Raw genomic sequence first — 57671 nt, forward strand, 5'->3', positions numbered from 1 at the left:
CACATAAGACAGCTGGATTTGACCGCGGTGTGACGCAGGTCACCTGTGCGCAAATAAAGCGCTCTACCAGATGGGGTGCGCCGATCGGCGGCACCGGCGGCGCGTGGACCGACAACGGCGCGGACGGCGCGCATACGAAATGGGGGCCGACATCGCTGCCAACCCCCACTATCCGGTCCTGTCCCGTGCGCCTCGCCCCGCTTCATCCCGGTCCGCCTCTCTTTCGATCGGCAGCCCGCAAAACGACCGTTGCGACGCGCGCCGGAACGATCCGGCGATGGTTTGGTCGGCCCCCTTTCGGGGGCCGGCCTCACCTGAAAAGCCCTTCATCATCTCGTCCCGCGCTTCTGCCGAAACAGCTGCGCTTCAAAAGCGATGGACTGCCTTTCAATTGCCCGATCGGGTTCGCATCAACTCGTGGGAATCGCTGCGTTCCGTGATCGAACTATCGGTCGATTTTCCTCGTCAAACCAATCCGTTCTCTTCCGGCTAGTCTTGCAACCACCCTTTATGTCCCGGCGGTCCGACGTCTCTGTCGTCCGATGATTTGAAGCTGTCACGAACGCTTTTCGACGCCAACAAAAAAACGCCGCGAAGCCCGCTTCGACCATCCGCAATTGTGGATAAGTCCGGCATTAGCAACAAGCGGATTCGGTGCCGCATTTTTGTAACAGCGTTGCCGCATTTTTGGACTCGATTATCCCGACGTCGCAGCGCGACTCGCTTAACGACTCGCTTGCCGCAACTGTGTGAATCACATATATACGACTCGTGGAGTTTGAGTTCGACCCGTCAAAGGACCAGGCCAACCGCTTCAAGCATGGACTGCACCTGACTTTCGGCGAACGGATTTTCCGCGACCCCTTCATGGCGCTGATTCCGACGCTCCGCATCGGCGATGAAGAGGAACGGTGGAAGGCTGTCGGAATGGTCGATGGCAAACTCTACACAGCGGTTCACGTCTGGCGGGGAGAGGCGGTGCGACTGATCTCCGTCCGAAGGAGCAATGCAGGTGAGCAAAGAATCTATGATCGCCATTCCGGCTGATCCGAGCGACCCGGAGGATCGCGATGTTTCCGTCGCCGGGCTGGAGCGCGCGCATATGGGCCGACGGTTTCGCATTCTGCGCCACCGACTCGGCATGACGCAGGAGCAGTTCGCCAGCACCTATGGCATTCCGCTCGCCAGCCTGCGACAATATGAAATGGCGCGCTATATGCCGCCACCGGCGGTGCGCGCCTATCTCAAGGTCATCGAAGCGGAACCGGAGGTGGTGAAGCGGGCGATGGCTGGATAGCGCGTCGAAGGTGACATTTTCAACGCCACCCCAAATCCGTTCGCCCTGAACTTGTCGAAAGGCCGCTCTTTCTCTGGCCACTGAAAGACGAAGGATGGCGCTTCGACAGGCCCAACACGAACGGGTCCAGATATAGCGGTCACGCCCGCCCCAGATCGCCCTTGCCCACGGTTCCCGACGCCATCTCCAGCATCCGGTCCAGACTCTTCCGCGCCGCGAGACGCAGTTCCTCGTCGAGTTCGATCCGCGGCTGAAGGTCGCGCAGCGCGATGTAGAGCTTTTCCATCGTGTTGAGCGCCATATAGGGGCAGATGTTGCAGTTGCAGTTGCCGTCGGCCCCCGGCGCGCCGATGAAAGTCTTTTCGGGCAGCGCCAGTTCCATCTGGTGAATGATGTGCGGCTCGGTCGCGACGATCAGCGTGTCGCCGTCGAAGCTCTTGGCGAATTGCAGGATGCCGCTGGTCGATCCGACATAATCGGCGTGTTCGACGATGTGCGGCGGGCATTCGGGGTGCGCCGCGACCGGCGCGCCCGGATGCTGCGCCTTCAGCTTCAGAAGCTCGGTCTCGCTGAACGCTTCGTGGACGATGCACACGCCCGGCCACAGCAGCATGTCGCGCCCGAACTTGCGGTTCATATAACCGCCCAGGTGACGGTCGGGGCCAAAGATGATCTTCTGATCCTCGGGGATCTGGCTGATGATCGTCTCGGCGCTCGACGAGGTGACGATGATGTCGCTCAAGGCCTTCACCGCCGCCGAACAGTTGATGTAGGTCAGCGCGATATGGTCGGGATGCTGCTCGCGAAAGCGCTTGAACTGTTCGGGCGGGCAGCTGTCCTCCAGACTGCATCCCGCGTCCATGTCGGGCAGGATGACGATCTTTTCGGGGCTCAGTATCTTTGCCGTCTCGGCCATGAACTTGACGCCGCAAAAGGCGATGACGTCGGCATCGGTTTCGGCCGCCTTGCGCGACAGCTCGAGCGAATCGCCGACGAAATCGGCGAGATCCTGAATCTCGGGCTTCTGGTAATAATGCGCGAGGATGACGGCGTTGCGATCCTTGCGGAGGCGGTCGATCTCGGCACGCAGGTCGAGGCCCGAGAGGCTGTCGCGGATGGGAGCAGTCATGGCGTAATCCTTATCTGGCCTGGCCGTGCCGCCGCCCCTACACGCTGCCCCGCCACAGGGCAATTCGCCGCGTCGGGCGGCAGGGCGCGCGGCGAGCGCGATGACGGGCGGCGTCATCGACCATGTATAGATGGTGAGGCGGATGGCGATGACAATCGCCGCGACCGTCTTTGTTCGCGGATCGTCCACGCACCCGTCGGCCGACCCGGCTTGCGTCACGCGACGCGGCGCGCGCGTCCTCGCGGCGGCACGGCACGCACGCCGATCAGTTCGTCGATATCGACCGTGGCGGCGAACTGCACTCCGGTTCGATTCTCGGCCGACCATCGCGCTTCGGCGTCGATATGGAGTCCGGCCGCGAACTCCAGCGTGAGCTGCGTTCCCGGCGGCACGTTCCACAACCCCTCGATCAGCGCGCCACGCGGCGCGATGTTGCGCACGATCGCTTCATAACGATGGCCGCCGCTGTCGACGTGGATCGTTCGGAAAACGGTGAGTCGCGGCGCGCGCGCACTCTTGTATCCCTGGGCCTCGACGCGCCCGCCCCCGGCGCGCAGCAGCGCAAGCACTTCGGCCAGCTGCATGGGCTGGCCATAGATATATCCCTGGACGTGGCTGCATCCGAGGCTGCGGACCAGCGCGAGGTCGTCGTGCGTCTCGACTCCCTCGGCGGTTGTTTCCATGTCGAGCGCGCTGGCCAGCCCCACGATCGAGGCGATGATCGCCGCGTTCATGCTGCTCTTGTCGGCCGCGCCGAGCACGAAACTCTGGTCGATCTTGATCTTGTCGAACGGCGCCTTCTTCAAATAGCCGAGCGCCGAATAGCCGGTGCCGAAATCGTCGAGCGCCAGCCGGACGCCGGTGCGTTTCAGCTTCTGGAACATCGCCAGATTTTCAGCGCTTTCGTCGAGGAAGACTCCCTCTGTGATCTCCAGTTCCAGCTGATCGGGGCGGATGCCCGCGCCCGACACCGCGTTCAAGATCGTCGCGGGCAGCGCCTCATTCGCAAACTGGCGGGGCGAGACGTTGACCGCGACGCGATAGCCGGGCCCAAGCGTCGCGATCGCGGCGCAGGCGGTGCGGATGATCCATTCGCCGATCGGGATGATCAGGTTCGATTCCTCGGCGATGGGAATGAACTTTTCGGGGCTGATCGTTCCCGCCGTCGCATGGCGCCAGCGGATCAGCGCCTCGAACCCCGAAATCCGTTCGTTTCCGACATCGACGATCGGCTGATAGAGCAGTTGCAACTCGTCCTTCGCCAGCGCGTCGCGCAGCGCATCCTCGATCGCCTTGCGTTCGCTCGCCTGGTTGTGCATCGCGTCGGCATAAAAACGATAAACGCCGCGCCCCGCATCCTTGGCGGCGTAGAGCGCGAGGTCGGCGTTGCGCACGAGCGCCGACGCGCTCAAGCCCTCGCCATCCGAAACAGCGATGCCGATTGACGAACCGATCCGCACCTGTTCGCCCTCGATCGCGAACGGCTTGGCCAGGCTCAGGATAATCGCATTGGCGATGGAGGCGATCTTGTCGGGGTGATTGATCTGCGGCAGCACGATCTGGAACTCGTCGCCGCCGAGCCGCCCGACCTGCCCCTTGTCGCCGACGATCTGGGTCAGCCGCCCGGCGACCTGCTGCAACAACTGGTCCCCGACGGGGTGCCCCAGCGTGTCGTTCACCGCCTTGAACCGGTCAAGGTCCATGAGCAGCAGCGCGCATGGCTGCGGCTGGCCGATATGCGTCCGCAGCGCACGTTCGAGCAGGTCGGTGATGTGCCGCCGGTTGGCGAGGCCGGTGAGCGTATCATAGCGTGCGAGCTGGTTGATCTCGCGCTCCGACCGTTTCTGGTCGGTCAGGTCGGTGCCGCTGCCGCGAAATCCCTGGAAATGGCCGAGTGCATTGCTGATAGGTTGGCCCGAAATCGACCACCAGCGCTCCTCGCCGGGCACGGCCGCCTGGACCGTCAGTTCCTTGAACGGCGTACGCGACGACAGGCTGAACCCCAGGGTGCGCTCTTCGCTTTCGTCGTTACCGATGCGTTTGCGGATGATGTCGGTAAAGGGTCGGCCGATCAGCTCGCCGAGCGGTCGGCCGAGCCGCGCCGCGATCGTCGGCGAGATGTAGACGAGCTGACCATCGCGATCGGTTTCCCAGAACCAGCCGCGCCCGGCGCGCTCGAAATCCCGCATCAGATTGAGCGCGCGCTGCTGCTCGCTCACCGCGCGGCGCGCCGCCGCCGTCGCGCGCCGCTGGTGGCGGACATCCTCGCGCATCATCACGATCAGCAGCGCGAGAAAGACCGCGCCCGCCAGCGCAAAGGGCCAGGACGCCGCACCGACCGCGCCGCCGAACGCCACCGCCCCGGCAAAGCTGAAGAACAGCGGCCGGACAATCGAGGCAGCCGAAGCAGCAACGAGCAACGACCCGATCTGGATTGCGACGAGGCCGTCGAAATGGCGCCCGCCGTCGGGCACCGCGATCGCGGCGAACATCGCTGCCGCATTGAACAGGGTGCCAAGCGCGACGAGCGCCGCCGAGAGCGTCGCGACCTGGCGCGCGCGCGCGGCAAGCGCGGGGGCGGGCGTGCGCATCGCCTGCCCGGTCACCGTCAGCACGGTGTCGCACATCAGCCCCACGGCCATCGTCAGCCATAGCGAAGGCCGGTCGAGAAAAGCTGCAACACCCGGCAGAATGGCAAAGGCCAAAAAGGCCAGCACGCGCCCGACCAGCACATAATGCCACAAGGTCGCGACGCGCAGCAATTGGGCGATGAATTCGGGTGAATCGAACAGCGATTCGCGCATCGCAAACTCGTCGCGTGACGGCCGGATGATGTTGCGCCGAACCCCCAATGCCTTGATCTTCCCCGCTCATTCGCCCACGCCGATCCACTGCGCGAAAGGGGGTTTCCAAAATCTTACCGGCGGCGCGTCGTTCGCGCCATTGCTGTGCCAAAACGGAAAGGCTTGGGTTTCGCTTCGCAACTTGTTATCATGGCGACGATCCGATGCCTGCCGTTCGCCTCTTTCCGCCCGACCGCTTTTTCGACCGCGCCCGATGGTCGCAAATCACGCGCCCGTCGTCGTGGCGCGGAATCTGGCTCGTCGCGCATGCCTGGATCGTCAGCATCGCGCTCGTCGGTCTCGCCGCCTGGTCGCAGAACCCGCTGGCCTGGGCATTTGCCGTGATCTTCGTCGGCGGGCGCCAGCTCGGCCTCGCCATATTGATGCACGATGCCGCGCACGGGGCGCTGCATCCCGACCGCAAGATCAACAATTTCCTCGGCCAGTGGCTGACGGGTGCTGCGGTCGGATCGGACCTCATCGCCTATCGCACCTATCACCTCCAGCATCACAAATATACGCAGCAGCCCGAAGACCCCGACCTCGCGCTGTCGAAACCCTTTCCCACCACGCGCGCAAGCCTGTGGCGCAAGGTCGTGCGCGACCTCACCGGACAGACGTTTTTCAAACAGCGCATGGCGCAGTTCGGATTCGCGCTCGTCGGCCTGAAAGCGATGCTGCGCGGCGAGGCGGGCGCAACAGCCGGTGCGAGTACCAGGGCGGGAACGCCGTTCAACAAGCAGTCCGACGACGGCATGACGTCACCGACGATCGACGTCGCGGGCGCGATGGCGGTGACGCGCGCGGTCGGACGCTTCCTTTTCGTGCAGGCGGTGCTGCTTGGGTTGTCCCTCGCGCTGTATGGCTGGACGCCCTACCTGCTCTGGCTGGCCGGATTGGCAACGACCTTCCAGCTTTATCTTCGCATCCGCAACATCGCCGAACATGCCTGCACGACCACCGGCAGCGACGATCCCTTCACCCACGCGCGCACCACCCGCGCGGGCTGGCTCGCGCGCGCGACGGTTGCTCCATATTGGGTGAATTATCACGCCGAACATCATCTGTTCATGGGCGTGCCCTGCTATCGGCTGCCGGAAGTTCACGCCGCGCTCGGCCGCGCCGGAAAACATCACGCAATGACGATCGCGCCCAGCTACGCCGCGGTGCTGCGACAGGTCACCACCGCGGCCTGAGGCTCTACACCATCATCATGGCGAGCGTGAGCAAGTCGGACCAGACGCCGCTGCCCATATTCGTTATCCGGCGAAGACCGGGCTGACGAGACGCTGACGAACAGGGAGGCGGTGTTTCGGTCAAACCCCGATCGCGCCTGGGGCCGATCGACATTCAGAAGCTGGCGAGTCGGAAATGGTGGTTTTCCGTGATCCGGAGCGCAGCGGGCTTTTGCACGCGAGCAGCGGAAGCGCACAAGGCCGCCATTTGCAGACCGCCAGAGCTGAATGGCGATTGTCCAAGAGCAGATTGCGCGAAATCTGAATCATCCGCTTCCCCGGGCGAAGACGAGGGCAGGCGGTGCAGATTTATGGCACGATGCTTTAGCGCTCGCGATATTCGGGCGCGCGTTTCTCCAGAAAGGCGGACAGCGCTTCCTTGTGATCCTCGGTCGCCGACAGGATCACCTGCTGCCGGTCCTCGATCGCCATCGCGGCGTCCAGGCTGGGCGCATCGAGGTTGAGGTTCAGCGCCTGCTTCGACAGGCGCAGCCCGTGCGGACTCGTCGCCAGCATCTCGTCGGCGAGCGCCAGCCCGCGATCCAGCAGCGCCTCCTCCGCCACGATCTCGCTCACCAGCCCGGCGCGCAGCGCGCGCTCGGCGTCGATGAAGCGCCCGGTCAGGATCATCTCGGCGGCCAAGCTCGCGCCGACCAGCCGCGGCAGGAAATAGCTCGACGCCATGTCGCACCCGCCCAGCCCGATGCGGATATAGGCGGCGTTGCAGCGCAGCGACGGCGCGGCATAGCGCACGTCCGACGCAAGCAGCAGCGACAGCCCGCCGCCGCACGCGGCGCCGTGCCCCAGCGCGATGACCGGCTGCGGACAGGCGCGCATCTTGCGATAGATATTGCCGATCCGCGTCTGCGTGCGCAGTGTGCGGAGCACCGGCGTTTCGTCGCCCGACCGATCCTCGTGAATATCCAGCCCCGCGCAGAAACCGGCCCCCGCGCCGCGCAGGATCACGACGCGCACCTCCGGCCGCTCCGCGAGCCCGCCGAAATAGGCGTTGAGTTCGTCGACCAGCGCCTCGTTCAGCGCGTTCAGCCGCGCGGGGCGGTTGAGCGTCGCGATCTCGACCGCGTCGCGCGCCTCGATCAGCAGCGCGCTCACAAGCTCTGCCCGTCGTCGATCGTGAACACGCTCCCCGTGATGCCCGCCGCGGCGTCGGAGCACAGCAGCAGCAGCGGCGCGTGCAGGTCACTCGCGGGGCGCATCCGCTGGCGCGGAAAGCTTTTCACCATCGCCGCGCCCGCGTCGCTCTCCAACAGTTCGGCGGTCATTTCGGATGCGAAATAGCCCGGCTGGATGACATTGACGCAGATCCCGCGCCGCGCCCATTCCCGCGCCAGCGCCTTGCCCAAATGGCGCACGGCCGCCTTGGTCGCGCCATAGACCGAGGTGGCCGGAAACACCTTCTCGGCGGTGATCGATCCGATCAGCACGATGCGCCCATGCTGCTTTTCGCGGCTTCCCGCCCGGTCGAGCCGTTTCGCGCCCTCGTTCGCGGTCAGGAACACGCCGCGGACATTGGCGGCGAGCAGGAAATCGACGTCTTGGGCCCACAGGCCCATCGCCATCTTCTCGGTCGCGACCCCGGCGTTGGCGACAATCGTGTCGACGGTGCCAAAGGCGACCTCGGCGGCGTCATAGGCGGCCCTGGTCGACGCTTCGTCGGTGACGTCCATGCCGACCGCGATCGCCTGTCCGCCCGCCGCCTCGATCGCCGCCACCTGCTCGGCCAGCTTGTCGGCGCGCCGCGCAGCGAGCACGACCCTGGCGCCCGCCGCCGCCAGCGCCCTGGCAAAACCTGCGCCCAGCCCCGACGACGCCCCCGTCACCAGCGCCACGCGCCCCGTCAGATCGAACTTCGGTTGCTCGGCCATGCGTCTCCCTTTCCCTGGCTTGCCCGGCCTTGGCGCCGACTGACGTTTACGTCAACCGCCCGAACCGATCGACGAAAAAGCGCCCCAAGGGGTTGACGAACGCATTTTGTTCCCTTAATGTTCTTCTCGTGCACAACGAACCTCATCCCCCGTCGCGGCTGCCAAGCGCGGCGGACGGGGGATAAAGGCTCCCTTCCCTCCCCTTCGGATCAATCCGCAACGGATCGGATAATGAAGCGGCAGCGCCGCATCTCGACCATAATGTCGGCGATCGCCCAGCTCGGGATACGCCGCCGCGCCCCTTGATCACTATGATCATATAGGATAGGGGGGTATATTATGACGCATCTCACTTCCCGCCCTGACCTCATCGCGCGCGTGCGCCGCATCGCGGGACAGGTTGCCGCCGTCGAAAAGGCACTCGCCGCCGATGCGCCGTGCGCGACGGTGCTGCACCGCGTCGCCGCGGTGCGCGGCGCGGTCAACGGCCTGCTCGCCGAGGTGATCGCCGAACATCTGAAGGACCATGTCGCGCTGCCGGGGCTCAGCGATGCCGAGCGCGCGACGGGGGCGGAAGATTTGCTCGCGGTGATCCGCCGCTACGCGAAATAGGGCGCCGCCATGTCCGACACCGCTCCCGCCCGCCATCGCCATGATTTTCTCGGCGCGTCGCACGACGACAATGCGCGGCGCACGCTGTGGGTCGTCGCGATCACCGCCGCGATGATGGTGGGAGAGATCGCCGCGGGTTACTGGACGGGGTCGATGGCGCTGCTCGCCGACGGTTTTCACATGGCGACCCATGCGGGCGCGCTCGGGCTGGCGGCGCTCGCCTATCGCTACGCCAAAAAGCATCGGCACGACCCGCGCTTCAGCTTCGGCACCGGCAAGGTCGGCGACCTCACCGGCTTCGCCTCGGCGCTGATCCTTGGCGTCTTTGCGATCGGCATCGCGGTCGAATCGACCTCGCGGCTGATCGACCCGGTGCGCGTCGATTTTGCGAGCGCAACGCTCGTCGCGGTGCTGGGGCTCGCGGTCAATATCGTCAGCGCGCTGCTCCTGATGGGCGGGCACCATCATCATCACGACCATGAGCATGGCCACGGGCACGATCACGCCCACGGCCATGACAATAATCTCCGCTCGGCCTATTTCCACGTCCTCGCCGACGCGCTGACCTCGCTGCTCGCGATCGCCGCGCTGCTCGCGGGGCGCTATCTGGGGCTCGGCTGGATGGACCCCGCGATGGGCATCGTCGGCGCGATCGTCATCGCGCGCTGGTCGTGGGGCCTGATGCGCGACACCGCCGCGATTCTGCTCGACGCCCACGACGAACGCGCCGCCGCCGCGATCCGCGCGCGCGTCGAGGCGGCGGGCGCCGAGGTCACCGACCTTCACGTCTGGCGCGTCGGCCCCGACGCGCGCGCCGCGATCGTCGAGGTCGCGGGCGCCGCCTCGGCCGCCGCGCTGCGCGAGCAGCTCGCGGGCGCCCCCGCCATCGCGCATCTGACGATCGCGGTGCGCTGATCCCGGACGCCTTATTGGCGATTCGATACAATCCGAATAGGCAGGACGGCGCTAAGAGCGCGTCGGCGTAAAGGGGGGGGGGCAAGGACGATGGCGGCACCGTTCAGTTCCGGGCAGCTCAGATTTCTGAAAGCCTTGACCGAGGCCTTGTTCGACGGCGCGGCCATGGCCATCACCCCCGATCAGGTCGTGGCCAATATCGCCGAACTGTTCGGCAAGGTCGGCGGCACCAAGCTCGACGAGATGCGCGTCTCGCTCATCGCCACCGAGATCGCGCTCGGCCCGCTGTTTGTCGAGGTCGATGTCCGGACGCGCGCCGAACGCATCGCCGACCGGCTGCGCGACAGCCGCATTGATCTGTTTCAGGACATGGGACGGCTGCGCGGCATCGTCTATGCCTGCTATTATGGCCACTGGCTGCCCGGCGATCAGGACGACAATGTCGCGAACCCCGTCCACCGCCAGATCGGTTTCGCGCTCCCCAGGTTCCGCGCACGCGGCCCGGACGACGTCCCGATCGCGCCCGTTCAGGGCCGCGAGATCGACCCCGCGCACATCCTGACCGCCGACGGTGTCGGCGACGAATATGACGTGATCGTCGTCGGTTCGGGCGCGGGCGGCGCGGTCGCCGCCTATAACATCGCGGCGCAGGGCTATAAGGTGCTGATCGTCGAAGCCGGCCCATTCTATCCCAGCCATGCGATCACCCACCACGAACTCGACATGATCGCGAATCTTTACAAGCATGGCGCGGTGCAGACGACGACCAACCGTGATTTCGTCGTCTTCCAGGGGCGCTGCGTCGGCGGATCGTCGACGATCAACAATGGTATCTGTTTGCGCGTGAACGAGCCCGGCCGCACACATCCCGACGCGCCGGACGTGCTCGCCAAATGGGCGAGCATCGGCGCACCCATCGACCGTGCCGCCTTTCATGCCAGCTATGACGCGGTGCAGGCGATGCTCGGCATTGCCCGCATCGAACCGCGCAGCGGGCGTCACAACGGCCCGCACCTGATGAACGGCTGGCGCGCCTATGCCGAAGCCTCGATCGACCCCAGGGACAAGCGCGCGGTCGCCGACTGGTTCGACAAGAACTTTGGGCCGCCGAACACGCCCAATGCCTGCGCTTATTGCGGCTATTGCAATGCGGGCTGCGCCTATGGCCGCCGCATGGGCGTCGCGCAAACCTATCTGCCGCAGGCGTGCCGCGACCATGGCGCGCGCATCCTGCCCGGCACCAAGGTCCAGCAGATATTGTGGCAGACCGCGATCGACGGGCGGCGCGAAGCCGAGGCGGTGCGACTCGTCCTGCCGGGTGGATCGTCCCGCCTCGTCCGCGCGCGCGTCGGCGTCGTCGTCGCCGCGGGCACGATCGCCTCGTCGAAACTGCTCGACCGCAGCGATATCGATCATACCGGCTATCAGGTCTCGCTCAACGTCGCCTCGCCCGTCGTCGCGCTGATGCCGCCGGGCGTCGGCGGCGATGCGTGGGACGAGGATCAGATGTCGAGCTATGTCGATTGCGGCGACTTCCTGCTCGAAAGCCATTTCCAGCCGCCGATGTCGATGGCCTCGCTGATGCCGGGCTGGTTCGCCGAACACGCCGCGCGCATGAAAAATTACGGCCGCGTCCATTCGGCGGGCATCCTCTTTCCTGCCGACCGGCGCGGCCGGATCGTCGATGGCAAGCTCAGGTTCCGTCTCGATACGGGCGACGAGCTGCCGCTGCTCCGTCGCGCGATGGCGACGCTGACCAAAGTGCATTTCGCCGCCGGGGCGCTCGAATGCTATCCCGCGCTGGCAAGGGGTCAGACGGTGACGCCCGACATGGATGTCGACGCTTTTTTCGACGCCGCGATCCGCGAACAGGATGATGTCACCCTGTCGAGCAGCCACCCGCACGGCGGCAATGCGATGAATGAAGACCCGCAGCACGGCATTGTCGACCTGAACTGCCGCGTCCACGGCACCACCAACGTCCTCGTCACCGACGCCAGCGTCTTCCCCAGCTGCATCCGCGTCAATGCGCAATGGACGACGATGGCGATGGCGCATTATGCGACGGCGCGCGGCGACCCGTTTCGGTAGCGCCGACGCCGCCACAGAGGCAAGCCATCCGCGTCCTTTGCGACTTTACGAGAAAAGGCGGACAGCGACGAATTCAAAGAACCGGTCCGCAGGCCGGCACAGCGGAACAGGGCAGGAAAGCGACAGTTTTCCGCTTGTCCTCAACCTCGTCGCCCCGGCCGAGTCCGCAATGGCGATGAAGGAAAGCGGGGGTTCAACACTCCACGACGCTGACCGCGAGCCCCCCCTTCGACGTTTCCTTATATTTGTCGCGCATGTCGCGGCCGGTTTGCAGCATCGTCGCGATCACCGTGTCCAAACTCACCACATGCGTGCCGTCGCCGATCATCGCGATGCGGCTGGCGTCGATCGCCTTGATCGCGCCCATCGCGTTGCGTTCGATGCACGGGATCTGGACGAGACCGCCAATCGGATCACAGGTGAGGCCGAGATTATGCTCCATGCCGATCTCGGCGGCATTTTCGACCTGCGCGTTGGTGCCGCCCAGCGCCGCGGTCAGCCCCGCCGCCGCCATCGAGCAGGCGACGCCGACCTCGCCCTGGCAGCCGACCTCGGCGCCCGAGATGCTGGCATTGCGCTTGTAGAGCGCGCCGACCGCGCCCGCGGCGAGCAGGAAGGTGCGCACCCCCTTCGCGTCGCCGCGGTAGCTGCGCCTGTAATAGCGGATCACCGCCGGAATGATCCCCGCCGCGCCGTTGGTGGGCGCAGTGACGACCTTGCCGCCCGCGGCATTCTCCTCGTTCACCGCCATCGCCCACAGGTTGATCCAGTCCATCATCGCCATCGGATCGGACAGATTCGCCTCATGCCGTTCGCGAATGTCGGCGGCGATCTGCGGCGCGCGGCGCTTGACCTTGAGCCCGCCGGGGAGCGTGCCGGTGCTTGAGCAGCCCGCGTCGATCGACGCGTCCATCGCGGCGGCGATTTCGTCGAGCCCCGCCTCAACCTCCTCAATGCTGCGATGAACCAGCTCATTCTCGAGCATCATTTCGGCGAAACTCTTGCCCGACGCCGCACCCATGGCGAGCAGATCGGCGCCCGAGGTAAAGGCGAACGGAAGCTCGACCTCATCCTCCGCCCCGCGGCTGTTGCGCCCCGCTTCGTCCTCGTCGACGACGAAGCCGCCGCCGATCGAGAAATACATGCGTTTGGCGAGGATTTCTCCCTCGCCATCGCGCGCGGTGAAGCTGAGCGCATTGCTGTGAAACGGCTGGCGCTGGCGCATCTGGAAATGCAGATCACGCACGGGCTGAAAGCGGACGCGCTGGCGGCCGAGCAGATAGAGGAAACCTTCGCTTGTCGCGCGGTCCCAATGCGCCTTGATCGCGGCAAGGCTGGTCGAGGCGGGGATTTCGCCGGCAAGGCCCGCGACGACCGCGGTGTCGGCGGCGTGGCCCTTGCCCGTCAGCGCGAGCGAGCCATAAAGGTCCGCCTCGACATGCACGGTTTTGCCGAGCAGCATCTGCTCGTCGAGCCAGACGGTGAAGCGCCGCGCCGCAACCATCGGCCCGACGGTATGCGAGCTGGAGGGACCGACACCGATTTTGAAGAGTTCAAACAGGCTGATCGTCATGGCGGCGCGTATAGAGGCGGCGGCGTCATGGCGATAGATAGCAGTTCAGTTTTCGTTACGGCTTCGGGGAAATCCTCCCTGTCGCGAAGCGACGGGGGAGTCGCAGACGGCGCGCAGCGCCAGCGGGACCGCCGAAGGCCGTGGAGGGGCGGCGACGTCGCGCCATAGCCCCTCCGTCAGCGCTTCGCGCTGCCGCGTCCCCATGGCTTCGCCACAGGGAGGAGCATTTTTTTACGCCGGATAGGTCCAGCTGCCGTCGCGCGCGAGATTCTCCGCCGCGAAATCCCAGTTGAGCAATTCGTCGACCACCGCGTCGACATAGGCCGGACGCAGATTCTTGCGGTCGATATAGTAGGCATGTTCCCACAAGTCGATGACGAGCAGCGGCTTGATGCCGGCGACGAGTTCGGTGCCCGCGTCGTGCGTGTCGGTTACCGACAGCGTTCCGTCGCGCGAGACGAGCCACGCCCAGCCGGAGGCGAAGTGATTGACGGCGGTTTCCTTGAGCTTTTTCTTGAGCGCGTCCAGCGACCCGAAATCGCGGTCGATCGCGGCGAGGAGATCGCCCTTGGGTTCGGTCTTCGTCGGGCTCAGACTTTCCCAGTAAAAGGCGTGATTCCACGACTGCGCCGCATTGTTGAACAGAGCCTTGTTGCCCGACCCTTCGGCGTGATGGACGATTTCTTCGAGCGGCTTGTCCGCCAGCTCGGTGCCCTCGATCGCGGCGTTGACCTTGTCGACATAGGCCTTGTGATGCTTGCCATGGTGCGTCGCCAGCGTGTCGGCCGAAATATGGGGCGCGAGCGCGTCCTGAGCGTAAGGGAGGGGAGGATGGGCGATCGTCATGGCAGTCTCCATATTGTTTTGAGATGTTTGCGGGCTTTAACTCGGTATCGCGTGCGAGGGTTGCAACCCCGTGACGGGGAAATTTTCGTATGTCCCGTCATTGCGAGGAGCGAAGCGACGAAGCAATCTCCAGCCATCGACGCCACGCCACGCCGATGGCTGGAGATTGCTTCACTCCGCTCGCAATGACGAACGCGGCTAGGTCACCATCGCCCGCAGCGTCGCGATCCGGTCGGCCTCCTCGGCGGGCTTGTCGCGGCGGATGCGCGAAATGCGCGGGAAGCGCATCGCGAGGCCCGACTTGTGCCGCTTGCTGCTGTGGATCGAGTCGAACGCGACTTCGAGCACGAGCGACTTTTCGACCTCGCGCACCGGGCCGAAGCGGTTCAGCGTGTTGTCGCGCACGAATCTGTCGAGCCATTTCAGCTCCTCGTCGGTGAAACCCGAATAGGCCTTTCCCACGGGCAGCAACTCACCCGCGTCGGACCAGCAGCCGAAGGTGTAATCCGAATAGAAGCTCGCGCGCCGCCCGTTGCCGCGCTGCGCATACATCATCACGCAATCGGCGGTGAGCGGGTCGCGTTTCCATTTATACCAGAGCCCGGCGCGGCGCCCCGCCACATAAGGTGCATCGCGGCGTTTGAGCATCACCCCCTCGATCGCCGCGTCGCGCGCGCCGGCGCGGCGCTCGGCGAGGTCGTCGAAATCGCGTGCCTCGATAATCTGCGACAGGTCGAAATGGCTGGCGGCGAGGCGCGGGACGAAGCCCTCCAGCTGCCGCCGCCGCTCGGTCCATGGCAGGGGGCGCAGGTCACTGCCGTCGACCGCGAGAAGATCGTAGACGCGCACGAACGCCGGATAGTCGGCGAGCATCTTTTTGGGCACCGTCTTGCGGCCGAGGCGTTGTTGCAAAGCATTGAAGCTCGCGGCTTGCCCACCCTGCGCATCGCCGCGCACGAGCAGTTCGCCGTCGATCACCGCCTCCTGGTCGAACGCCGCGACCAGTTCGGGAAAGGCCGCGCTGATCTCCTCGCCGCCGCGGCTGTAGATGCGCGTCGCGCCGCCGCCGCGGACGATCTGGACGCGGATGCCGTCCCATTTCCATTCGGCGGCATAGTCGGCGAGGTCGACGCGCTCCTCCTCCAGCGGATGCGCGAGCATGAAGGGGCGAAAAAAGGCGACGTCGGCCAGGTCGGGGCGCGCCGCCCTCCCCTCGCCCCACGCAAAGAGCGGCGCATAGGGCGGCGGGATCGCGTGCCACAGCTCCTCGACATCGTCGATCGCCAGGTCGAACGCCTGGGCAAACGCCTGTTTCGCGAGCCGCGCCGACACGCCGACGCGCATCCCGCCGAGCGCGAGCTTGAGCAGCGCGTAGCGGCCGTCGGCGTCGAGCCGGTCGAGCAAGGACGCGAGGATCGCCGGAGCGTCGGAGCGCGTGGCAGCGGAAAGCGCATCGACGGCCTGGGACACGCTTAATTCGCCCTCCCCTTCGGGGGAGGGCAGCGAGACTTGGGAGCTTTGCTCCCTAGTTGCAGCGGGTGGGGTCCATCGGCCTTGCGCAAGGCCGATGGACCCCACCCCAACCCCTCCCCTGAAGGGGAGGGGCTTTCCAGACTCCGGCCACAGCAACGCCGCGGTCTCGGCCGTATCGCCGACGAAATGCCGCGACAGGCGGAACAACTCCTCGTCCACGCGCGTCGCGAGCAAGGCGCGCACCATCCCTGCCTTCACCGCCGGAAAGTCGAGGCTTTCGGTCAGCGCCGCGATCGCCCAGCCGCGATCGGGATCGGGCGTGTGGCGCAGATAATCGACGATCAGCGCGAGCTTCGTATTGCGCGACCGCGTGTAGATCAGCCGGTCGATCAGCGCGGCAAAGGCCTTCACGCCTCTTCCTCCAGATCGCGGCCGACGAGGTGCAGCGCGCGCGCCTTGCGCTGGGTGAGTTCGCACCAGCGCAAAAGGCCGTCCTCGCTGCCATGGGTGATCCACGTCTCGCCGGGGTTCACCTCGGCGATCGTCGCGGTCAGCTCGTCCCAGTCGGCATGGTCCGAAATGACGAGCGGCAGTTCGACCATCCGCTGCCGCGCGCGCTGGCGGACGCGCATCCACCCCGATGCCATCGCGGTCACCGGGTCGGGCAGCCGCCGCGACCAGCGGTCGTTCAATGCCGAGGGCGGCGCGACAACGATCTGCCCCGCCATTTCCGCCTTGTCGGTTTCGCCGACCGGCCGCAGCTCGCCAAGATCGACACCGTGCCCGGCATAGAGCGCACACATTTTTTCCAGCGCGCCGTGGATATAGATCGGCGCATCCCACCCCGCGCCGCGCAGTTCGGCGATCACCCGCTGCGCCTTGCCCAGCGCATAGGCGCCCACGAGGACGCAGCGGTCGGGTTCGGCGCGCACCGCGCCGACCAGCTTGGCGATCTCGCCCTCCGTCGGCGGATGGCGGAACACCGGCAGGCCGAAGGTCGCCTCGGTGACGAAGATGTCGCACGGCACCACCTCGAACGCCGCGCAGGTCGGGTCGGCGCGGCGTTTGTAATCGCCTGTGACGACGATCCGCTCGCCCGCATATTCCATCAATATCTGCGCGCTGCCGAGCACATGCCCGGCGGGATGAAAGCTGAACCGCACGCCGCCGCGCTCGAATCCGTCGCCATATTTGACCGCCAGATTCTGGCTTGCTTCGGCATCGACGCCATAGCGCAGCGCCATGATCGCGAGCGTTTCGGGGGTCGCGAACACCGCGCCATGGCCGCTGCGCGCATGATCGGCGTGACCATGCGTCACCGCAGCGCGTTCAACCGGGCGCGACGGGTCGATCCACAGATCAGCGGGCCTCACATAGATGCCGCCCGGATGCGGCTCGATCCAGGTCGTCGCCCTTGGCATCGGCCGCTGCGGTCAGGCCTCGCGCCACCGGGCGGGGAGCGTGATGTCGACGATCAGCCCGCCGGGTTCCCAGCGCCGCGCGATCGTCCCGCCCAGATTGTTTCTGACGCTGCGTTCCATCAGCAAGGTACCGAAACTCGTCCGCTCGGGGGGTGTGATTTCGCGGTCGGCGCCGCTTTCGGCCCAGGTCAGGCGAAAGCGGCGGTCGTCGGCGCCTTCTTCGTCCTGCGACCAGCTGACCTTCACCTCGCCGCGTTCGCCCGACAATGCGCCATGCTTGGCGGCATTGGTCGCCAGTTCGTTGAACAGCAGCGCCATCGCCACCAGCGCATTTTCGGGGAGCAACAGGTCTGGCCCCGACCAGCGGATACGCGGAAAGCTCGCCTCCACCTCGCGCAGCAGCGCGTGCATCGACCCGGTCATGAAATTGGCGCCGAGCAGCACATTCTGCGCGCGGTTGAGCGCGTCGAGCCGGCTGCTGATCCGTTCGACATAATCGTCGACGTCGCGCGCCGCGTGGCGGGTGAGCGAGATGATCGCGCCGACCGTCGCGAACAGGTTGCGCATCCGGTGATGCAGTTCGCGCATCAACAGATTGGCGTTTTCCTGGCGGCTTTTCTGTTCGGTGATGTCGATGCTGACCCCGGTCAGGATCGCATCGTCGGTTCTGACGTCCCAGTCGGCGTGCACCGCGATCCAGCGCACCCCGCGTTCGGGATGCAGGATGCGATATTCGGTCGCATAATGGCCGCCATTTGCAACCGACTCGCCCAGCACGCCGCGCACGGCTTCGCGGTCGTCGGGGTGGAGACGGTCGAAGAAGCCGTCGACATGCGCCAGCGCGGTCGCATAGTCGGCGCCCCAAAGTTCGGCCACCGCCCCGCTCCAGAGGATCGTGCCGGTGCGCGCATCGTAGCGCCATGTCGCGATGCCAGAAAAATCGAGCGCGCGTTCCAGCGTCCGCCGCGCTTCGTCGCGTTCGCCGACGATCCGGCGCAGGTCGGCCTCGGCCATCACCAGCGCGGCGAAATCCTGAAGCCGCTCGACCTCGCGCGGGCTGGGCGCCGCACGCGGTTTGCGGTCGATGATGCAGAGCGTGCCGAGGATCGCACCATTATAGGCGAAGAGCGGCACCCCGGCATAAAAACGGACGTGGGGCTCGCCCGTCACGAGCGGATTGTCGCGAAAGCGCGGATCGCTGACCGCGTCGCCGACGATGAGCGGCTGTTCGTCCTCCACGACATGTTCGCAGAAGCTGATATCGCGCGGCGTCTCCCGAACGTCGAGGCCGTGCGCCGACTTGAACCACTGGCGGCAGTCGTCGACGAGCGAGATGAGCGCTATCGGGGCGTCGAACAGGTCCGCGACCAGCTTGGTCACCCGGTCGAACGCCGGTTCGGCGCCGGTATCGAGCAGATGATATTCGCGCAGCGTTTCGACCCGTCGCCGCTCGCTCTCGAAGCGTTCGTCGTTGGTTTGCAGCAAATCCCGTCCCCCACGCGCCACCGATGTGGCCCGCGCCGCATCGCTCATGTCCCCAGGCGGCCGCTCTGCCATGAACTTGGTCCTAAAAAAACAATGTTGCCGCCCGGAGTGCGAAACGGCACGATTTCACCAACTTGCCCCTACCGCCACGGCGCGACCCGGCTGACTCTACGCATCAGCACGCGACGGGTTGCACCCGCCGCCAAGGAACCGAAAGGCGGCGAGGGCGTATCCAGTCGCAAAGGGAGGCGATTTGATGAGTTTGGGCGACGAAATCCGTGGGCATCTTCCCTATTTGCGCCGCTACGCGCGCGCGCTGACCGGCAGCCAGCAGCATGGCGACAATTTTGTCCATGCGCTGCTGGAAGTGATCGTTGCGGCGCCGGACGAGTTCCGCAGCGGCGCCAGCACCCGCATCGACCTGTACCGGAGTTTCCACCGCATCTGGGAAAGCGCCTATATCGACGATGGCGAGGGCAGCGACGACGCCGAAAACGTCCTCGTCCGCGCCGCGCACCAGCGGCTTCAGCAGATGACGCCGCTTGGGCGGCAGATCCTGTTGCTCACCGCGCTGGAGGGCTTTTCGGTCGAGGAAGCGGGACAGATCACGGGAACCGACACGGCGACGGTCGAATCGCTGCTTGCCGACGCGGTGGCTGACCTCGACCGCGAATCGCGCACCTCGGTGCTCATCATCGAGGACGAGCCGCTGATCGCGATGGAACTCGAACAGATCGTCCGCGGACTCGGCCACGATGTCGCCGCGATCGCAACGACGCACGAAGATGCGGTCGCGGCGTTCGAGAACACCGACGCCGGGCTGGTGCTTGCCGACATCCAGCTCGCTGACGGATCGTCGGGGATCGACGCGGTGCAGGATATTTTGGCACACGCGCCAGTGCCCGCCATCTTCATCACCGCCTTTCCCGAGCGGCTGCTCACCGGCGGACGGGTCGAACCGACCTTTCTCATCTCCAAGCCGTTCCGCGAAAATACGGTGCGCGCCGCGATCAGCCAGAGCCTGCTCTTCACGCCCCAGCTCGCGGCATAGCATCGACACGATTTGCGGCATCGGTCGGCGAAAGCCCGAAAAAAAACTCAGTCCGGCGTCGGCGCACCACCCGTCAGCTCGTCGACATGGTCCATGATCGCGCGGAAGGCTTCGTTCGACGGCAATTCGTCGCTGCTCCGCCGCGGCATTTCGCCGCTTTCCAGGATCGCCTGGAGCGCCGCGCGTCCGCGCGACACGCGGCTTTTCATCGTGCCGATCGCGCAGCCGCAGATCGCTGCGCCTTCCTCATAGCTCAGCTGTCCCGCGCCGATCAGGATCAACGCTTCGCGCTGGTCGACGGGCAGCATCAACAGCGCGCGTTGAACGTCGGCGAGGTGGAGGCTGTCGTCCTGGTCGTCGGGCGCCACGAGCAGACGTTCGGCGGCGAGCTCGTCATATTCGGCGGTGAACTTCCTGCGCCGCATCTGCGACAGAAAACAGTTGCGCAGAATGACGAAAGCCCAGCTTTTCATGCTCGCAGGGCCGGGCACATATTGCGCGCGCCTTCCACGCCTTCAGCATCGTTTCCTGCACCAGATCGTCGGCCAGATCCGCATTGCCCGTCAGGCTGCGCCCGAAGGCGCGCAGGTGCGGCAGCATCGCCGCCAGCTCCTGCTTGAAGCTGGCGTCGTCGAGCGGTTGGGGCGTTATGGTGCTGATAAGAATCCCTTTGCCTGACGGTCGATTTTTCGCTGGCGTATGACGGGCTTAGCGCGCTCGCCGGTCATTGCAAGGGCGCCTGCCCGCCGGACGGCGGCGGGCGGCGGCCGAGCGCGACGAAATTGCCGAGCATCCGCTCGAACTCGGGATCGAGCCGGCCGTTCGCCGCCAGTCGGGCGAACTCCGCCTCGTGGCCGTGAAAGGCGGGTTCGTACAGCATGGCCCAGTCGGCGAAATCGCGTCGCTCGATCGCGCGGCGCCGGATTTCGATCATCCCGCTGTGCCGCGAATCGTCCCGAATCACCGCCAGGCAAGCATCGACGCGATCGGCAGGCCCTTCGAGCAATTGCATGAAATTATGCCCGTTATAGATGAGCGCGCCGGTCAGCGCGTCGCGGGCATTGTTGCGGCGCGAACTCGTCAATATGGCGTTGATGTCGGCGGGTGAAAGCAGCGGGTCGGCGACGCTGACATAGATTACGGAAAGCAAGTGGTCACGCTCCAGTCGTTCGGCGCAATGGCCCTACCGTGTGACCCCTCACAGGCGCCTGATTAGGACGAGTGTGGCTTCCTGGCAACGCATTCGTCGCAAAAATCGGGTGGCGGGGGAACCCTGGGCGTATTTCCTCGTTGCTCTCGCATGGCAACGCAAGGCAACAAAGGAATGGATGACAAGGGGTCACCGCGACCCCTGGGCGCCGATGCGCCGCGCCGCGCGCAGGGAAGCTTTCCCGGGACGCATGGCGACGAATGGCATCGCACGCTGACCGGGCGGCAGGCGCCCGAACCGGTGAGCGCGAAACTGCGCATGATCTATGGCAATATCGTCGCCGAGCCATTGCCCGACCATATGCTCGACCTGCTTGCGCAGATCGAGCAAACAAGCCCCAAATCATAATGACCGCCCCCACCGCCGCCGCCTCGCGGCCGCAGGCCGACGCGCTTTCGGACAGCGAATTCAAGGCCCTGCTCGCGGACGTCATTCCCCATCTGCGCGCCTATGGCCGCAGCCTCTCGGGCAACCCCGACCTCGCCGACGACCTGACACAGGACACGATGGTCAAGGCGTGGGCGTCGCGCGACCGGTTCGAGCGCGGCACGTCGATCAAGGCGTGGACCTTCGTGATCCTGCGCAACACCTTTCTGTCGCAGATGCGCCGCAACAAGTTTGTCGGCGAATATGACGAAACCGCCGTCGAACGCTCCATGTCGACCCCCGCAAGCCAGGAGGAAAGCGGCGAAATGGCCGACCTGCAACGCGGGCTGATGGAATTGCCGCAGGATCAGCGCGAGGCGCTGATCCTGGTCGGCGCGGGCGGCATGTCGTACGAGGAAGCGGCGAGCATCTGCGGCTGCGCGCTTGGCACGATGAAAAGCCGCGTGTCGCGCGCGCGCGCCGCGCTCGAGGACATCATGGCGCGCGGCCAGTTCGCGCAGAAGCGCGCCGACACGCCGCCCGCAAGCGAAGCAGTCGATGCGATCATGGACAGCGTCGAGGAAATCGCCGCGCGCCGCGAGGCGGCGAACCGGTAATGGCCCGTCGTCCCCGCGAAGGCGGGGGCCGTCGGCGGTTTACGCCACGCCGCCGGGCAAGGCTTCCAGCGGCCCCGCCTCCACGGGGGCGACGGATGGTTTCACGTCCCTCGACAACGGCGCGCCGCTGCGTCAAAACAACAGCTCTTCCCCAGCCAAGCGAGATTTTCCGATGAGAAATCTTCCTCCCCTTGCTTTGATCGCCGCGCTTGCGGTGGCCGCCTGCTCGGCGCCGGCGAGCACGAAAGCCGCGTCCGCCGACGCCGCCGCGCTCGACGCATCGGGCGACCATCCCGCCGCCCCGCTCGCCGATGCCCCCTTCACGGTGCAGGAGGTCGCGCGCTTCGACGAGCCCTGGGCGATGACCTTCCTGCCCGGCACCCGCGCCGCGCTGGTCACCGAAAAAGCAGGCAAGCTGAAACTGTGGCAGGAAAGCGGCCCGACGCTCGACGTCGCGGGGACTCCCGCGGTTGCCTATGGCGGCCAGGGCGGCTTCGGCGACGTCATCGTCGCGCCCGATTTTGCGACCACCGGCACGATTTACCTGAGCTGGGTCGAAGCGGGCCGCGACGGCACCTATGGCGCGGTCGCGGGCCGCGCAAAGCTGGTCCAGGGCGCCGCACCGCGCATCGAGGGGCTGGAGATCATCTGGAAACAGGCGCCGAAGGTCACGGGCCGCGGTCATTATTCGCACCGCCTCGCCTTCTCGCCCGACGGCAAATATCTGTTCATCGCCTCGGGCGAACGGCAAAAGTTCGACCCGGCGCAGGACATGACGGGCAATCTCGGCAAGATCGTCCGCCTCAACCCCGACGGCAGCGTCCCCGCCGACAATCCCTTTGCCGGCGAAGACGGCGTTACGGCCCAAATCTGGTCGCTGGGCCACCGCAACATCCTGGGCCTCGCCTTCGACGGTGCCGGGCGGCTGTGGAATCAGGAAATGGGGCCGCGCCACGGCGACGAGGTCAATCTGGTCGAGGCAAAGGCCAATTATGGCTATCCGATCGTGTCGAACGGCGACCATTATGACGGCCGTGACATCCCGGACCATCCGACGCGCCCGGAGTTTGCGGCGCCAAAGCTGTGGTGGAACCCCGCGGTCTCGCCAGCCGGGCTCGCCTTTTATGGCGGCGACCTTTATCCGGGCTGGAAAAACAGCCTGTTGATGGGCGCGCTGTCGGGCGAGGGACTGGTGCAGATGCGGATCGACGGCGAAGCGCTCCACAAGGCGGGGCGCTGGGACTTCGGCACGCGCATCCGCGAAGTGGAGGTGCGCGATGACGGCACCGTCTGGCTGCTCACCGACGGCGACGACGGCAAGCTGGTGAAGCTGGTGCCGAAAGGATAAGAGCCGCCGCATGTTCCGCGGTTTCCTCACCCGGCGCGCCGAATGGCCCGCGCATATCCCCGATCCCGACGCGCCGCCGCCGCTGAAGCTCTTGTGGCGCGAAGTCGGGGCGCTGGCGCGCGCGGTGGCCGCCCGCATCCGCCCGCTGCCGCCCGAGCCCAATCCCGACAGCGACCATCCGCCCGTCATGGTGCTTCCGGGGTTCCTGTCGGGCGACTGGGCGACCAAGGGGCTGCGCGCCGACCTCCGCCGCGCGGGCTTTCGCTGCTATGCCTGGGGCCTCGGCTTCAACCGCGGCGCGACCCCCGACATCATCGAACGGATCGACACCCGCGTGCAATGGATCATCGACCGCACCGGCTATGCGCCCGCGCTGGTGGGGTGGAGCCTTGGCGGCATTTATGCGCGCGAATATGCGAAGCGCCACCCCGACAAGGTCGCGCGCGTCGTCACGCTGGGCTCGCCCTTTTCGGGCAGCCGCCGTGCCAATCGCGCCTGGCGGCTCTATCACCTGATCGCGCGCCACCCGGTCGACAATCCGCCGATCGACTTTCACCCCGCGCCGCGCCCCGAAATGCCGACCTTCGCGCTCTGGTCAAAGCATGACGGCGTCGTCGCGGTGAACAGCGCGCGCGGCCAGCCGCACGAAAGCGACCGCGCGGTCGAGGTCGATTGCAGCCATATGGGCTTTGCCTATGCCCCCACCTCGGTCGCGGCGATCGTCAAGGCGCTAACCGAAGAGGTAACGCCGTCAGCGTGATCCGCTCGGCGCCATGGGCGCATGGCGAGGACCGCGCGTTCGCGAGCCAGGCTCGCCCCGCCGCAAGTCGACCGCAGGGATAATGGTCAGTCGACCGCCTTGACGATCAAACTCGCGTTGGTGCCGCCGAAACCGAAGCTGTTGTTGAGCGCGGCGCGCACCTTGCGCTTCCTGGCGACCTTGGGAACCAGGTCGGCGCCTTCGGTGCCCTCGTCGGGATTGTCGAGGTTGAGCGTCGGGGGCACGATCTGGTCGCGGATCGCGAGGATGCAGAAGATCGTCTCGACCGCCCCCGCGCCGCCGAGCAGGTGGCCGATCGCCGACTTGGTCGAGCTCATCGACACATTGGCCATCGCGTCGCCGAACAGCCGCTTCACCGCACCCAGCTCGATCGTGTCGGCCATCGTCGAGGTGCCGTGGGCGTTGATATAGTCGATGTCGGCGGGGGTCATGCCCGCCTTTTTCAGCGCCGCGCTCATCGAGCGGAAGGCGCCGTCCATTTCCGGGTCCGGTGCGGTGACGTGATAGGCGTCGCCCGACAGGCCGTAACCGACGACTTCGGCGTAGATTTTCGCGCCGCGCGCCCTGGCGTGCTCATATTCCTCAAGCACGACGACGCCCGCGCCCTCGCCCATCACAAAGCCGTCGCGGTCCTTGTCATAGGGGCGGCTCGCCTGTTCGGGACGATCATTATAGCTCATGTTGAGCGCGCGCGCCTGCGCGAAGCCGGCGATGCCGATCGGGCAGATCGTCGCCTCGGCGCCGCCCGCCAGCATGATGTCGGCATCGTCGTCACGGATCATCCGCGCCGCGTCGCCGATCGAATGCGCGCCGGTCGAACAGGCGGTGACGACCGCGTGGTTGGGGCCTTTCAGGCCATATTTGATGCTGACCTGCCCCGAAATGAGGTTGATGAGGCGGCCGTGGACGAAATGCGGCGACACGCGGCCCGGCCCCTTTTCGGCGAGCAAGAGGCTTTCGCTTTCGATCCCCGGCAGGCCGCCGATGCCCGATCCGATCGAGCAGCCCGCGCGGACCTTCTGTTCCTCGGTCAGCTCGGTGAGCCCCGCATCCTCGAGCGCCTGGCCCGCGGCGTCGATGCCATAGATGATGAAGGGGTCGACCTGGCGCTGTACCTTGTGATCGACGCGCTTGCCGGGATCGAAGCCATATTCGTGATCGGCGGGCTTCACTTCGCACGCGATCGTGCATTTCTGGTCCGAGGCGTCGAACTTCGTAATCGGGCCCGCGCCCGATTTGCCCGCGATCAGATTTTTCCAGCTGGTTTCAACATCGCCGCCCAGCGGCGTCACCAAACCCAAACCCGTCACCACAACCCGGCGCATAGTCATTCCTTTCGTCGGCCCTGTTCCCTCAGGGTGCCGCTTCATATGATTTGCATCGTCAACCCGACGGAGGCCGGGGTCTCGCCCTCGCGACCTGTGACCGCCGAACCGGCGAGATCCCGGCTTTCGGCCTTTCGGCTGAAGCTTACCCCGAGCGACTGCCAAGGCAGCCGAAGGGCCGGGATGACGGATGTAGCGCTGTGCCAGGCTACATCCATAAAAAAAGCTTCCCGGCCACCGCGCACAAGCGCTCGGGACCGGGAAGCCGGAAACGCGTGGACGGCTCCGGCATGGCCGGACCGCAGAGCCTTAGCCCTTGTTCGCTTCGATATAGTCGATCGCGTCCTTGACGGTGGCGATCTTTTCCGCCGCATCGTCAGGGATTTCGACCCCGAATTCTTCCTCGAACGCCATCACCAGTTCGACGATGTCGAGGCTGTCGGCGCCCAGATCGTCGATGAAGCTCGCTTCTTCGGTGACCTTGTCGGCTTCGACGCCCAGATGTTCGACGACGATCTTTTTAACCTTTTCGGCCGAATCGCTCATGCACAGTTCCTTTTTCTGACCTGTTCGTGAATGTTGGAAATTGCCCTAGTGTCCATGCGCGGGGCTGGCAAGAGGGCTGGCGCGGACCACCCGCCGATGCGGCCTGTCATCCCTGTCGCATTGCCCGAAACGCGGGCGCGCCCCTTTCCGCCCCTCTGGCGCCCGTCGCCGAAATAGGCACCGCGATCCCCGCGCGAAAGACCGGGCGCCGCGAATAATCGGCGCGCGGAGGCTCAGCCCGCCGGGGGGCCGACGACGCCGGATTGGCGCAGAGCCGCCGACGCCCGCGCGATCACCGTCGGCGTGATCATGAAGCGGCCGAGCACCTGTTCGGGCGACGCTTCGGCGGGCTGGCGCGTATGGTCGAGCAGGCGTCGCCACAGCGCGCGTGCCGCCTCAACCTCGCCCTGCCGCGCCAGCACGACCGCGCGCACCATCAGATATTGCGGCTCCAGGTTGGTCGGCGACGGCATCCGGTCGAGGATCGCCTGCGCCTCCGCCTGTTCGCCGCGCTGCGACAGGATGAAGGCCAACGCCACCGCGGGCACGCCGGGGTTGGAAGGGTCGAGCGCGAGCGAACGGCGCAGCAGTTCCTCGCCCTCCTGCGCGCGGTCGCACGCCACCTTGAACAGGCCGAGAAAGCCGGCCATGTCGGCATCAAAGGGATTGAGCGCCCGCGCGCTGTCGCCCATCGCGATTCCCCCGGCGCAGTCGCCGGCATAGAAGTGCGCGCGCGCCATCGCGAACTGTCCGGCCGAGGCATTGGGATTTTCGCGATAGGCGCGCAGCGCGAGCGCGCGCGCCTCGACAAAGGCTTCGCGGCCGGCGGGCGTCCTGCGCTGCGGCTGCCAGTCGCCGAAACGCACGAGCGACAGCGCCGCGAGCGCAACCGGATCGCGCGGGTTGGCCTCGATCGTCGCGCGGAGGCAGCCGTCGACGCGCTTCGCCGTCGCCGGATCGCGCATCTGGCGCAACCGGTTGAACTGGGCGAGGCAGGGATAGCCGGGCGCATAATTGTCGGGCTGGCGCCGGATCTGGTCGCGCACGATCACGCCATAATCGCCCCCGAGCTGGGCGATGACGGGCTCGACGGCGGTGAACTCGGGCGTGTCGAAATGATCGAGCCGCAATTGCTGCGACCAGATCGCACGCTGATCGGCGACGCGATTGAGCACCAACGTCACATCGACAACCCCGTCGACCGTGCGGACGAGCGAGGTGTCGAGCCGATAATCGGCGGTGCGCGGAGCCGCGTCGCCCATGGCATTCGCGGCGAGCAGGTCGATCAGGTCGAACCGGCGCAGCCCATCGCGCAGCCTGCCGTCGAGCGCGCGAGCAAGCGCACGCGATTCGGGCAGATTGCCCGATTCCGGCGCGCTGATTTCGAGCAGGGGTTCCGGCACCGGATCGCGCCCGAGCAGGCGCAGCGCTTCGCCGCGCAGTGCCCAGAGCGCCAGAAAGGCGAGCGCCAGAAGCAGCAGGGCGACGATCCACCGACCGAAGCGGCCGCCGCCCGAGCTGGCGGCGGTCGGCGGCACCGCATCGCCGCCCATCGCCGCGGCTGCGGTCTTGACGTCATCGCCGTCGTCCAGCCCCTCGGTCCCGCGCGCGGCGGGCGGCGACGAGCGATGCTGGACGACCACTTCGTAACTGCCTTGCGGCACGCGCAGCCGGTGGATCCACGGCGTCTCCGCATAATAGCGGTCGAGCAGCGTCCGCAGCCGACCGACCATCACGCGCGGATAGCTGTCGACCGCGGGGTCGAAATCCTCGCTTCGTCCCAGCGCCTCGGTCGCGATCGCATAGGCCTTGGGCGCGCTGCGCCCACCGCGCAGCCGATGCTCGACAAGGAATTGCAGCAGCCGCGACAACACCGGCGAGCGCGTGAACATGGGCGATTCGAGCAGACGCTGAAGCTCCTCGGCGATGATCCGATCGACCTCGTCGGGGTCCATTTCGTTCGTTTTCGCCTGGTCCATGCTACCCTCAAATGCCCGCGGCGGGCGATGCGGTAGATACGCCAATCGTCCGGCGCGCCTACCCTTTGTTACGCCCTCGTAACGGTAACACGCCGGCCGATCCTCATATCAGATGTCCAGAGCCGCTCCAATGCACGACCGAAAAAGGCGAAAACGGGTTAAGAAAGGGTTATCAAAAAGCGACACACCGGCATGTGACCCCTTGTAACTGCCCCGAAACGGGATTTCTGTCATTCTTTTCACCGCTGCATCGTCGTTATATCGATGCGCCGTGAGGCCCAAGGCGAATGGTGCGAGCTGGTCCCTGGCACCCTTCGAATCCCCTCAGGCCTCATTTCAAGACTTCGCCGGGCGGCTCGACAGCCCCACCTGTTCTCCGCCCGGCAAGTCGATCCGCATGTCCGCGATCGAGCGCCGCGCGTGGCGAGGCAACAGGCGCGGCGACGCACCGATGTCGAGGCAGGACAGGCGACAAGGAAGATCGGAAGCGCGGCGCGCGCTGCCAGCCCGCCGCGGTCAGGCCGGCCCGATCCGAAAGGCGCAAAGCTTGTTGCCGTCGGGATCGCGGAAATAGGCGCCGTAAAAGGCGCGCGCGCCCTCATCGCCGCGCACCCCCGGCGGTCCTTCGCAGCGGCCGCCGAGTTCGAGCGCCCTGGCGTGGAGCGCGTCGACCTTCGCGCGCTCGTCGACGACGATCGCCGCCATATGGCCGTTGCCGGGATGCGGCGGCTGGCCGTCATAGGGCCGCGTCACCGCGATTCCCGGCTGCCCCCAGTCGGTCGCATAAAGGGTGAAGCCGTTCGCTTCCTCGTCGGACATCCGCATCAGTTCGCGCGCGCCGACGGTGGCGAGCAACTCCGAATAGAAACGGCGCGCGCGGTCAAGATCGCTGGCGCCCATGGTGACATAACCGAGCATCGTGCCCTTCCCTTTCTGCCGTTGGCATTGGTCGCCAGGCTTGCCGAAGAGAGCCTCCGTTTCCACGGAACCCCTCCGAACTTCGTCATAGAAGGCCCAGGGCCGATCGCCATTCAGAAGCTGGCGAGTCGAAAATGGCGGTTTCCGTGACCCGGAGCGCAGCGTGCTTTTTGCACGGGAGCAGCGGAAGCGCACAAGGCCGCCATTTGCAGACCGCCAGAGCTGAATGGCGATTGGTCCTAGGCGTCAGCTGGTCGCCGGCGCCTTGCACGGACCGGTGTGCGTGCTCGTCATCTGCATCACCATCTCCATGTCGCCGCCGGTCGGTATCTTGCCCTTGGTGGTGATCGTCACGTCGGACTTTTTGGCTTCCATCGTGCCGTTCATCGCCATTTCAACGGTCTGGCCGTTGGCGGTGCAGGTGCCGGCAACGTCGATCTTGCCGCCCGCGACATCCTTTTTCGACCAGGTGCATTCGCCGCCGTTGCCCGGCCCCTTGGCAAGCTCCGCCGCGATATCTTCCTTGTCGACCTGTTCCTGCGTGAAGCACTGGTCCATGCCGCTGGCGCCTTCGACCATCTTGGTCATGCCGTCCCTCATTTCGGGCGGCATTCCCGGAACCTCGAACTTCACCAGCTTGACCTCGGTCTTCCAGTTGCCCGCCTCGCGCTTCACCGTGCCGCCGGCATTCTCCGCCTTGCCGCAGCCCGACAGCGCCAGAAGCGTGCCGAGGGCCGCAATCACCATCATTTTCTTCATCGCCTGTCTCCTCTGGACTCGCAGCTGCTCGTTTCTGTCATTGCGATTGTGGACCCGCTCCATCGATACCATATTGGCAGCGATGGCAATCCAGATTCGCACCTCGCTCGACGAAATCGACACCGCCGAAGGCTATGTCCCGCACCGCCCCGCCCGCCCCGACAAGGTCGAGGGCGGCAAAAGATTTGAACTGGTCAGCGATTATGAACCCGCGGGTGATCAGCCCACCGCGATCAGGGAGCTGGTCGATACCGCGCGCGCGGGCGAGCGCGATCAGGTGCTGCTCGGCGTCACCGGATCGGGCAAGACCTTCACCATGGCGAAGGTGATCGAGGAATTGCAGCGCCCGGCGCTGATCCTTGCGCCCAACAAGATCCTCGCGGCGCAGCTCTATGGCGAGTTCAAGAGCTTTTTCCCCAACAATGCGGTCGAGTATTTCGTCAGCTATTACGACTATTATCAGCCCGAGGCCTATGTGCCGCGCAGCGACACCTATATCGAGAAGGAGTCGAGCGTGAACGAGGCGATCGACCGGATGCGCCACTCGGCGACGCGCGCCTTGCTCGAGCGCGACGACGTGATCATCGTCGCCTCGGTGAGCTGCCTTTACGGCATCGGTTCGGTCGAGACGTACTCCGCGATGATCTTCGATTTGAAGAAGGGACAGGTCGCCGACAGTCGCGAAATCATCCGCAAGCTTGTCGCGCTGCAATACAAGCGCAACGATCAGGCCTTTGCGCGCGGCAATTTCCGCGTCCGCGGTGACAGCCTCGAAATCTTCCCCTCGCACTATGAGGACATGGCGTGGCGTGTCAGCTTCTTCGGCGACGAGATCGAGGAGATCACCGAGTTCGACCCGCTGACCGGCAAGAGGATCGCGAGCCTGAACAGCATCCGCATCTACGCCAACAGCCACTATGTCACGCCGGGTCCGACGCTGAAACAGGCGACCGAGGCGATCCGCCACGAGCTCGCCGAACGGCTGAAGGAGCTGGAGGCCGAAGGCCGCCTGCTCGAAGCGCAGCGGCTCGAACAGCGCACCAATTTCGACCTCGAAATGATCGCCGCCACCGGAAGCTGCGCGGGGATCGAAAATTACAGCCGCTTCCTGACCGGCCGCCTGCCCGGCGAGCCGCCGCCGACGCTGTTCGAATATCTGCCCGACAATGCGCTGCTCTTCGTCGACGAGAGCCACCAGACGATCCCGCAGATCGGCGCGATGTCGAAGGGTGACCATCGCCGCAAGATCACCCTCGCCGAATATGGCTTCCGCCTGCCGAGCTGCATCGACAACCGGCCGCTGCGCTTCGCCGAGTGGGACATGATGCGCCCGCAGACGATCAGCGTATCGGCGACGCCGGGGACGTGGGAGATGGAGCGCACGCAGGGCGTCTTCGCCGAACAGGTGATCCGCCCCACCGGCCTCATCGACCCGCCGGTCGAGATCAAGCCGGTCGAGGAACAGGTCGACGATCTGATCGCCGAGGCGAAAAAGACCGCCGCGGCGGGATACCGCACGCTGGTGACGACGCTGACCAAGCGCATGGCCGAAGACCTCACCGAGTTTCTCCACGAGGCCGGGCTGAAGGTCCGCTACATGCACTCGGACGTCGAGACATTGGAGCGCATCGAGATCATCCGCGACCTGCGTTTGGGGGTGTTCGACGTGCTCGTCGGCATCAACCTGCTGCGCGAGGGGCTCGACATTCCCGAATGCGGGCTCGTTGCGATCCTCGACGCCGACAAGGAAGGCTTCCTGCGCAGCGAAACCAGCCTCGTCCAGACGATCGGCCGCGCCGCGCGCAACGTCGACGGCCGCGTCATCCTCTACGCCGATCGCATCACCGGCAGCATGGAACGCGCGCTGCGCGAAACCGACCGGCGCCGCGCGAAGCAACAGGCGTATAACGAGGCGCACGGCATTACCCCGACGACGATCAAGCGCAACATCGGCGACATCATCGCGCATGTCGCGTCGAAGGACGGCGTCGTCATCGACATCGGCGAGGACAAGCCCGCGCACATGGTCGGGCACAACCTCCGCGCCTATATCCAGGAGCTGGAAAAGAAGATGCGCGACGCGGCGGCGGACCTCGAGTTCGAGGAAGCCGGCCGCCTCCGCGACGAAATCCGCAAGCTGGAAGCCGACGAGCTGGGCCTGCCGCCCGACCAGCAGATCGCGCCGCGCGTGGGCCGCAGCAACGAGGGCAAGCCGGGGACGAGGAAAGGGCGGTTCGGGAAGCAGAGCAAGACGAAGTGGGGGCGGTAGGCCGCTCAGAATAGCAGCTTGTCGCTATGCGACTTGTGATTTGCCAAATGGCGTCCGATGACGGACGTGGGTAACAATCCAATCGAGCGATAATTAGGACGTCACTAACTGGCGACCTACGAATGCAGGATTGGATTGACATGGATGAAAATGTCCTCTATAAAGGACAAGCTTACCAACTGGCGGAAACGACCGAATTCGCCCGTTGGTTCGGTTCGTTGCGGGACGTTCGCGCGGTTGCCAAAATCGCCGATCGCCTGAAACGCGCGTCGAACGGCAATTTCGGAGACCATAAATCCGTCAAGGGCGGCGTCTTCGAAATGCGGGTCGACTATGGACCGGGCTATCGGGTTTATTTCTTCCGGCGCGGTAATGAGCTTGTCATTCTGCTTTTCGGTGGCGACAAGCGCAGTCAGGATGACGATGTCGCCCGCGCCAAGCGGTTGAAGGAAGAGATTGAAGGACGTGACGGAGCTACGACCCTTTGACGCAGCGAACTACCTTACGACCGAGGAGCATATCCTTTATTATCTCGAAGCGGCGATGGAAGGGAATGACCCGAAACATATCGCCAGTGCGCTCGGCGACGTCGCCCGTTCGAAAGGCATGAGCGAAATCGCTCGCAAGACCGGACTCGGCCGGCAAGCGCTTTACAATGCCCTATCGGAAAATGGTAATCCCACACTGGAAACGCTGATGGCCGTGCTCGATGCCCTCGGCCTCGAATTGTCGGTGCAGCCCAAGAAGGCCGCCTGATACCTTCGACGAAACCCCGTCTGTAACCGACAAGTAGCCTTGCCGCCGTCCCTTGGGCTGCATAGGGTCGCCCCGCAATCGGGGAGATATATCCATGAAATCGGGTCTTTCGTTCATGGCCTTGGCGCTTGCCTTCGCCGCGCCCCCCGCGCTTCACGCGCAGGACAAGCCCGACGACAAGGCCAAGGCCGAAAAGCCCGCCGACTATGAACCGCAAATCCGCACCACCAAGCTCAGCGGCACCTTCGGCGGCCAGCGCATCAATTACGCCGCGACGATCGGCGAGACGATCATCAGCAACAAGGAGGGCGTGCCCGAAGTCGCCGTCGTCACCACATCCTATGTCAAGGAACCGCGCGACCCCAGCCGCCCCGTGACCTTCCTGTTCAACGGCGGCCCCGGTTCGGGCACCGTCTGGTTGATGATGGGCGCCTTCGGCCCCAAGCGCGTCGCGATTCCGGGCACCGGCGTCGACGACGGCGCCCCGCCCTATCCTATCGTCGACAATCCCGACGCGCTGCTCGACGTCACCGACATCGTCTTCATCGACCCGCCGGGCACGGGCTTCTCGCACCTGATCGGCAAGGCCGACCCCGAGGATTATTATGGCGTGACGCAGGATGCCAAGCTGGTCGCCGAGGTGATCCGCCGCTGGCTCGCCGACAATGGCCGCTGGAACAGCCCCAAATATCTCGGCGGCGAAAGCTATGGCACGACGCGCACCGCCGCGGTCGCACACCAGTTGATGAACGCGACCTATAACGACGTTGCCTTCAACGGGCTGATCCTGATTTCGGCGGTGCTCGATTTCGCAGCGGGCGCCGACACGCCGGGCAACGAGCTGTCGCCGATCACCAATCTGCCATCGATGGCGGTGACCGCGCTCTATCACGGCAAGGCGCAGGCGGCCTCACCCGAAGCCTTCGCCGAAGAGGCGCGGCAATGGGCGATCGGCCCCTATGCGACCGCGCTGCTCAAAGGACAGAAATTGCAGGGCGAGGAACGCGCCGCGATCCGCCGCGAGCTGGCGCGCTTTACGGGCCTGTCCGAAACCTATCTCGAACAGGCGGATCTGCGCGTCACGCCCGCGCGCTTCTACAAGGAACTGCTGCGCGATCGCGGCCTCACCGTCGGGCGGCTCGACAGCCGCTACACCGGCAAGGATTATGACAGCGCCGGCGAATCGCCCGACAACGACCCCAGCTTTTACGGGATCGACGCCAGCTACACCGCCGCGATCAACAGCTGGCTGCGCGACGGGCTGGGGTTCAAGACGACCCGCGAATATCAGTCGATCAGCGGCATCGGCAGCCAGTGGGACTGGCGCATCGGCGGGCGCGACAGCAACGCCTATCTCAACGTAGCGCCCTGGATCGGGCAAGCAATGCGTGAGAACAGCGGGCTGCGCGTGCTCGTCGCGCAGGGCTGGTATGATTTCGCGACGCCCTTCTTCGCCGCCGAATATGCGCTGTCCCGCACCGGCATTCCGCAGGACCGGATCCGCTACACCTATTATGGCGCGGGCCACATGATGTATATTCGCGACGAGGACCGGCGGAAACTGTCGGAGGATGTGCGCGCCTTCATCCGCGCGCGATAAGGCGTCAGGTCCGACCGGCCCCGGCGCCTGTCGGCTCCCGCATCCCGCTACCCCCGCATCTTGTTCGCCATGCCGAGGATGTCGTCGAGCGGATTGCCGTCGCCGTCCATATCGAGCATCTGGCCGATGCCCCCAAGCCCGCCCGCCGAGGGTGCCGCACCGCCGCCCAATGCGCCGCCGAGGATATTGCCGAGCATTCCGCCCAGGCCCCCGTCTTCCACGCTCCCCTGCCTGCCCTGCTTCGCCATATAGCCCGCGACCATCATCGCGAGAATCGGCAGCATCTTCTTGAGCAGCCCGGTATCGAGCCCGGTCTCGGCCGCCGCCTGCCCCGCGACGGTGCGGCTGACGTCCTTCGACCCGAAGATCTGGCCGAGCACGTCATGACCCGCCTGAACCGGCGTCGGCTGGGGGCCAAGCACCGCGTCGAGCAGCCCGCCGCCGCCGAGCTGGCCGAGCAGCCCGCCGAGACCTTCGACGCCGCCGCCCGCCTGCGCCTGTTTCTTGAACCCGCCGAGGATCGCGGGGAGCAGCGCGTCGGCGCCCTGTTTCGCCATCGCGGGCGGCACGCCCAGTTCCTTCGCCATCGATTCGATGCCGCCCGCCTGCGCCAATATGTCGGTGAGGTTCATCGCGCCTGTCTCCCGCCGGGGCGCCGATCGGTCCGCGCCCATGACCCGACTATAGCAGCACCGCAGCGCACGGCGAGACGTTCATTTGGCTGTCATTATCAACACCATAGTCCTAGCCTGCGGTTCCCCGACTCGGCCTTTTGGCCGGACCGCGCGATAGTGGGAGTGAAATCATGGGCATTTTCAGCAGCATCAAGGATGCGATCTTCGGCAAGAAGGCCGAAGCCGCCGAACCCTTGGCCCCCGCGGCCCCCAGCCCCGTCGGCTCCGCGCTCGACGCCGCGACGCAGGCGATGGCGACCGCCGCCGCCCAGCCGGTCGATGTCGAGGCGATTTTGACCGCCGAGGCGGCCAAGACCGATCAGGATCTCAACTGGCGCACTTCGATCGTCGACCTGATGAAATTGCTCGGCCTCGATTCGAGCCTCGCCAACCGCAAGGAACTCGCGACCGAACTCGGCTATACCGGCGCGCTCGACGGCAGCGCCGAGATGAACATCTGGCTGCACAAGGCGGTGATGCGCGAGCTTGCGGCGAACGGCGGCAAGGTGCCCGCCGACCTGATGGATTGACGAATCAAATCCTCCCTGTGCCGCAGGCATGGGGAGGTGGCAGCGGCGCAGCCGCTGACGGAGGGGCCATGACGCACCGTCGCGGCCCCTCCACCATCCTTCAGATGGCCCCCCTCCCCACCGCTTTCGCGGCAGGGAGGATCGGCAATGACATTGACCGTCGCGGCCCGCCCCCTAAACAGGTTTCAACCGAAACAAGTCGCGCAAGGGAGCCGCCAGTGCATCATCCGCTTTCCGTCCCCGTCAGCCGCCGCCACACGCTTGCCGCGCTCGGCGCGGGCACCGCCGGCATCGCCCTCGCCGGTCCCGCCGCGGCATTGCAGGGCGCCCCCAAAAGCGGCACGCAGCAGTTGCTCGATTCGATCGCCGACAATCTCCTTGCCCATTCGCCCGAGGGAGCAACGTCGCTTGGCATCGACACCGGCGCCCGCGCGGCGATGCGCGGCGAGCTGGGCGACCGGTCGCCGGCGGGGGTACAGGCGCTCGCCGACACGCTGAAGGCCGATGTCGCGCGCGTCCGCGCCGTCGACAAGGCGGGCCTCGACCATGCGACGCGCACCAGCCTGGCGGTCGTCGAAAGCGCCTATGACGTCGCGCTCGCGGGCTTTGCCCTTCCCTATGGCGACGTCGCGGTCGGCGGGTGGCGCAACACGCCCTATGTCGTGATCCAGAATGTCGGCGCCTATCTCGACATTCCGAAGTTTCTCGACAGCGACCATCCGGTCAAATCGTCGGCCGACGCCGAAGCCTATCTCGCGCGCCTCAACGCCTTCCCGGGCGTCCTCGACGGCGAAACCGAACGGCTGAAGGCCGCGGGCGCGCAGGGGCTGATCGCCCCCGCCTTCCTGATCGACAAGGCGGTCAAGCAGATGGAGGCGAGCCTTGCCGACGCGAGATCGGGCGGATCGATGGTCGAAAGCCTGGCGCGCCGCGCGGCCGCGGCCAAGCTGGGTGGCGACTGGGGCGCGCGCGCCGCAAAGGTCGTGCAGGGCCCGGTCGCCGCCGCGCTCGAACGCCAACTTGCCGAGCTGACGGCGCAGCGGCCCAGGGCGACGATGGACCCTGGCCTGTGGGCGCGCCCCGGCGGCGACGAATGGTATGCGTGGGGGCTGCGCGCCTCGACCACCACGCGCATGACCCCCGACGCGATTCACGAAATGGGGCGCCAGGAACTCGCCGAACTCCACGGCCGGATGGACCCGATTCTGAAGAAGCTGGGCTATACGAAGGGCAGCGTCGGCGACCGGATGAACGCGCTCGCCAAAGACCCGCGCTATCAATTCCCCGACAATGACGCGGGCCGCGCCGAGATCGTCGCCTATATCCAGACCTGGCTGGGCAAGATCCGCGCCGAACTGCCGCGCGCCTTCCGCACCCTGGTCAAGGGCAATGTCGAGGTGAAGCGGCTCCCTCTGGCCGAGGAACCCGGCGCGCCCGCGGCCTATGGCGGCGCGGGGTCGATCGACGGCAGCATTCCGGGGCGCTTCTGGATCAACCTGCGCACGACCGAATTGCACAGCAAATACTCGCTCCCCGATCTGACGATGCACGAGGCGATCCCCGGCCATGCGTGGCAGGGCGAATATGCGCATTCGATGCCGCTGATCCGCACGATGCTGGCGTTCAATGCCTATTCGGAGGGCTGGGCGCTCTATGCCGAACAGCTTGCCGACGAACTGGGACTTTACGACGATTTCGAGGTCGGACGGCTCGGTTACCTCCAGTCGCTCGCCTTCCGCGCCTGTCGTCTCGTCGTCGATACCGGCCTCCACGCGAAACGCTGGACGCGCGAGCAGGCGGTGCGCTTTTTCGTCGAGGAAAACGGCTCGAACCCGCTCGAGGTCGCGAGCGAGGTCGATCGCTATTGCAGCTGGGCCGGGCAGGCGTGCGGGTACAAGGTCGGGCACAGCGAGATCGTCCGCCAGCGCGGGCTGGCGCAGGCTGCGCTGGGACCGAAATATGACCTGCGCGATTTCAACGACGTCGTGGTGAAGGGCGGCAACGTCCCGCTTGACGTGCTGGCGCAGAATGTCGCGGAGTATGTGCGGGAGGCGAGGGGGTAACATATTTGTGTGTCCCCGCGAAGGCGGGGATCCATCTCCTGCGGGTTCAAGATGGCACCCGCCGAAGATGGGCTCCCGCCTTCGCGGGAGCACACAGCTTTACGCAATTCCCACAGGCAGCGGCGCCAGATCGGGCTCCACGAACCCGCGTCGCGCCGCGACCGAAAACAACCGCTCGCGGCTGTAAAAGCGCAGCGGCCAGTCGCGTCGGCCGACGTCGGACAACAGCAGCGCGTTGACGCGCGCGGTCAGGCCGCTCGCGGTCGTCTGCGACAGAAAGAGCCGCACTCCCGCCACATAGGCGCGGGTGATGCTGTCGTGATAGCCATTATGGTCGTCGTTCACCCCGCCGACGCTTTCGTTGAAACGGCGGATGAGCCCCGCGATCTCGGCATCGACGTCAATGTCTGCGCGCTCGGTGAGCAGCCACAGACATGCGGCGAGATGCGCCTCGTGCGTCCACGCCTCACGCGGGAGGGCACAGGCGAGCAGCCCTTCGCCCAGCGCGCGAATGTCGGAATCGCGCTCGAACAGGCGCGGCGAAAAATCGGTGGTCATTGGCGCGGTCCTTCCAGGTGAGTGAGCACCTGTAAGAAGTCGGCGTTTATCCCTTACCTTATGTAGATCCTACTTGGTCATTGCGAGGAGCGTAGCGACGAAGCAATCTCCAGCTATCGGCCATGGCGCGACGAGCGCTGGAGATTGCTTCGCTGCGCTCGCAATGACGCTTATGGATGCGCGCGGGGTAAGCGCCGAAGAGGTTATGCGGCGACGGCGGCCTGCGGAGCTGCCTGACGGACGCCTTCGTCGACATGGTCCGCGAATTGCGCGAAATTGTCGATGAATTGCTGGACCAGCACCTGCGCGGTGCGGTCATAGGCTGCCTTGTCGGCCCAGGCTTCGCGCGGGTCGAGCAGGCTCGCATCGACCCCCGGCACCGCGACGGGGACCATGAAGCCGAAATAGGGATCGCGGCGGAAGGCGGCGTCGTTAAGGCTGCCATCGAGCGCGGCGTTGAGCAGCGCGCGCGTCGCCTTGATCGGCATCCGCTTGATCCCTTCCATCGTCGCCATGCCGCCGGTCCAGCCGGTGTTGACCAGCCAGCACTGGACGCCGCCTCTGGCGATGCGCTCTTTCAGGAGATTGCCGTACACCGACGGATGACGTGGCATGAAGGGCGCGCCGAAACAGGTCGAGAAGGTCGCCTCGGGCTCGGTCACGCCGATCTCGGTCCCCGCGACGCGCGCGGTATAGCCCGACAGGAAATGATACATCGCCTGATCGGGGGTCAGCTTCGCGATCGGGGGCAGCACGCCATAGGCGTCGGCGGTGAGCATGATGATGTTCTGCGGCACCGGCCCCATATTATTCTCCGAGGTGTTCGGAATGAAATCAATGGGATAGCTGCCACGGCTGTTCTCGGCGAGGCTCGCGTCGTCGAAATCGAGCTCGCGCGTCACCGGGTCCATCACGACATTTTCGAGCACCGTGCCGAAACGCTTGGTGGTCGCGAAAATCTCGGGCTCGGCCTCGGGCGACAGGCGGATCATCTTGGCATAGCAGCCGCCCTCGAAATTGAAGACCGCAGTGTCCGACCAGCCATGCTCGTCATCGCCGATCAGCGTGCGGCTGGCATCGGCCGACAGCGTCGTCTTGCCGGTCCCCGACAGGCCGAAAAAGACCGCGGTGTCGCCCTTCGGCCCGATGTTCGCCGAACAGTGCATCGGCATCACGCCCCTTGCCGGGAGCAGGTAGTTGAGGATGCCGAACACCGACTTCTTCATTTCGCCGGCATATTGCGTGCCGCCGATCAGGATCAGCTTTTCGGTGAAATTGACCGCGATCACCGTTTCGCTGCGCGTGCCATGCTTTGCCGGGTCGGCGCGAAAGCTCGGCAGGTCGACGATCGTATATTCGGCCGCAAAGCCCGTCAGCTCCTCGGCCGTCGGGCGGCAGAGCAGGGTGCGGATGAACTGGCTGTGCCAGGCGAATTCGGTGATGACCTGCACCGCGACGCGGTGTTCCGCCTGCGATCCGCCGAACAGCTGCTGGCGATAGAGGCGCGGACGCGCGGCGAGGTGCGCGAAGAAATCAGCCTTCAGCGCCGCGAAATGATCGGGCGCCATCGGCACATTGGTCTTGCCCCACCAGATCGTATCGCGCGTTTCGTCGTCCTGAACGATGAACTTGTCCTTCGCGCTGCGTCCCGTGTGTTTGCCGGTCGCGACAACGAGCGGACCGTCCTTGGCAAGCCGGCCTTCGCCGTGCCGAACCGCATCCTCGACCAGCGGCGCGGTGCCCCAGTTTTCGGCGACATCCGCCTGCGTTTCGATGGTGTCGCCGCCGATCACAACCTTGGTCATTTCACTCGCCTTTCCTTGGCCCGCGGCGCCTTTGCATAGGTATGCAGGACATGCCGTGCGAAAGCGATGGGCCCGCACGAACATGGGGTGCCGACGAAACGCCGATTCCGAAATCCCGGCCGCGTTAGCGAGGATGCGCGCCGAGGTCAAAAGATTAAAGGGTGAATCGAGACTGGGGACCGACGCGGTTGTCCTATGCTCCTTCCCCTTGATGGGGAAGGATACGCAGCCCTGGCCGCGAAGCGGCTTGGGCGAAGTTGGATGGGGGTGATGGTGCGTCCGAGCACGGTTACTGATGGCCGGGACCGCTCCCCTGCCGCTGCAACTAATCACCTGAATCTGAAGTTCGCCACATTGATGTCGTCACCCCGGGCCTGACCCGGGGTCCCGCTTCCTTTCGCGCACGGACGGAAGAAAAAGCGGGATCCCGGGTCAGGCCCGGGATGACGATGATGAAACGAACGTCGATTCCACCATGCTGGCAAATCCACCATGCTAGCGAACAAGTTCGCAAGTTTCGCTGCCCCCCTCGAGGGGAGGAGAGCAAGGCATGTGGTTGTGGCTAAGGGGCTTATCCGCTAATTCCCTTCCAACCCGCCAACGGAAAGAGCATGACGGCAACCATCGCGCTGGTCGACGACGACCGCAACATCCTGCAATCGCTGTCGATCGCGCTTCAGGCCGAGGGGTTCGCCACGCGCGTCTATTCGGACGGCGAGGCGGCGCTGAAGCCGCTCATCGACAATCCGCCCGACCTCGCCGTCTTCGACATCAAGATGCCGCGGATGGACGGGCTCGAGCTGCTCCGCCGCCTGCGCGAAAAAAGCCAGCTTCCGGTCATCTTCCTGACCAGCAAGGACGACGAGATCGACGAGGCGCTGGGCCTTGCAATGGGCGCCGACGATTATATCGCCAAGCCTTTCTCGCAGCGGCTCGTCATCGCGCGCATTCGCGCGATCCTGCGCCGCGTCGAATTGAACCGTGCGACGCCGAGCGAGGATGACGAACCCGTCGCCGAGCCGATCACGCGCGGGCGGCTGCAAATGGACCCCGCGCGCCACAAGGTCAGCTGGGACGGCAAGGACGTGACGCTGACCGTCACCGAGTTTCTGATCCTCGAAACGCTGGCCAGTCGCCCCGGCATCGTGCGCAGCCGCAACCAGCTGATGGACGCCGCCTATCAGGACGATGTCTATATCGACGACCGCACGATCGACAGCCACATCAAGCGGCTGCGTCGCAAGTTCCGTGAGGTCGATCCCGATTTCGACGCAATCGCCACCCTCTATGGCGCCGGTTACCGCTTTGCCGACGAGGGCTGATCCCCTGCCCCCCGACGCGAGCGCGGCCGAACAGGAGGAATCGCCGCTCGTCTGGTCGGCGCGCTGGTCGCTGACGACGCGCATCCTGGCGGTCAACATCCTCGCGGTCGCGCTGCTCGCGGGCGGCTTCTATTATCTCGACACCTATCGCACCCGGCTGGTCGATACGCGCATCGCGGTGATGGAAGATCAGCTCGCGATGCTCGACGCCGCGCTGGAAGCGGCGCGTCCCGAAGAACGCGACCGATTGATCGGCGAATTCGCCGAAGCGACCGAATCGCGCCTGCGCTTCTACGCCGCCGACGGCCGCCTGATTTCGGACAGTTTCCAGACCGGCGCGCCGACCTATACGTTGCGCGATCCCAATTTGCAGGCGTGGCAGCGCGACGCCGCGCGGGCGATGGATCGCGGGATCGACTGGATCGTCGGCGCACCGACCTATCCCGACTTTCGCGAGCCTGCGGTCGATAATGCCGCGGCGTGGCCCGAAGTGATCGAGGCGCAGCGCGGCGGGTTGCCGACGAGCCGCTTTCGCTATGCCCCCGAACGCACGCCGCTGCTCAGCGCGGCGCGGGTCGTCGATCTCGACACGCCGCAGACGGTGCTGATGACGCTCAACGCGCGCGATATCACGCGCACGGTGCGCGCCGAGCGCTTCCGCCTCGCCGTCGTCGTCGCGATGGTGCTGATCGCCTCGATCCTTTTGTCGCTGTTCCTTGCGCGCACGATCGTCCGCCCGCTGCGGCGGCTTGCGCGCGCCGCGGTGCGCGTTCGCCTTGGCCGGGCGCGCGAAGTCGTCGTCCCGCGCCTGCCGAGCCGCCGCGACGAGATCGGCACGCTCGCGCGTGCCCTCAGCGACATGACGCAGGCGCTGCGCGAGCGCATCGACGCGGGCGAGCATTTCGCCGCCGACGTGACGCACGAGCTCAAGAATCCGATCGCGTCGGTGCGCTCGGCGATCGAGGGGCTGGGGCGCGTCCAGTCCGACGAACAGCGCGCGCAGCTGCTCGCCATCGCCGACGAGGATGTGCGGCGGCTCGATCGGCTGGTGAGCGACATCAGCGAGGCGAGCCGCGTCGACGCGCAATTGTCGCGCACCTTGTTCGAGCCGATCGACGTCGGGATGATGATCGAATCGATGCTCGCGGCGCGCAAGGCGCGGATCGACCCCGACACGCCGCACCCCCGCCTCGCCTTCGCGCGCCCACGCAAGGGCACCACCATCGTGATGGGCGACGGCCACCGCCTCGAACGCGCCATCGACAATGTCATCGACAACGCCATCAGCTTCTCCCCCGAAACCGGCCTCGTCTGCATCGCCGCGACGCGGCTGGGCGATGAGGTGCATGTCCGCGTCGACGACGACGGTCCCGGCATCGACCCCGCGCAGCGCGAAGCGATTTTCCGACGTTTTCACAGCGAGCGCCCACCCGGCGAAGCCTTTGGCCGCCACAGCGGTCTCGGCCTTGCGATCGCGCGCACGATCGTCGAGGGGCATGGCGGGACGATCAGCGCGCGCGACCGCGACGACGGCAAGCCGGGTGCGAGCCTGCTCATCACCCTGCCCGCCGCCGAAAGCGGGACAGCCGCCAACTGACCGCAACAGCCTATCGCCTTGCGGCCCCGCTTCGCCGCCGGTAAGCCTTCGCCATGCTTCCGAGCCGGACCAGACCCGAAATCGTCAACATCCATGCGAGCTGCGTCGCCGCGGGCAATGGCGGGGTGCTGATCCTCGGCAATTCGGGGCAGGGCAAGTCCGACCTCGCGCTCCGTCTCATCGACCGCGGCGCCAGGCTCGTCGCTGACGATCGCTGCGACATATGGTTCGACCGTGGCCGGCTGTGGTGCCGCCCCCCCGAGACGCTGGCGGGCAAGCTGGAGGTGCGCGGGATCGGTATCGTCGAACGGCCATGGACCGCGCCGGTGCCGCTGGCGCTCGCGGTGCGGCTGACCGACCGCTACGACCGGATGCCCGCGGTCGGTCAGGTCGAGACGGTCGCGGGCCATCCGCTTCCCGCGCTGCTCTTGTCGGCGTTCGAGGTGTCGGCGCCGATCAAGATCATGCTTGCGCTCGAACGGCTGGCGCCCGCGGCATGAGCGGACAGGTAAGCCCGAGCGCCGAGTCGCGGCTGCTCCTCGTCACCGGCCTTTCGGGTGCAGGCAAATCGACGGTGCTGAAGGTGCTCGAGGATCTGGGCTGGGAGGTCGTCGACAATCTGCCGCTCGCGCTGCTCGAAGCGCTGATCGACGCGCCGGTGAAGCGCGGCGAGACGGAACGCCCGCTCGCGATCGGCATCGACAGCCGCAGCCGGGGGTTTCGTCCCGCGCTGCTCGTGCGGCGGATCAAGGAATTGCGCGAGGGCGGCGGGCGCGACATCCAGACGCTGTTCCTCGATTGCGCGGGCGCCGAGCTCGAACGCCGCTTTTCCGAAACGCGGCGCCGACATCCCCTCGCCGAGGATCGCCCCGCCGCCGACGGCATCGCACGCGAGCGCGAGATGATGGAGCCGCTGCGCCGCTGGGCCGAGCATGTCGTCGACACGACCAATTACAGCAGCAACGATTTGCAGCAGGAGGTGCGCCAGCGGTTCGGCGACGCCGAGGACGATAACCCGGTGCTCAACATATTGAGCTTCGGCTTCGCGCGCGGGTTGCCGCGCAACGCCGACCTGGTGTTCGATATGCGCTATCTGCGCAACCCGCATTGGGATCCGAAGCTCAAGCCCGGCACCGGCCTCGATCCCGATGTCGCCGCCTATGTCATCGCCGACCCGGCCTATGAAGACAGCGTGTCGCAGATCGAGAAGCTGATCCTGACGCTGTTGCCGCGTTACCGGGCCGAAGGCAAAAGCTATGTCACCATCGCATTCGGCTGCACCGGCGGACGTCATCGTTCGGTCCATGTCGCCAGTCGTGTTGCCCGAACGCTACGCGATAACGGATATGAGCCAGTGCTGACCCACCGCAATCTTGACTCTGCCCCGCAAGATGGGCTTGAGGGCAAGCCCCCGCCCGCTGCCCGCGCGTCGGGCGGCAAACGATAAGGGTCGATCACTGCATGCCGAACGACAAGGCTCTGCCGCTCCTGGGAATGGTGCTCGTCACGCACGGCCGCCTCGCCGAGGAAATGGTCCGCGCGATGGAGCATGTCGTCGGCCCGCAGCGTGCCGTTGCTACCGTGTGCATCGGCCCCAACGACAATATGGAGATGCGGCGCCAGGAGATCGCCGACGCCATCCGCAGCGTCGATGAGGGCCGCGGCGTGGTGATGCTGACCGACCTGTTCGGCGGCACCCCCTCGAACCTGGCGATCAGTCTGCTCGAGGCCGGAAGGACGGAGGTGATCGCGGGCGTCAACCTGCCGATGCTGATCCGCCTCGAAAGCGCGCGCAAGTCGATGGAACTGCGCGCCGCGGTGATCGCGGCCAAGGAAGCGGGTCAGAAATATATTTCGGTCGCATCCGAAATGCTGGGAGTGGGGCCGTGAACGAGGTCTCCGAAACCGTCGAGATCACCAACCAGCGAGGGCTGCACGCGCGCGCGAGCGCCAAGTTCGTAACCTTTGTCAGCCGCCTGCCCGAAACGGTGACGGTCGAGGTCGAACGCAATGGATCGCGCGTCAACGGCACCTCGATCATGGGGCTGATGATGCTGGGCGCCGCCAAGGGCGACACGATCACCATCCACACGCGCGGCGACGGCGCCGACGCCGCGCTGCTCAAACTCGTCGGGCTGGTCAAGGACAGCTTCGGCGAGGATTAGCGGTCGGCCTTTTCTTGTTTGGGTGTCCCCGCGAAGGCGGGGATCCATCTCCCGCCGGTCCAGGACAGCGCCCACGAGAGATGGACCCCCGCCTTCGCGGGGGAGCGGGAAAGTAGAAATATGAGCGGTCGTCGTTCCACCATCGAAAGCCTGTCGAACCCGCTCGTCAAGCGGATGCGCCTGCTGCGCGAAAAGCGCCATCGCCGCGCCGAGGGGCTGTTCCTGGCCGAGGGGCTGCGCATCGCAACCGAGGCACGCGAGGCCGGCGTTCTGCCGAAATGGCTCTTCCTTGGTCCCGAAGGCACGGCGCATCCGCTGGCGCAAGAACTGATTGAAGCAACTCTGGGCGCGGGCGGCGAGGTGGTCGACACGACGCCCGCGATCCTGTCGAAACTGTCGGGCAAGGATAATCCGCAAACCATCGTCGGCATCTATGCCGAACCCCGGGCGACGCTTGCCGACATCGACCGCGATGCGGCGCCGATCTGGCTGGTCGCCGAGCGGCTCCGCGATCCCGGCAATCTCGGCACGATGCTGCGCACCGGCGACGCGGTCGGCGCGGGCGGGCTGATCCTCCTCGACGACAGCACCGACCCCTATGGCGTCGAGGCGGTGCGCGCGAGCATGGGGGCGATCTTCACGCAAAGCCTCGTGCAGGCGCGCTGGGACGAATTCCTGCCCTGGCTGCGCAGCGGGCCCGGCGAGCTGGTGGCAACCTGGCTCGGCGACGACAGCGTCGATTATCAGGCGGTGCGTTACAGCGCGCCGACCTTCATCCTCGTCGGCAATGAATCGCAGGGACTGCCCGCCGATTATGCGTCGGCGGCCGACGTGCGCGTGAAAATGCCGATGCTGGGCAAGGCCGACAGCCTGAACGCCGCGGTTGCGGCGGCGGTGATGGCCTATGAGGTGCTGAACCAGCGGAGGCGCTGATGAGGGAGCGGCATTTTGGTTCAGCCGGGCGCCAGCATCATGCTATTATCCCACGCTCACGTCCCGTTCGCATCGAGCGAAGTCGAAATGCCCCTCGACCATGCTCCATGCCGATGGGTGTCTCGACTTCGCTCGACACGAGCGGAACCAGGGAGTGTCTATGCCCAGATTCCTTTCCGCCTGCACCCTCGCCCTGACGCTCGCCGCCTGCGCTCCGGCCGCCAAGGCCCCACAAGGCCCCGGCGCGACCCCCGCCGCCTATATGGCGCTCGGCACCGAGCCCGGCTGGACGCTCGAGATCACGCCCGCGCGGCTGAACTATGCCGGCGACTATGGGGAGACGATGATCGCGCTGCCCAATCCGGGGGCGCAGGTCACCACGGCGGGCAAACGCTATGCCGCCGGTCGGCTGACGGTCGAGGTGACGCCGGGCCCGTGCAGCGACGGGATGAGCGATCGCCGCTATGCCGACACGGTGACGGTGGTGGCCGATGGCAAGACGGTGACGGGATGCGGCGGCGATATATTGCCGCCCGATGCGCTGGCGGGGACCAGCTGGACCTTCGTGTCGATCGCGGGCGTGCCGGTCGCGCCCGACCGGCCAACCTCGCTGGCGTTCGAGGGCGCGCGGCTGAGCGGCAGCGCGGGCTGCAACCGTTTTTCGGGGAGCTATTCGGTCGCGGACGGCACGCTCACCGCGGGGCCGCTGATGGCGACCAGAATGGCCTGCCCCGGCGCGGGGATGACGCAGGAAAGCGCCTTCTTCGCGCTGATGCGCGGGCCGGTGCGCCTGCACTTCCCGAGCGACGGGACGCTGGAGATCAGCGGAACGGACGGGCAGACGGCGGTGTTGAAACGGGCAATTTGATCCCTGCCCGGATAGACCAGAATAGCGCCAGCCCGGCGAAGGCCGGGATCTCACCGTCCCAGCCTCGCACACCGACGAGACCCCGGCCTTCGCCGGGGTGACGATCAATAAAAAGGATTTCTGCCTGTTCCCGCGAGGCGGGGGCGACGCGATTCATTCGCCCGCGTCGTTCACCGCGCTCGGCGCCGCCGCGAGCTTCGCCAGCGGCCGCGCCGCCTGTTCGGCGACCGGGAGCGTCGGAATCTCCCGTCCCCCGGTTTCGATGTCGAGCGCCTCGAAACGCCTGGCCTGCGTCAAAACCTGTGATTCGAAGCTGCCGACAAAGGCGTTGTAGGCGCCGGTCGCCTGATCGAGATTCTTGCCGACGCGCGCGATGTGCGCGCCCATCACCGACATGCGCGCATAAAGCTCCTTGCCCAGCATCGCGATCTCGCGCGCCTGGTTGGCAAGCTTTTCCTGTCGCCACACCGCCGCGACCGTGCGCGCGATCGCGATGAGGTTGGTCGGCGTCGCGAGCAGCACCTTGCGCTCGAACGCATAGTCCCAAAGCTCGTGATCATGGTCGAGCGCGGCGGCGAGGAAATGTTCGCCGGGGACGAACATCACGACGAAATCGGGCGTGTCGTCGAACTGGTTCCAATAGGCCTTGGCGCCGAGCGCGTTGACATGCGCCTTCATCGCTGCGGCGTGCGCGGCGAGATGCGCCGCCCTTTCGCCCTCGTCGACCGCGCCGAAGGCGTCCTGATAGGCGTTGAGCGAAACCTTGGCGTCGATCACCAGGCTCTGGCCGCCGGGCACTTTCACCACGACGTCGGGACGCAGCCGCGCGGCCTCGCCGCTATCGACGCTCACCTCGGTCTGGAAATCGGCATGTTCGCTAAGCCCGCAGCTTTCGAGCACGTTGCGAAGCTGCTGCTCGCCCCAGCGGCCGCGCGCCTTGGGCGCGTGGCGCAGCGCGTTGACGAGCTTTGCCGCCTCGCTCGACACGCGCTCGCTCTGCGCGCGCATCGATTCGATCTGACCCTGCAATAATCCGAATGCGCTCTGGCGCTCGGTCTCGACCTTCTTCACCTCGGTTTCATATTTCTCCAGCCGTTCATGGACGGGCTGGAGCAGCGCCTTCAGATGCTGGCCCGCGCTTTCCTCGCTCTGCCGGAAGCGCGCCTCGGCACGGTCAAGGAACGCCTTCTGCGCTTCGCTCAGCATCGTCTGCCCGACTTCGCGAAACTGCGCGGTGAGCGCCGCCTGCGCCTGGGTGAGCTGCGCGATCTGCGCGTCGTGCGCCGCATCGCGCGCCTTTTGCTCGGCGAGCAGCGCCGCGAGTTGAATGTCCGCGGCCTTGCGAGCCTCGGCCTCGGCGGCCAAATCGGTCACGGCCGCCTTGAACCGCTCGGCCAGCCCGTCGCGCTCGGCCTTCAGCGCCCCCGCCTCACGACCGGCGAACAGCCAGCCGACCAGGGCGCCGACGACAAGGGCAACAAGGGCGACACCAAGTGATAGTCCATCCATGGACGGAACATAGGACGAACGCTGCGGGCTTGGCTAGGGGCTAATTGGTGGTAGGACGAACCGCCGGCCTTGGGGTCCGAAGCGGTCGGCGCGGCCCCGGCGCAATCGGTCCAAAGGTCAGGAAAGGTCAGCCTTGTGCGGCGGCCGATTGGCTGCTCGCGGCGCGCAGGTCGCGCGATTGACGCCCCTGTTTTCACGCCGGGCGGCGAGCGATTTGTCCACATTTGAAAGAGCCGGGATGAAGGCTGGCACAGCCGGGCCATGTCGGACAGCTTTTGGGTGGCCGGTGTGGGGTGGGGAGCGGACGTTGGGCTCCTCCCCGGAACGGGGAGGAGCGCCGCGTCCGCAATCGGTCGCTTGCGGACATTCAAATCAGTCCGCGCAGCCTGTGATATGGACGCGGGAGCAAGGTTGCTACTCCCTGGGGCCAATCTCCGTCCGCAGCTCCGCGATCAGCGCCTCCACCTTCGGCAGCCGCACCTCCTCTTCATCGAGAATCGCATGGAAAACGCGGCGTTTCATCGTCGCCAGCACCGCTGCGGACAGCGCGCCCTCACCGGTCACGCTCGACGCCACGATGTCGATCAGCCGGTCGGCACCGTGCAAGCGCCCCCAGAGATAGTCATTCTCGCGATAGGCGCGGCTGAAGAAAGCGCCGAAGCTGTTGAACTCGATCCCCTTCAGCATCGCCGCCGCGCCGCCCTGGCGGATCGCGGTCGCGTCGGAGGGCGAGATGCGGTCGATCTTGATCGGGTCATATTCGTCGAATCCTTCGCCCTGGAGCAGCGGCAAGGTCGCGATGTCGTAAAAGGGATAGCCCAGATAGGCGAGCAGCAGCACGCGCCGGTCGTCCTTCGGCATCGCCGCGAGCCCCGCGGCGATCAGCGCGTCGGCCTCGCCATCGACGGCGGCGAGATCGCGGCGCGCGGCGATCGCGTCGATCCAGTCGCCGGGTCCGGCGTCGGCAGGCAGGTCGAGATCGGCGAGCCAGCTGTCGCCTTCGCGGTCCAGATAACGACCGAGCGCCGCAAAGATCGCCTCGCGCATCGCGTCGCACGCAGGATCGCGCGCGTCGCGCCTTGCCTCGACCGCGGTGTCGAGCTCGCGCGCCAGGAAACGCAGACGACGGATGCGAAAGCCGAGGTCGTGGGTGCGGAAAAAGACGATCGCATCGCCGCTTGCCCCGGCTCCCTTCTTCCCCGAAATCCGGTCAAGCCCGCGCGCACGAACCTCGTCCCACAGCGCGAGGCGCCGGTTCGCCCGGTGAATCGCCCCCTCGGCAGGCCGAAGCCGGTCGATCAGGCGCGCGAGATCCTCGATCACCGCCGACAATTTGAGGTGGCCATAAGGCGCAAAGGCAAAGCCCGCGCGCGCCGCGGCCTGTTCCTGCGCCTTCGCGCGCCATTTCTGGAGCCGCGCGGGCGTCGGCGTGTCGAGGAAAAAGGTCGTGCCGAACAGCGCCGCCACCTGTTCCTCGACCTCGACCTTCATCGCGTCGACGATATGCTGCATCCGGCGAATGCGCCGCGACATGCCCTCGATCGCCTCGACATTGTCGCGGATCGGCTGTTCGCGCGGGATTTCGGAAAGCGCGCCGAGAATCGTCGGCACGAAACCCGGCAAGCGCGGCTTGTCGCCATCGGCCGGGTCACCGGGCTTGCCGAAGCTGATCGAGCGAAAGTCGGGCTTGGGGTCGATATAGACGAAGCGGCGGTCAATCTCGCGCCGTGCCGGGCGCTGCTTCAGCGCCGCGATCGCCGGGCGGAAGGGCGCGTTGGCGAGCACCGAACCGTCGATCAGCACGCGGTCGGCGGGGTCGCTCGCCTCGCCCGGCGGCAGTTGCACGCGGATGAAAGCATCGCGGCCGGGCCAGTCCAGCCCGCGCTTTTCGAGCACGCGGTCGATCTCGCGCAAGGTGAAGGGCGGGAAGGCGCCCGGAAAGCTGGCGGTCGCGCGCGCCGCCGCCGCGAGCGCCGGCACGTCGTCGAGCCGCTTGCCGACGCGGCCATCCTCGCGGAAATGCAGGATCAGCCGATGCTCGTCCTCGGTGACGCGCGGTGGGCTGTTGAGCGCGAGGGGGACGCTGTGCCCCGCAAAATCGGTGACCGACACGAACAGGTCGACGGGCTGGCCGTCCGGCACCAGCACCGGGCCGCGCGGCGCCGCGTCCATTGCCGCAAAGGCGTCGAACAGCAGGTGCGAAAAGGTCTCGCCGCCAAAGGGCGGCTCGAACCAGCGCGCGCGCACGAAGCGCGACAGCTTGGCGCGCACCTCGTCCTGCGCGGCTTCGCCGACGGTGCGGTCGATGCTGTTGCCGCGCCGCTTCATCGCCCAGCCGGCGATCGGCACCGCCCAGAACTTCGTCATTTTCGATAGCGGTCGGGCGTCGGGATCGAGCAGATTGTCGACATCGGCGCTCTCCAGCCAGAGGTCGGTGAGCGGATCGAGCGATTCGCCCGTCGCCAGCGCGCGGGCAAGAAAGATACCGTTGATGCCCCCCGCGCTGGCGCCCGCGATAATGTCGGTAAAGACGCGCAGCCGCACATTGCCCTGCGCCTCGATGGCGGCGATCAGGTCATGATACACCGCTCCCGCGCCGTCGATCGCGCCGCCATCGTGAAAGGCGCGCGACGCGACCGCGAGCCGCCACACTTCCTTGGTGACGCCGTGCATATAGACGGCAAGGCTGATGCCGCCGTAACAGATCAGGGCGAAGCGCAGTTCCTTTTCCCGCATGGCCGCGTGATAGCGCGGATCGCCGGGCCGCGTCACCCCCGACGCCGCGAGGTGTCGGCAATGCGGTGGGGAGCGGGCGTTGCGGCCATTTAGGGTCAGGCCCCGCCCTTTCGGGGGAGGGGCTGGACAGCGAAGCGTCCGGAATCGGTCGAAACCAGCCGCTCCCACCCGCCCCTCTCCAACAAATCCTCTTGCATTTGCGAATGTGTCGCACTAGCGGCGACCTCCCAACAGGAGTTGATAATGAATCGCAAATGGCTCGTCGCCGCGTTGCTGTCAGGCGCGCTTCCCTTCCCCGCATTCGCGCAGGACACGCGGCCCGTCGACGAAGCGATTGCGGGAGATGCGGGCGAAACGATCGTCGTCACCGCCGCGCGCACCATCCTGCCGCCCAACGCCCTGCCGCTGACGATCGACGTCATCGACAAGGACACGCTCGACCAGCAGATCGCCATCTCGGGCTCGGTCACCGACGCGGTCGCAACGCTGTCGCCCAGCTTTTCGCCGACGCGGCAGAAACTTTCGGGCGCGGGCGAGACGCTGCGCGGCCGCTCGCCGCTCTATGCCATCAACGGCATTCCGCAATCGACCCCGCTGCGCGATGGCAGCCGCGATGGTTTCACCATCGACGGCTTTTTCGTCGATCGGGTGGAACTGATCTTCGGATCGAACGCCTTGCAGGGAATCGGCGGCACCGGCGGCATCGTCAACCAGGTCACCGTCGGCGCGCCCGCCGACGAGGGTGTGTCGGGCCGCGCGTTGCTCCAGGCGAGTGCCGACAATGACTTTTCCGACGAAGGCATGGGCGGCAAGGTCGCGGGCCTCGTCCAGTATAAGGCCGGGCGCTTCGACGCCTCGGTCGGCGCCGCATGGGAACGCCGGGGCGTCTTTTTCGACGGCGAGGGGCGCCCCGTCGGCATCAACCTGACGCAGGGCGAGACGCAGGATTCCGAAACCCTCTCCTTGTTCGGTCGCTTCGGCTACGCCGTCACCGACACGATGCGGCTCGACCTGATCGCGAGCCGTTTCGAGCTCGAAGGCGACGGCGATTACGCCGCGGTTGCGGGCAACAAACTCGGCGGCGTGCCGACGAGCGCGCGGCCCGGCACACCGCCCGGCGTTCCCGCGACGAATCGTACCGAAAGCCTGGCATTGTCGCTGACCGACAGCGACCTTGGCGGCGGCAATTTCGTCAGCCAGATTTTCTGGAACCGCAGCCGCGACACCTTTGGCGGCGAACCCAATCCGATCGCGACCTTTCAGGATGCGGCGATCGCGCCCGTCGGCACGCTGTTCGACCAGTCGCAGAACCGCAGCCGCAAATATGGCGGCAAGCTTTCCTATGAACGCGCGGTGCCGGGGCTGGAAGCGCTGACGCTGATCGCCGGGTTCGACGCGCTGTGGGACACGACCGAACAAAGGCTGATAGCAACCGACCGCGTCTGGGTGCCACCGACCGATTTCCGCAGTCTGGCGCCCTTCGGCCAGGCGAACCTCAAGCTTGCGGGCGGGCTTGTCCGGCTCGCGGGCGGGGTGCGCTATGAAAATGTGAAGATCACGATCGACGATTATACGACGCTCGCGTCGGCGGGCCGCACGTTCGTTTCGGGCGGCAGCCCGACCTTCGACGATGTGCTGCTGAACGGCGGGGTTATCTTCGAGCCGATCCCCGGCATCCGCGCCTATGCGAGCTATGCCGAGGGCTACACCGTCCCCGACGTCGGCCGCATCACGCGCGCGGTGCGCACGCCCGGAATCGACATCGACAGCTTCCTCGACATCTCGCCGATCGTGTCGAACAATCGCGAACTGGGCGTCGAGGTGAAGCGCGGCCCGCTCGACGCCAGCGCGACCTATTTCTGGTCGTCGAGCAAGAAGGGCCAGTTGCTGATCGCACGCCCCGACGGCATTTTCGATGTCCAGCGCCAGCGCGTCGAGATCGAGGGGCTGGAGATCAATCTGGCGGTCAAGATGCCGATCGACGGGCTGACGCTGTCGGCGGGCTATGCGCATATCGTCGGCCAGTTCGACGACGACGAGGACGGCGTGGTCGAAACCGACCTCGACGGTGCGAACATTTCGCCCGACCGGCTGAACCTCGCGGCGGCCTATGCCAGCGGCCCCTTCTCGGCGCGGGTGCAGACGCAATTCTATCTGGCGCGCACCTTCCGCGGCCCGAACCGCGACGCGCGCAACGATTTCGAGGGCTACAACCTCACCGACGCGATCGTCCGCTATCAGACCAGCCTCGGCGGGGTCAGCCTCGCGGTGCAGAATCTGTTCGACAAGCAATATATCAGCTACGCGAGCGACACCCAGCGGCCGACCGACAATTTCTTCAATTTTGCCGGGCGCGGGCGCAGCTTCACACTGGGGTGGGATTATCGCTTTTAACCGGGCCTGTTCCCCCGCGAAGGCGGGGGTCCATCTCCGGACGGTGTCGTGTCGAACCAACCGGAGATGGGTTCCCGCCTTCGCGGGAACACACGGTTTTTTCAGGATGACCTTTCCAAAATGATGAACCTGCTCGATACGCTGCACCGCTGGACCGGAGGGCTGATCGGCCTCGTGCTGGCGCTGCTCGGCCTGTCTGGCACGATCCTGCTCTATGAGCATCTGTGGATCGGCGTTCCGGGCGCCAGCGACCCGCTGCGCGGCGACCTTGCGAGCGTCGCCGCCGCTACCGAAACGCTGATGGCAGCGCCGGGCGCGCAGGGCATCATCTATGCCGACGACCGCTTTGGGATGCATCAGCTGCGATTGGAGCAGGGGGCGGGCGCCTATGCCAGCCAGTCCGGCGAGATCGCCGCGCGCTGGGCAAGCCAGTGGGAACGGCCCGAATTGTGGATCTTCGATTTCCACCACCATCTCTTCGCGGGCGACAATGGCGAGTGGGTGATCGGCATCGCGGGGCTTGCCGGACTCTTCTTCGTCATCAGCGGGGCGATCCTCTGGTGGCGGACACGGCGGACCTTCCAGCTGCGCCTCTGGCCCAGGCGCCTGTCGCGGCCGTCGATCGTCATGCACCACCGCGACCTCGGCATCATTGTCGCGCCGCTGCTGCTGATCTCGATCGTCACCGGCACGATGATGATTTTTCGTCCGTTCGCCCTGGGGATGGTCGCGCCCTTTGGCCCGGTCGCGGAGACCGCCAGGGCGCTCGAACCGCCGAAATACAAGGGCGGTCCGCTGGCGGCGAAGCCCGATTACGCTGCGATGCTGACCAAAGCGCGCCGCCGCTTCCCCGACGCCGAGTTCCGCATCCTCAGCCTGCCGCGCAAGGATGGCGACCCGATCAGCCTCAGGATGAAACAGCCCGCCGAATGGCTCCCCAACGGCCGGACGACCCTGTGGTTCGACGCCGCAACGGGCGACCTGCTCGGCGCGCGCGACGCGCTCGCGATGCCGCCGGGGGCGCAGGCGTTCAACATGGCTTTCCCGATCCACGCATCCAGGGTCGGCGGTTGGGCCTGGCGCGGCCTGCTGACGGTTTCGGGCCTGTCGCTGACGCTGCTCGGCAGCCTTGCGGTATGGACCTTCTGGTTCCGGCGGCCGAAAGCAGCGAAGCGCAGGGCGCAGGCAGCGCTGGTTTCGATTTAGGGGTGCATGGCGGCTTCGGGGTGGGAAGCGGACATTGAGGGGTTGCGCTGGTCTCCCCTCCCGCAAGCGGGAGGGGCAGCGAGACTTACGAACTTTGTTCGTTAGTCGCAGCGGGGTGGGCCATTGCCACGCTGCTGCCCACCCCCGACCCCTCCCGCAAGCGGGAGGGGAGAGAATGGCAGCTTCCGGCCGAAACCCGTCATCGCCGACCACGCCGCTTTCCTATTCTATCCGCCACCCTATATCCTCCCTCATCCATGATCCGCGCCCGTGTCCTCCTGCTCACCGCTGCTCTCGGCCCGCTCGACTATCGCGTGCCGCAGGGGAGCGAAGCGCCGCTCGGCAGCGTCGTCGTCGCGCCGCTGGGTCCGCGGCGGATGGGCGGGGTGGTGTGGGAGGACGAAAGCTTTGGCGCGCCCGATCCGGTCGGCGACAACCGGCTGCGCAACCTCTATGAAATCGTGCCCGTCCCGCCCGTGCCTGCGCCGCTCCGTCGCCTCGTCGAATGGACCAGCGACTATTATCTCAGTCCCCCCGGCGCAGTGCTGCGCATGGTGCTGCCCGGCGTCGCCTTTGCCGACGCGCGCCGTCCGATCGTCGAATATCGCGCAACCGGCGAAATCCCGAAGCGGATGACGCCGCAGCGGACGCTCGCGCTCGAAAAGATCGGCGACCGGCAGGGCATCGTGCGCGAACTCGCCGCGCTTGCCGAGGTGAGCGAGGCCGTGATCCGCGGGCTTGTCCAGACCGGCGCGCTCGAAGCCGTGACCGTCTCCGCCGACCAGCCTTATCCCGAACCTGACCCCCTCTTCGCGCCGCCCGACCTGTCCGCCGAGCAGGCCGCCGCCGCCGCGCAGCTGCGCGATGCCGTCGCCGCCGCAAAGTTCGACACGCTGCTGCTCGACGGCGTCACCGGGTCGGGCAAGACCGAAGTCTATATGGAGGCGATCGCCGCCGCGATCGAAGCGGGCAAACAGGCGCTGGTGCTGCTCCCCGAAATCGCGCTCACCGAGCCAATGCTCACCCGCTTCGCCGCGCGCTTCGGCTGCGAACCCGTTGCGTGGCACAGCGGACTTCGCTCCACCGAGCGCCGCCGCGCGTGGCACGCGATCGCGAGCGGTGAGGCGAAGATTATCGTCGGCGCGCGCTCGGCGCTCTTCCTCCCCTATGCGAATCTCGGCGCCATCGTCGTCGACGAGGCGCATGAGACGAGCTTCAAGCAGGAGGATGGCGTCCATTATCACGCGCGCGACGTCGCGGTGATGCGCGGGCATTTCGAGGCGTTGCCGGTCATCCTCGCGAGCGCGACCCCGGCGCTCGAAAGCCTCGCGATGGTCGAGGCGGGGCGCTATCGCCACATCCGCCTCCCTGCCCGCTTCGGCGGCGCGACGCTGCCCGGTCTCGCCGCGATCGACATGCGGCGCGATCCGCCCGACCGCGGCCGCTGGCTCGCGCCGCCGCTCGTCGATGCGCTCGCCGACCGGCTCCACAAGGGCGAGCAGAGCCTGCTTTTTTTGAACCGCCGCGGCTTTGCGCCGCTGACCCTCTGCCGCACCTGCGGCCACCGCATCCAGTGCCCCAATTGCACCGCCTGGATGGTCGAGCACCGGCTCGTCCATCGCCTCGCCTGTCACCATTGCGGCCATGTCATGCCGCCGCCGCGGCTTTGCCCCGAATGCGAGGACGAGGACAGCCTTGTCGCCTGCGGCCCCGGCGTCGAGCGTATCGCCGACGAGGTGGCGTTGCGCTTTCCCGAAGCGCGCGCCGCCATCGTCACCTCGGACACGCTCTGGTCGCCCGCGAAAGCCGCCGAGTTCGTCGCCAATGTCGAACGGGGGCTCGTCAACATCATCATCGGCACCCAGCTCGTCACCAAGGGTTATCATTTCCCCAATCTCACCCTCGTCGGAGTGGTCGACGCCGACCTCGGCCTCGACGGCGGCGATTTGCGCGCGTCCGAACGCAGCTTCCAGCAGATCGCGCAGGTCGCGGGGCGGGCCGGGCGCGGGGTCAAGCCCGGCGACGTGCTGATCCAGACGCGCGTGCCCGAGGCCCCGGTGATGGCCGCGCTGGTCGCGGGCGACCGCGACGGTTTCTATGCCGCCGAGGCCGCGGCGCGGCGGCGGGCGGGCGCGCCGCCCTATGGGCGCTTCGCCGCGCTCATCATCTCGTCGGAAGACCTCGACGTCGCGCGTGGCGTCGCCAGGCGGCTGGGCGACAAGGCGCCGGTCGCCGACGGCCTCGCCGTCTATGGCCCCGCCCCCGCGCCGCTGGCGATGCTGCGCGGCCGCCACCGCTTTCGCCTGCTGCTCCACGCCCCGCGCAGTTTCGACCTGCAGGGCACGATCCGCAGCTGGGTGAACAGCATCGACTGGCCCGCAAAAGCGCGGCTCGCCATCGACGTCGATCCCTATAGTTTCGTTTAGAGCGTCGTGCGCTAAATCGGCGACGCTTCAATTCCGTTCGTGTCGAGCCCTTCGACTGCCTTGCAGGCGCTCAGGGTAAACTTCGACCTTTGGTCGAAGTCGAGACACCCCTCGGCATCGCGCAAGGTCGATGGGTGTCTCGACTTCGCTCGACACGAACGGAAAGATGGCTCTGATTAAACGTGCGCTGCTCTAAACGTCGCTGTTTACATCGGTACGGAGCGCCGTCAAAATCCCGGCCGGAATCGTCACGTCCGGGGGGAACCACAGATGCGGAAAGCCACGATCGCCGCCACTGCGCTGATCGCCGCCACGATAACGACGGGCGCGGAGGCAAAGTGGCTGCGCGCCGACACCGACAATTTCATCATCTACAGCGAAAGCAGCGAGCGGTCGCTGCGCAGCTTCGCCGAAAATCTTCAGCGTTTTGACGCCACCCTGCGCGCACGACTCCGGGTTCCGGGCGGCAAGGAACCCAATCGGCTGACCATCTATCTGGTGCCCCGCGCCGCCGACGCGGGGCGACTTGCAACGGGCGAGTCCGGATCGTCGAT

The 57671-nt window shown here is 66.2% G+C and carries 49 protein-coding genes and 1 pseudogene (1 of these 50 only partly in view); 29 read left to right on the forward strand and 21 right to left on the reverse strand.

Features of this window, described 5'->3' with window-relative positions; all coding sequences use genetic code 11:
- The first annotated feature begins 771 nt into the window (after positions 1 to 771).
- Positions 772 to 1047 carry a BrnT family toxin gene (locus SPYCA_RS11795; RefSeq protein WP_120222307.1) on the forward strand — a complete coding sequence of 92 codons (276 nt, stop codon included), beginning with the start codon at positions 772 to 774 and terminating at the stop codon, positions 1045 to 1047.
- A complete protein-coding gene (locus SPYCA_RS11800) occupies positions 1013 to 1297 on the forward strand; it encodes a helix-turn-helix domain-containing protein (RefSeq protein WP_172595053.1) in 285 nt (94 codons plus the stop codon). Before SPYCA_RS11795 ends, SPYCA_RS11800 begins: the two co-directional genes overlap by 35 nt.
- Positions 1298 to 1436: 139 nt before the next feature.
- On the opposite strand, the gene nadA is transcribed toward SPYCA_RS11800, so the two are convergent.
- Positions 1437 to 2426: a quinolinate synthase NadA gene (gene nadA, locus SPYCA_RS11805; protein ID WP_120222308.1), complete on the reverse strand. Its 990-nt coding sequence runs from the start codon at positions 2424 to 2426 to the stop codon at positions 1437 to 1439.
- A gap of 215 nt (positions 2427 to 2641) precedes the next feature.
- Entirely contained in the window at positions 2642 to 5230 is a 2589-nt protein-coding gene (locus SPYCA_RS11810; protein WP_232003284.1) for a putative bifunctional diguanylate cyclase/phosphodiesterase, read from the reverse strand.
- A gap of 203 nt (positions 5231 to 5433) precedes the next feature.
- Here SPYCA_RS11810 and SPYCA_RS11815 point away from each other — a divergent pair, with 203 nt between their 5' ends.
- Positions 5434 to 6465, forward strand: a complete 1032-nt coding sequence (locus SPYCA_RS11815; RefSeq protein ID WP_120220639.1) for a fatty acid desaturase family protein — start codon at positions 5434 to 5436, stop codon at positions 6463 to 6465.
- Positions 6466 to 6828: 363 nt separating this feature from the next.
- Here the strand turns inward: SPYCA_RS11815 and SPYCA_RS11820 are convergent, their stop codons facing one another.
- Both SPYCA_RS11820 and SPYCA_RS11825 read right to left on the reverse strand, forming a co-directional pair.
- Positions 6829 to 7617, reverse strand: a complete 789-nt coding sequence (locus tag SPYCA_RS11820; RefSeq protein ID WP_120220641.1) for an enoyl-CoA hydratase/isomerase family protein — start codon at positions 7615 to 7617, stop codon at positions 6829 to 6831.
- Entirely contained in the window at positions 7614 to 8390 is a 777-nt protein-coding gene (locus SPYCA_RS11825) for an SDR family NAD(P)-dependent oxidoreductase (protein ID WP_120220643.1), read from the reverse strand. The genes SPYCA_RS11820 and SPYCA_RS11825 overlap by 4 nt, the downstream gene beginning before the upstream one ends.
- Positions 8391 to 8729: 339 nt before the next feature.
- Between SPYCA_RS11825 and SPYCA_RS11830 the strand changes: the two genes are divergently transcribed.
- From SPYCA_RS11830 to SPYCA_RS11840, 3 genes are all read left to right on the forward strand, one after another.
- The gene (locus SPYCA_RS11830; RefSeq protein WP_120220645.1) at positions 8730 to 9002 is read left to right on the forward strand and encodes a metal/formaldehyde-sensitive transcriptional repressor; all 273 of its coding nucleotides are present in this window, start codon (positions 8730 to 8732) and stop codon (positions 9000 to 9002) included.
- A 9-nt stretch (positions 9003 to 9011) separates the two neighbouring features.
- A complete protein-coding gene (gene dmeF, locus SPYCA_RS11835) occupies positions 9012 to 9917 on the forward strand; it encodes a CDF family Co(II)/Ni(II) efflux transporter DmeF (protein ID WP_120220647.1) in 906 nt (301 codons plus the stop codon).
- Positions 9918 to 10052: 135 nt separating this feature from the next.
- Positions 10053 to 12008 (forward strand): FAD-dependent oxidoreductase, encoded by a 1956-nt coding sequence (locus tag SPYCA_RS11840; RefSeq protein WP_232003285.1) that lies wholly within the window; start codon positions 10053 to 10055, stop codon positions 12006 to 12008.
- A gap of 193 nt (positions 12009 to 12201) precedes the next feature.
- Here the strand turns inward: SPYCA_RS11840 and SPYCA_RS11845 are convergent, their stop codons facing one another.
- The 5 genes from SPYCA_RS11845 to SPYCA_RS19715 form a co-directional block, all read right to left on the reverse strand.
- Positions 12202 to 13581 (reverse strand): L-serine ammonia-lyase, encoded by a 1380-nt coding sequence (locus tag SPYCA_RS11845; protein ID WP_120220650.1) that lies wholly within the window; start codon positions 13579 to 13581, stop codon positions 12202 to 12204.
- Positions 13582 to 13812: 231 nt separating this feature from the next.
- Entirely contained in the window at positions 13813 to 14427 is a 615-nt protein-coding gene (locus SPYCA_RS11850) for a superoxide dismutase (RefSeq protein ID WP_120222309.1), read from the reverse strand.
- A 198-nt stretch (positions 14428 to 14625) separates the two neighbouring features.
- The gene (locus SPYCA_RS11855; RefSeq protein WP_120220652.1) at positions 14626 to 16311 is read right to left on the reverse strand and encodes a cisplatin damage response ATP-dependent DNA ligase; all 1686 of its coding nucleotides are present in this window, start codon (positions 16309 to 16311) and stop codon (positions 14626 to 14628) included.
- Complete coding sequence (locus tag SPYCA_RS11860; RefSeq protein ID WP_120220654.1) at positions 16308 to 17321, reverse strand: ligase-associated DNA damage response exonuclease; 1014 nt, start codon at positions 17319 to 17321, stop codon at positions 16308 to 16310. Before SPYCA_RS11860 ends, SPYCA_RS11855 begins: the two co-directional genes overlap by 4 nt.
- A gap of 12 nt (positions 17322 to 17333) precedes the next feature.
- Positions 17334 to 18878 carry a sensor histidine kinase gene (locus tag SPYCA_RS19715; RefSeq protein ID WP_120220656.1) on the reverse strand — a complete coding sequence of 515 codons (1545 nt, stop codon included), beginning with the start codon at positions 18876 to 18878 and terminating at the stop codon, positions 17334 to 17336.
- Positions 18879 to 19062: 184 nt separating this feature from the next.
- Here SPYCA_RS19715 and SPYCA_RS11870 point away from each other — a divergent pair, with 184 nt between their 5' ends.
- On the forward strand, positions 19063 to 19857 hold the full coding sequence (locus SPYCA_RS11870) for a response regulator (protein WP_120220657.1): 795 nt from the start codon (positions 19063 to 19065) through the stop codon (positions 19855 to 19857).
- 47 nt (positions 19858 to 19904) lie between these two features.
- On the opposite strand, the pseudogene SPYCA_RS11875 reads toward SPYCA_RS11870, so the two are convergent.
- Positions 19905 to 20457, reverse strand: a pseudogene (locus SPYCA_RS11875) (sigma-70 family RNA polymerase sigma factor).
- Positions 20458 to 20581: 124 nt separating this feature from the next.
- Positions 20582 to 21007 (reverse strand): BLUF domain-containing protein, encoded by a 426-nt coding sequence (locus tag SPYCA_RS11880; protein WP_120220659.1) that lies wholly within the window; start codon positions 21005 to 21007, stop codon positions 20582 to 20584.
- Positions 21008 to 21181: 174 nt separating this feature from the next.
- Between SPYCA_RS11880 and SPYCA_RS11885 the strand changes: the two genes are divergently transcribed.
- The 4 genes from SPYCA_RS11885 (at position 21182) to SPYCA_RS11900 (ending at position 24158) form a co-directional block, all read left to right on the forward strand.
- Entirely contained in the window at positions 21182 to 21415 is a 234-nt protein-coding gene (locus SPYCA_RS11885) for a NepR family anti-sigma factor (protein WP_120220661.1), read from the forward strand.
- Entirely contained in the window at positions 21415 to 22050 is a 636-nt protein-coding gene (locus tag SPYCA_RS11890; protein WP_120220663.1) for a sigma-70 family RNA polymerase sigma factor, read from the forward strand. The genes SPYCA_RS11885 and SPYCA_RS11890 overlap by 1 nt, the downstream gene beginning before the upstream one ends.
- A gap of 172 nt (positions 22051 to 22222) precedes the next feature.
- Entirely contained in the window at positions 22223 to 23398 is a 1176-nt protein-coding gene (locus tag SPYCA_RS11895) for a PQQ-dependent sugar dehydrogenase (RefSeq protein WP_120220664.1), read from the forward strand.
- A 10-nt stretch (positions 23399 to 23408) separates the two neighbouring features.
- Positions 23409 to 24158, forward strand: a complete 750-nt coding sequence (locus SPYCA_RS11900) for an esterase/lipase family protein (protein WP_120220666.1) — start codon at positions 23409 to 23411, stop codon at positions 24156 to 24158.
- Positions 24159 to 24244: 86 nt separating this feature from the next.
- On the opposite strand, the gene fabF is transcribed toward SPYCA_RS11900, so the two are convergent.
- The 5 genes from fabF to SPYCA_RS11925 form a co-directional block, all read right to left on the reverse strand.
- Entirely contained in the window at positions 24245 to 25504 is a 1260-nt protein-coding gene (gene fabF, locus SPYCA_RS11905; protein WP_120220668.1) for a beta-ketoacyl-ACP synthase II, read from the reverse strand.
- Positions 25505 to 25813: 309 nt separating this feature from the next.
- On the reverse strand, positions 25814 to 26050 hold the full coding sequence (locus SPYCA_RS11910; RefSeq protein WP_003039428.1) for an acyl carrier protein: 237 nt from the start codon (positions 26048 to 26050) through the stop codon (positions 25814 to 25816).
- A 233-nt stretch (positions 26051 to 26283) separates the two neighbouring features.
- Positions 26284 to 28029 (reverse strand): tetratricopeptide repeat protein, encoded by a 1746-nt coding sequence (locus tag SPYCA_RS11915; protein WP_120220669.1) that lies wholly within the window; start codon positions 28027 to 28029, stop codon positions 26284 to 26286.
- A gap of 516 nt (positions 28030 to 28545) precedes the next feature.
- Complete coding sequence (locus tag SPYCA_RS11920; RefSeq protein ID WP_443029483.1) at positions 28546 to 29013, reverse strand: VOC family protein; 468 nt, start codon at positions 29011 to 29013, stop codon at positions 28546 to 28548.
- Positions 29014 to 29193: 180 nt separating this feature from the next.
- Positions 29194 to 29706: a DUF3617 family protein gene (locus SPYCA_RS11925; protein WP_172595054.1), complete on the reverse strand. Its 513-nt coding sequence runs from the start codon at positions 29704 to 29706 to the stop codon at positions 29194 to 29196.
- An 82-nt stretch (positions 29707 to 29788) separates the two neighbouring features.
- Here SPYCA_RS11925 and uvrB point away from each other — a divergent pair, with 82 nt between their 5' ends.
- The 4 genes from uvrB to SPYCA_RS11945 all read left to right on the forward strand — a co-directional run bounded on the left by uvrB (position 29789) and on the right by SPYCA_RS11945 (position 34331).
- Positions 29789 to 31975 (forward strand): excinuclease ABC subunit UvrB, encoded by a 2187-nt coding sequence (uvrB, locus tag SPYCA_RS11930; protein WP_120222310.1) that lies wholly within the window; start codon positions 29789 to 29791, stop codon positions 31973 to 31975.
- A gap of 140 nt (positions 31976 to 32115) precedes the next feature.
- Complete coding sequence (locus SPYCA_RS11935; protein ID WP_120220674.1) at positions 32116 to 32463, forward strand: type II toxin-antitoxin system RelE/ParE family toxin; 348 nt, start codon at positions 32116 to 32118, stop codon at positions 32461 to 32463.
- Positions 32441 to 32731, forward strand: coding sequence for an addiction module antidote protein (locus SPYCA_RS11940; protein ID WP_120220676.1), 291 nt, complete (start codon positions 32441 to 32443; stop codon positions 32729 to 32731). Before SPYCA_RS11935 ends, SPYCA_RS11940 begins: the two co-directional genes overlap by 23 nt.
- 94 nt (positions 32732 to 32825) lie before the next feature.
- The gene (locus tag SPYCA_RS11945; protein WP_120220678.1) at positions 32826 to 34331 is read left to right on the forward strand and encodes a S10 family peptidase; all 1506 of its coding nucleotides are present in this window, start codon (positions 32826 to 32828) and stop codon (positions 34329 to 34331) included.
- 47 nt (positions 34332 to 34378) lie between these two features.
- On the opposite strand, the gene SPYCA_RS11950 is transcribed toward SPYCA_RS11945, so the two are convergent.
- Positions 34379 to 35005 (reverse strand): DUF937 domain-containing protein, encoded by a 627-nt coding sequence (locus SPYCA_RS11950; protein WP_232003286.1) that lies wholly within the window; start codon positions 35003 to 35005, stop codon positions 34379 to 34381.
- Positions 35006 to 35136: 131 nt separating this feature from the next.
- Between SPYCA_RS11950 and SPYCA_RS11955 the strand changes: the two genes are divergently transcribed.
- Both SPYCA_RS11955 and SPYCA_RS11960 read left to right on the forward strand, forming a co-directional pair.
- Positions 35137 to 35535: a DUF3597 domain-containing protein gene (locus SPYCA_RS11955; RefSeq protein ID WP_120220682.1), complete on the forward strand. Its 399-nt coding sequence runs from the start codon at positions 35137 to 35139 to the stop codon at positions 35533 to 35535.
- Between the two features lie 218 nt (positions 35536 to 35753).
- A complete protein-coding gene (locus SPYCA_RS11960) occupies positions 35754 to 37598 on the forward strand; it encodes a DUF885 domain-containing protein (RefSeq protein WP_120220684.1) in 1845 nt (614 codons plus the stop codon).
- 99 nt (positions 37599 to 37697) lie between these two features.
- On the opposite strand, the gene SPYCA_RS11965 is transcribed toward SPYCA_RS11960, so the two are convergent.
- Together SPYCA_RS11965 and SPYCA_RS11970 are read right to left on the reverse strand one after the other, a co-directional pair.
- A complete protein-coding gene (locus SPYCA_RS11965) occupies positions 37698 to 38156 on the reverse strand; it encodes a hypothetical protein (RefSeq protein ID WP_120220685.1) in 459 nt (152 codons plus the stop codon).
- Between the two features lie 203 nt (positions 38157 to 38359).
- On the reverse strand, positions 38360 to 39961 hold the full coding sequence (locus SPYCA_RS11970; RefSeq protein ID WP_120220687.1) for a phosphoenolpyruvate carboxykinase: 1602 nt from the start codon (positions 39959 to 39961) through the stop codon (positions 38360 to 38362).
- 611 nt (positions 39962 to 40572) lie between these two features.
- Here SPYCA_RS11970 and SPYCA_RS11975 point away from each other — a divergent pair.
- From SPYCA_RS11975 to SPYCA_RS12010, 8 genes are all read left to right on the forward strand, one after another.
- Positions 40573 to 41283 (forward strand): response regulator transcription factor, encoded by a 711-nt coding sequence (locus tag SPYCA_RS11975; protein ID WP_120220689.1) that lies wholly within the window; start codon positions 40573 to 40575, stop codon positions 41281 to 41283.
- A complete protein-coding gene (locus SPYCA_RS11980) occupies positions 41249 to 42880 on the forward strand; it encodes a sensor histidine kinase (protein ID WP_232003287.1) in 1632 nt (543 codons plus the stop codon). The genes SPYCA_RS11975 and SPYCA_RS11980 overlap by 35 nt, the downstream gene beginning before the upstream one ends.
- 53 nt (positions 42881 to 42933) lie before the next feature.
- Complete coding sequence (locus SPYCA_RS11985; protein WP_120220691.1) at positions 42934 to 43380, forward strand: HPr kinase/phosphorylase; 447 nt, start codon at positions 42934 to 42936, stop codon at positions 43378 to 43380.
- Complete coding sequence (gene rapZ, locus SPYCA_RS11990; RefSeq protein WP_120220693.1) at positions 43377 to 44327, forward strand: RNase adapter RapZ; 951 nt, start codon at positions 43377 to 43379, stop codon at positions 44325 to 44327. Before SPYCA_RS11985 ends, rapZ begins: the two co-directional genes overlap by 4 nt.
- Positions 44328 to 44341: 14 nt before the next feature.
- Entirely contained in the window at positions 44342 to 44770 is a 429-nt protein-coding gene (locus SPYCA_RS11995) for a PTS sugar transporter subunit IIA (protein WP_120220695.1), read from the forward strand.
- Positions 44767 to 45045, forward strand: coding sequence for an HPr family phosphocarrier protein (locus SPYCA_RS12000; protein WP_120220697.1), 279 nt, complete (start codon positions 44767 to 44769; stop codon positions 45043 to 45045). Before SPYCA_RS11995 ends, SPYCA_RS12000 begins: the two co-directional genes overlap by 4 nt.
- 120 nt (positions 45046 to 45165) lie before the next feature.
- Positions 45166 to 45978, forward strand: a complete 813-nt coding sequence (locus SPYCA_RS12005; RefSeq protein WP_120220699.1) for a TrmH family RNA methyltransferase — start codon at positions 45166 to 45168, stop codon at positions 45976 to 45978.
- A 160-nt stretch (positions 45979 to 46138) separates the two neighbouring features.
- The gene (locus tag SPYCA_RS12010; protein WP_120220701.1) at positions 46139 to 46846 is read left to right on the forward strand and encodes an META domain-containing protein; all 708 of its coding nucleotides are present in this window, start codon (positions 46139 to 46141) and stop codon (positions 46844 to 46846) included.
- A 153-nt stretch (positions 46847 to 46999) separates the two neighbouring features.
- Here the strand turns inward: SPYCA_RS12010 and SPYCA_RS12015 are convergent, their stop codons facing one another.
- Positions 47000 to 48355, reverse strand: coding sequence for a DNA recombination protein RmuC (locus SPYCA_RS12015; RefSeq protein WP_120220703.1), 1356 nt, complete (start codon positions 48353 to 48355; stop codon positions 47000 to 47002).
- A gap of 414 nt (positions 48356 to 48769) precedes the next feature.
- A complete protein-coding gene (locus SPYCA_RS12020; RefSeq protein ID WP_120222312.1) occupies positions 48770 to 51091 on the reverse strand; it encodes a patatin-like protein in 2322 nt (773 codons plus the stop codon).
- Positions 51092 to 51334: 243 nt separating this feature from the next.
- On the opposite strand from SPYCA_RS12020, the gene SPYCA_RS12025 reads away from it, so the two are divergent.
- From SPYCA_RS12025 to SPYCA_RS12040, 4 genes are all read left to right on the forward strand, one after another.
- Positions 51335 to 53485, forward strand: coding sequence for a TonB-dependent receptor (locus SPYCA_RS12025; protein ID WP_120220705.1), 2151 nt, complete (start codon positions 51335 to 51337; stop codon positions 53483 to 53485).
- A 123-nt stretch (positions 53486 to 53608) separates the two neighbouring features.
- The gene (locus SPYCA_RS12030; RefSeq protein ID WP_120222313.1) at positions 53609 to 54691 is read left to right on the forward strand and encodes a PepSY-associated TM helix domain-containing protein; all 1083 of its coding nucleotides are present in this window, start codon (positions 53609 to 53611) and stop codon (positions 54689 to 54691) included.
- A gap of 257 nt (positions 54692 to 54948) precedes the next feature.
- On the forward strand, positions 54949 to 57117 hold the full coding sequence (locus SPYCA_RS12035) for a primosomal protein N' (RefSeq protein ID WP_120220707.1): 2169 nt from the start codon (positions 54949 to 54951) through the stop codon (positions 57115 to 57117).
- A gap of 270 nt (positions 57118 to 57387) precedes the next feature.
- Positions 57388 to 57671, forward strand: the 5' end (the start) of a protein-coding gene (locus tag SPYCA_RS12040) for a tetratricopeptide repeat protein (protein WP_120220709.1). The gene runs 1261 nt beyond the window's last position; 284 of the gene's 1545 nt are visible here — the first part of the coding sequence; its start codon is at positions 57388 to 57390; its stop codon lies beyond the right edge, outside the window.

This window comes from Sphingopyxis sp. FD7, assembly GCF_003609835.1.
Lineage (GTDB): Bacteria > Pseudomonadota > Alphaproteobacteria > Sphingomonadales > Sphingomonadaceae > Sphingopyxis.

Bases quoted from the DNA above. Each gene is read 5' to 3' on its own strand.
- SPYCA_RS11995 (WP_120220695.1), top strand. From the start codon at position 44,342: ATGCCGAACGACAAGGCTCTGCCGCTCCTGGGAATGGTGCTCGTCACG.
- SPYCA_RS12025 (WP_120220705.1), top strand. From the start codon at position 51,335: ATGAATCGCAAATGGCTCGTCGCCGCGTTGCTGTCAGGCGCGCTTCCC.
- SPYCA_RS11935 (WP_120220674.1), top strand. From the start codon at position 32,116: ATGGATGAAAATGTCCTCTATAAAGGACAAGCTTACCAACTGGCGGAA.
- SPYCA_RS11845 (WP_120220650.1), bottom strand. From the start codon at position 13,581: ATGACGATCAGCCTGTTTGAACTCTTCAAAATCGGTGTCGGTCCCTCC.
- rapZ (WP_120220693.1), top strand. From the start codon at position 43,377: ATGAGCGGACAGGTAAGCCCGAGCGCCGAGTCGCGGCTGCTCCTCGTC.
- fabF (WP_120220668.1), bottom strand. From the start codon at position 25,504: ATGCGCCGGGTTGTGGTGACGGGTTTGGGTTTGGTGACGCCGCTGGGC.
- SPYCA_RS11970 (WP_120220687.1), bottom strand. From the start codon at position 39,961: ATGACCAAGGTTGTGATCGGCGGCGACACCATCGAAACGCAGGCGGAT.
- SPYCA_RS11885 (WP_120220661.1), top strand. From the start codon at position 21,182: ATGGATGACAAGGGGTCACCGCGACCCCTGGGCGCCGATGCGCCGCGC.
- SPYCA_RS11895 (WP_120220664.1), top strand. From the start codon at position 22,223: ATGAGAAATCTTCCTCCCCTTGCTTTGATCGCCGCGCTTGCGGTGGCC.
- nadA (WP_120222308.1), bottom strand. From the start codon at position 2,426: ATGACTGCTCCCATCCGCGACAGCCTCTCGGGCCTCGACCTGCGTGCC.
- SPYCA_RS11945 (WP_120220678.1), top strand. From the start codon at position 32,826: ATGAAATCGGGTCTTTCGTTCATGGCCTTGGCGCTTGCCTTCGCCGCG.
- SPYCA_RS12010 (WP_120220701.1), top strand. From the start codon at position 46,139: ATGCCCAGATTCCTTTCCGCCTGCACCCTCGCCCTGACGCTCGCCGCC.
- SPYCA_RS12030 (WP_120222313.1), top strand. From the start codon at position 53,609: ATGAACCTGCTCGATACGCTGCACCGCTGGACCGGAGGGCTGATCGGC.
- SPYCA_RS11955 (WP_120220682.1), top strand. From the start codon at position 35,137: ATGGGCATTTTCAGCAGCATCAAGGATGCGATCTTCGGCAAGAAGGCC.
- SPYCA_RS11830 (WP_120220645.1), top strand. From the start codon at position 8,730: ATGACGCATCTCACTTCCCGCCCTGACCTCATCGCGCGCGTGCGCCGC.
- SPYCA_RS11975 (WP_120220689.1), top strand. From the start codon at position 40,573: ATGACGGCAACCATCGCGCTGGTCGACGACGACCGCAACATCCTGCAA.
- SPYCA_RS11850 (WP_120222309.1), bottom strand. From the start codon at position 14,427: ATGACGATCGCCCATCCTCCCCTCCCTTACGCTCAGGACGCGCTCGCG.
- uvrB (WP_120222310.1), top strand. From the start codon at position 29,789: ATGGCAATCCAGATTCGCACCTCGCTCGACGAAATCGACACCGCCGAA.
- SPYCA_RS12005 (WP_120220699.1), top strand. From the start codon at position 45,166: ATGAGCGGTCGTCGTTCCACCATCGAAAGCCTGTCGAACCCGCTCGTC.
- dmeF (WP_120220647.1), top strand. From the start codon at position 9,012: ATGTCCGACACCGCTCCCGCCCGCCATCGCCATGATTTTCTCGGCGCG.
- SPYCA_RS11915 (WP_120220669.1), bottom strand. From the start codon at position 28,029: ATGGACCAGGCGAAAACGAACGAAATGGACCCCGACGAGGTCGATCGG.
- SPYCA_RS11965 (WP_120220685.1), bottom strand. From the start codon at position 38,156: ATGACCACCGATTTTTCGCCGCGCCTGTTCGAGCGCGATTCCGACATT.
- SPYCA_RS19715 (WP_120220656.1), bottom strand. From the start codon at position 18,878: ATGGCAGAGCGGCCGCCTGGGGACATGAGCGATGCGGCGCGGGCCACA.
- SPYCA_RS11890 (WP_120220663.1), top strand. From the start codon at position 21,415: ATGACCGCCCCCACCGCCGCCGCCTCGCGGCCGCAGGCCGACGCGCTT.
- SPYCA_RS11910 (WP_003039428.1), bottom strand. From the start codon at position 26,050: ATGAGCGATTCGGCCGAAAAGGTTAAAAAGATCGTCGTCGAACATCTG.
- SPYCA_RS11860 (WP_120220654.1), bottom strand. From the start codon at position 17,321: ATGCCAAGGGCGACGACCTGGATCGAGCCGCATCCGGGCGGCATCTAT.
- SPYCA_RS12020 (WP_120222312.1), bottom strand. From the start codon at position 51,091: ATGCGGGAAAAGGAACTGCGCTTCGCCCTGATCTGTTACGGCGGCATC.
- SPYCA_RS11950 (WP_232003286.1), bottom strand. From the start codon at position 35,005: ATGGGCGCGGACCGATCGGCGCCCCGGCGGGAGACAGGCGCGATGAAC.
- SPYCA_RS11870 (WP_120220657.1), top strand. From the start codon at position 19,063: ATGAGTTTGGGCGACGAAATCCGTGGGCATCTTCCCTATTTGCGCCGC.
- SPYCA_RS11825 (WP_120220643.1), bottom strand. From the start codon at position 8,390: ATGGCCGAGCAACCGAAGTTCGATCTGACGGGGCGCGTGGCGCTGGTG.
- SPYCA_RS11900 (WP_120220666.1), top strand. From the start codon at position 23,409: ATGTTCCGCGGTTTCCTCACCCGGCGCGCCGAATGGCCCGCGCATATC.
- SPYCA_RS12035 (WP_120220707.1), top strand. From the start codon at position 54,949: ATGATCCGCGCCCGTGTCCTCCTGCTCACCGCTGCTCTCGGCCCGCTC.
- SPYCA_RS11980 (WP_232003287.1), top strand. From the start codon at position 41,249: ATGGCGCCGGTTACCGCTTTGCCGACGAGGGCTGATCCCCTGCCCCCC.
- SPYCA_RS11815 (WP_120220639.1), top strand. From the start codon at position 5,434: ATGCCTGCCGTTCGCCTCTTTCCGCCCGACCGCTTTTTCGACCGCGCC.
- SPYCA_RS11925 (WP_172595054.1), bottom strand. From the start codon at position 29,706: ATGAAGAAAATGATGGTGATTGCGGCCCTCGGCACGCTTCTGGCGCTG.
- SPYCA_RS12015 (WP_120220703.1), bottom strand. From the start codon at position 48,355: ATGGATGGACTATCACTTGGTGTCGCCCTTGTTGCCCTTGTCGTCGGC.
- SPYCA_RS11810 (WP_232003284.1), bottom strand. From the start codon at position 5,230: ATGCGCGAATCGCTGTTCGATTCACCCGAATTCATCGCCCAATTGCTG.
- SPYCA_RS11985 (WP_120220691.1), top strand. From the start codon at position 42,934: ATGCTTCCGAGCCGGACCAGACCCGAAATCGTCAACATCCATGCGAGC.